Origin of the sequence: Streptomyces longhuiensis (assembly GCF_020616555.1) — a bacterium.
Lineage (GTDB): Bacteria > Actinomycetota > Actinomycetes > Streptomycetales > Streptomycetaceae > Streptomyces > Streptomyces longhuiensis.
The window spans coordinates 7,944,947-8,002,617 of the sequence record NZ_CP085173.1 but is presented as its reverse complement, the minus strand read 5'-3'; the positions used below and the strand labels follow the sequence as shown (position 1 = coordinate 8,002,617).

Annotated in this window: 46 protein-coding genes and 3 pseudogenes (1 of these 49 cut by a window edge); 30 read left to right on the top strand and 19 right to left on the bottom strand. The window is 67.3% G+C overall.

Annotation, left to right across the window (positions count from 1 at the left end):
• On the top strand, window positions 1–363 hold the 3' portion of the coding sequence (locus LGI35_RS36425) for a MarR family winged helix-turn-helix transcriptional regulator (RefSeq protein WP_227298521.1). The gene continues 81 nt to the left of window position 1, outside the view; only the last 363 of its 444 coding nucleotides appear in the window; its start codon lies beyond the left edge, outside the window; the stop codon is at window positions 361–363.
• Window positions 364–611: 248 nt separating this feature from the next.
• On the opposite strand, the gene LGI35_RS36420 is transcribed toward LGI35_RS36425, so the two are convergent.
• The 5 genes from LGI35_RS36420 to LGI35_RS36400 form a co-directional block, all read right to left on the bottom strand.
• Window positions 612–1,841 (bottom strand): cytochrome P450, encoded by a 1,230-nt coding sequence (locus LGI35_RS36420; RefSeq protein ID WP_227298520.1) that lies wholly within the window; start codon window positions 1,839–1,841, stop codon window positions 612–614.
• 318 nt (window positions 1,842–2,159) lie between these two features.
• Window positions 2,160–2,852 carry an ABC transporter ATP-binding protein gene (locus tag LGI35_RS36415; protein ID WP_227298519.1) on the bottom strand — a complete coding sequence of 231 codons (693 nt, stop codon included), beginning with the start codon at window positions 2,850–2,852 and terminating at the stop codon, window positions 2,160–2,162.
• Window positions 2,852–4,648, bottom strand: coding sequence for a branched-chain amino acid ABC transporter ATP-binding protein/permease (locus LGI35_RS36410; protein ID WP_227298518.1), 1,797 nt, complete (start codon window positions 4,646–4,648; stop codon window positions 2,852–2,854). Before LGI35_RS36410 ends, LGI35_RS36415 begins: the two co-directional genes overlap by 1 nt.
• The gene (locus LGI35_RS36405; RefSeq protein WP_227298517.1) at window positions 4,633–5,472 is read right to left on the bottom strand and encodes a branched-chain amino acid ABC transporter permease; all 840 of its coding nucleotides are present in this window, start codon (window positions 5,470–5,472) and stop codon (window positions 4,633–4,635) included. Before LGI35_RS36405 ends, LGI35_RS36410 begins: the two co-directional genes overlap by 16 nt.
• 34 nt (window positions 5,473–5,506) lie before the next feature.
• The gene (locus LGI35_RS36400; RefSeq protein WP_227298516.1) at window positions 5,507–6,694 is read right to left on the bottom strand and encodes an ABC transporter substrate-binding protein; all 1,188 of its coding nucleotides are present in this window, start codon (window positions 6,692–6,694) and stop codon (window positions 5,507–5,509) included.
• Window positions 6,695–7,106: 412 nt separating this feature from the next.
• Here LGI35_RS36400 and LGI35_RS36395 point away from each other — a divergent pair, with 412 nt between their 5' ends.
• The 5 genes from LGI35_RS36395 to LGI35_RS36375 all read left to right on the top strand — a co-directional run bounded on the left by LGI35_RS36395 (window position 7,107) and on the right by LGI35_RS36375 (window position 13,290).
• Window positions 7,107–8,255, top strand: a complete 1,149-nt coding sequence (locus LGI35_RS36395; protein WP_227298515.1) for a 2-hydroxyacyl-CoA dehydratase family protein — start codon at window positions 7,107–7,109, stop codon at window positions 8,253–8,255.
• Window positions 8,252–9,553: a 2-hydroxyacyl-CoA dehydratase family protein gene (locus tag LGI35_RS36390; protein WP_227298514.1), complete on the top strand. Its 1,302-nt coding sequence runs from the start codon at window positions 8,252–8,254 to the stop codon at window positions 9,551–9,553. The genes LGI35_RS36395 and LGI35_RS36390 overlap by 4 nt, the downstream gene beginning before the upstream one ends.
• A 250-nt stretch (window positions 9,554–9,803) precedes the next feature.
• Window positions 9,804–11,057: a CaiB/BaiF CoA transferase family protein gene (locus LGI35_RS36385; RefSeq protein WP_227298513.1), complete on the top strand. Its 1,254-nt coding sequence runs from the start codon at window positions 9,804–9,806 to the stop codon at window positions 11,055–11,057.
• The gene (locus tag LGI35_RS36380; RefSeq protein WP_227298512.1) at window positions 11,057–12,091 is read left to right on the top strand and encodes a PaaX family transcriptional regulator; all 1,035 of its coding nucleotides are present in this window, start codon (window positions 11,057–11,059) and stop codon (window positions 12,089–12,091) included. The genes LGI35_RS36385 and LGI35_RS36380 overlap by 1 nt, the downstream gene beginning before the upstream one ends.
• Complete coding sequence (locus tag LGI35_RS36375; protein ID WP_227298511.1) at window positions 12,088–13,290, top strand: cytochrome P450; 1,203 nt, start codon at window positions 12,088–12,090, stop codon at window positions 13,288–13,290. The genes LGI35_RS36380 and LGI35_RS36375 overlap by 4 nt, the downstream gene beginning before the upstream one ends.
• Before the next feature lie 39 nt (window positions 13,291–13,329).
• Here the strand turns inward: LGI35_RS36375 and LGI35_RS36370 are convergent, their stop codons facing one another.
• The 5 genes from LGI35_RS36370 to LGI35_RS36350 all read right to left on the bottom strand — a co-directional run bounded on the left by LGI35_RS36370 (window position 13,330) and on the right by LGI35_RS36350 (window position 18,509).
• A complete protein-coding gene (locus LGI35_RS36370; RefSeq protein WP_227298510.1) occupies window positions 13,330–14,265 on the bottom strand; it encodes a PaaX family transcriptional regulator in 936 nt (311 codons plus the stop codon).
• A gap of 148 nt (window positions 14,266–14,413) precedes the next feature.
• A complete protein-coding gene (locus LGI35_RS36365) occupies window positions 14,414–14,878 on the bottom strand; it encodes a MaoC family dehydratase (RefSeq protein ID WP_227298509.1) in 465 nt (154 codons plus the stop codon).
• A 14-nt stretch (window positions 14,879–14,892) separates the two neighbouring features.
• Window positions 14,893–16,377, bottom strand: coding sequence for an acyl-CoA synthetase (locus tag LGI35_RS36360; protein ID WP_227298508.1), 1,485 nt, complete (start codon window positions 16,375–16,377; stop codon window positions 14,893–14,895).
• 325 nt (window positions 16,378–16,702) lie between these two features.
• On the bottom strand, window positions 16,703–17,575 hold the full coding sequence (locus tag LGI35_RS36355) for an amidohydrolase family protein (protein ID WP_279349020.1): 873 nt from the start codon (window positions 17,573–17,575) through the stop codon (window positions 16,703–16,705).
• 19 nt (window positions 17,576–17,594) lie between these two features.
• Window positions 17,595–18,509, bottom strand: coding sequence for an SDR family NAD(P)-dependent oxidoreductase (locus tag LGI35_RS36350; protein WP_227300681.1), 915 nt, complete (start codon window positions 18,507–18,509; stop codon window positions 17,595–17,597).
• Window positions 18,510–18,650: 141 nt separating this feature from the next.
• On the opposite strand from LGI35_RS36350, the gene LGI35_RS36345 reads away from it, so the two are divergent.
• The 14 genes and pseudogenes from LGI35_RS36345 to LGI35_RS36275 all read left to right on the top strand — a co-directional run bounded on the left by LGI35_RS36345 (window position 18,651) and on the right by LGI35_RS36275 (window position 36,958).
• The gene (locus LGI35_RS36345) at window positions 18,651–19,106 is read left to right on the top strand and encodes a MarR family winged helix-turn-helix transcriptional regulator (protein WP_227298506.1); all 456 of its coding nucleotides are present in this window, start codon (window positions 18,651–18,653) and stop codon (window positions 19,104–19,106) included.
• Between the two features lie 264 nt (window positions 19,107–19,370).
• Complete coding sequence (locus tag LGI35_RS36340) at window positions 19,371–19,553, top strand: hypothetical protein (protein ID WP_227298505.1); 183 nt, start codon at window positions 19,371–19,373, stop codon at window positions 19,551–19,553.
• An 841-nt stretch (window positions 19,554–20,394) separates the two neighbouring features.
• Entirely contained in the window at window positions 20,395–20,766 is a 372-nt protein-coding gene (locus LGI35_RS36335) for a hypothetical protein (RefSeq protein ID WP_227298504.1), read from the top strand.
• Window positions 20,763–22,046, top strand: coding sequence for an RNase A-like domain-containing protein (locus LGI35_RS36330; RefSeq protein WP_227298503.1), 1,284 nt, complete (start codon window positions 20,763–20,765; stop codon window positions 22,044–22,046). Before LGI35_RS36335 ends, LGI35_RS36330 begins: the two co-directional genes overlap by 4 nt.
• On the top strand, window positions 22,043–22,729 hold the full coding sequence (locus LGI35_RS36325; protein ID WP_227298502.1) for a contact-dependent growth inhibition system immunity protein: 687 nt from the start codon (window positions 22,043–22,045) through the stop codon (window positions 22,727–22,729). The genes LGI35_RS36330 and LGI35_RS36325 overlap by 4 nt, the downstream gene beginning before the upstream one ends.
• A gap of 675 nt (window positions 22,730–23,404) precedes the next feature.
• Window positions 23,405–23,581, top strand: a complete 177-nt coding sequence (locus tag LGI35_RS36320; protein WP_227298501.1) for a hypothetical protein — start codon at window positions 23,405–23,407, stop codon at window positions 23,579–23,581.
• A gap of 280 nt (window positions 23,582–23,861) precedes the next feature.
• Window positions 23,862–24,197 carry a hypothetical protein gene (locus tag LGI35_RS36315; RefSeq protein ID WP_227298500.1) on the top strand — a complete coding sequence of 112 codons (336 nt, stop codon included), beginning with the start codon at window positions 23,862–23,864 and terminating at the stop codon, window positions 24,195–24,197.
• 877 nt (window positions 24,198–25,074) lie between these two features.
• Window positions 25,075–30,510 carry an ATP-binding protein gene (locus tag LGI35_RS36305; protein WP_227298499.1) on the top strand — a complete coding sequence of 1,812 codons (5,436 nt, stop codon included), beginning with the start codon at window positions 25,075–25,077 and terminating at the stop codon, window positions 30,508–30,510.
• A 402-nt stretch (window positions 30,511–30,912) separates the two neighbouring features.
• Window positions 30,913–31,215, top strand: a pseudogene (locus LGI35_RS36300) (hypothetical protein); the annotation flags it as partial.
• 272 nt (window positions 31,216–31,487) lie between these two features.
• Window positions 31,488–33,035 carry a restriction endonuclease subunit S domain-containing protein gene (locus LGI35_RS36295; protein ID WP_227298498.1) on the top strand — a complete coding sequence of 516 codons (1,548 nt, stop codon included), beginning with the start codon at window positions 31,488–31,490 and terminating at the stop codon, window positions 33,033–33,035.
• Window positions 33,036–33,914: 879 nt separating this feature from the next.
• Window positions 33,915–34,088 carry a hypothetical protein gene (locus LGI35_RS36290; protein WP_227298497.1) on the top strand — a complete coding sequence of 58 codons (174 nt, stop codon included), beginning with the start codon at window positions 33,915–33,917 and terminating at the stop codon, window positions 34,086–34,088.
• Window positions 34,089–34,613: 525 nt separating this feature from the next.
• Window positions 34,614–34,970 (top strand): annotated as a pseudogene (locus LGI35_RS36285) (IS1380 family transposase); the annotation flags it as partial.
• 90 nt (window positions 34,971–35,060) lie between these two features.
• Window positions 35,061–35,834 (top strand): GIY-YIG nuclease family protein, encoded by a 774-nt coding sequence (locus LGI35_RS36280; RefSeq protein ID WP_227298496.1) that lies wholly within the window; start codon window positions 35,061–35,063, stop codon window positions 35,832–35,834.
• Window positions 35,831–36,958 carry a PD-(D/E)XK nuclease family protein gene (locus tag LGI35_RS36275; protein WP_227298495.1) on the top strand — a complete coding sequence of 376 codons (1,128 nt, stop codon included), beginning with the start codon at window positions 35,831–35,833 and terminating at the stop codon, window positions 36,956–36,958. Before LGI35_RS36280 ends, LGI35_RS36275 begins: the two co-directional genes overlap by 4 nt.
• Before the next feature lie 239 nt (window positions 36,959–37,197).
• Here the strand turns inward: LGI35_RS36275 and LGI35_RS36270 are convergent, their stop codons facing one another.
• Both LGI35_RS36270 and LGI35_RS36265 read right to left on the bottom strand, forming a co-directional pair.
• Complete coding sequence (locus tag LGI35_RS36270) at window positions 37,198–37,770, bottom strand: DUF4240 domain-containing protein (protein WP_227298494.1); 573 nt, start codon at window positions 37,768–37,770, stop codon at window positions 37,198–37,200.
• A 207-nt stretch (window positions 37,771–37,977) separates the two neighbouring features.
• Window positions 37,978–38,619 carry a hypothetical protein gene (locus tag LGI35_RS36265; RefSeq protein WP_227298493.1) on the bottom strand — a complete coding sequence of 214 codons (642 nt, stop codon included), beginning with the start codon at window positions 38,617–38,619 and terminating at the stop codon, window positions 37,978–37,980.
• A gap of 445 nt (window positions 38,620–39,064) precedes the next feature.
• On the opposite strand from LGI35_RS36265, the gene LGI35_RS36260 reads away from it, so the two are divergent.
• Window positions 39,065–39,873, top strand: a protein-coding gene (locus LGI35_RS36260) for an IS5 family transposase (RefSeq protein WP_227298492.1) whose coding sequence is annotated in 2 segments (ribosomal slippage) — window positions 39,065–39,404 and window positions 39,404–39,873 — 810 coding nt in all. Because the reading frame shifts where the segments join, the coding sequence is not laid out codon by codon here.
• 9 nt (window positions 39,874–39,882) lie between these two features.
• On the opposite strand, the gene LGI35_RS36255 is transcribed toward LGI35_RS36260, so the two are convergent.
• The 4 genes from LGI35_RS36255 to LGI35_RS36240 all read right to left on the bottom strand — a co-directional run bounded on the left by LGI35_RS36255 (window position 39,883) and on the right by LGI35_RS36240 (window position 44,695).
• Window positions 39,883–40,158, bottom strand: a complete 276-nt coding sequence (locus LGI35_RS36255) for a hypothetical protein (protein WP_227298491.1) — start codon at window positions 40,156–40,158, stop codon at window positions 39,883–39,885.
• Window positions 40,159–40,590: 432 nt separating this feature from the next.
• On the bottom strand, window positions 40,591–41,016 hold the full coding sequence (locus tag LGI35_RS36250; RefSeq protein ID WP_227298490.1) for a hypothetical protein: 426 nt from the start codon (window positions 41,014–41,016) through the stop codon (window positions 40,591–40,593).
• A 507-nt stretch (window positions 41,017–41,523) separates the two neighbouring features.
• On the bottom strand, window positions 41,524–43,488 hold the full coding sequence (locus tag LGI35_RS36245) for a tetratricopeptide repeat protein (RefSeq protein ID WP_227300680.1): 1,965 nt from the start codon (window positions 43,486–43,488) through the stop codon (window positions 41,524–41,526).
• A gap of 718 nt (window positions 43,489–44,206) precedes the next feature.
• Window positions 44,207–44,695: a lamin tail domain-containing protein gene (locus tag LGI35_RS36240; RefSeq protein ID WP_227300679.1), complete on the bottom strand. Its 489-nt coding sequence runs from the start codon at window positions 44,693–44,695 to the stop codon at window positions 44,207–44,209.
• 1,178 nt (window positions 44,696–45,873) lie between these two features.
• Between LGI35_RS36240 and LGI35_RS36235 the strand changes: the two genes are divergently transcribed.
• The gene (locus LGI35_RS36235) at window positions 45,874–46,905 is read left to right on the top strand and encodes a NucA/NucB deoxyribonuclease domain-containing protein (RefSeq protein ID WP_227298489.1); all 1,032 of its coding nucleotides are present in this window, start codon (window positions 45,874–45,876) and stop codon (window positions 46,903–46,905) included.
• Window positions 46,906–46,971: 66 nt separating this feature from the next.
• Here LGI35_RS36235 and LGI35_RS36230 read toward each other — a convergent pair whose 3' ends face one another.
• Window positions 46,972–47,415, bottom strand: a complete 444-nt coding sequence (locus LGI35_RS36230) for a hypothetical protein (RefSeq protein ID WP_227298488.1) — start codon at window positions 47,413–47,415, stop codon at window positions 46,972–46,974.
• 566 nt (window positions 47,416–47,981) lie between these two features.
• Here LGI35_RS36230 and LGI35_RS36225 point away from each other — a divergent pair.
• From LGI35_RS36225 to LGI35_RS36185, 8 genes are all read left to right on the top strand, one after another.
• Window positions 47,982–48,905, top strand: coding sequence for a helix-turn-helix domain-containing protein (locus LGI35_RS36225; protein ID WP_227298487.1), 924 nt, complete (start codon window positions 47,982–47,984; stop codon window positions 48,903–48,905).
• Window positions 48,865–49,137, top strand: a complete 273-nt coding sequence (locus tag LGI35_RS36220; RefSeq protein ID WP_227298486.1) for a hypothetical protein — start codon at window positions 48,865–48,867, stop codon at window positions 49,135–49,137. The genes LGI35_RS36225 and LGI35_RS36220 overlap by 41 nt, the downstream gene beginning before the upstream one ends.
• Before the next feature lie 283 nt (window positions 49,138–49,420).
• Window positions 49,421–50,188, top strand: a complete 768-nt coding sequence (locus LGI35_RS36215) for a BRCT domain-containing protein (RefSeq protein ID WP_227298485.1) — start codon at window positions 49,421–49,423, stop codon at window positions 50,186–50,188.
• Window positions 50,189–50,274: 86 nt separating this feature from the next.
• Complete coding sequence (locus LGI35_RS36210; RefSeq protein ID WP_227298484.1) at window positions 50,275–50,610, top strand: integrase; 336 nt, start codon at window positions 50,275–50,277, stop codon at window positions 50,608–50,610.
• 337 nt (window positions 50,611–50,947) lie between these two features.
• Entirely contained in the window at window positions 50,948–51,340 is a 393-nt protein-coding gene (locus tag LGI35_RS36205) for a transposase (RefSeq protein ID WP_227298483.1), read from the top strand.
• 211 nt (window positions 51,341–51,551) lie between these two features.
• Entirely contained in the window at window positions 51,552–51,908 is a 357-nt protein-coding gene (locus tag LGI35_RS36200) for a hypothetical protein (protein ID WP_227298482.1), read from the top strand.
• Between the two features lie 141 nt (window positions 51,909–52,049).
• Entirely contained in the window at window positions 52,050–53,366 is a 1,317-nt protein-coding gene (locus LGI35_RS36195; RefSeq protein ID WP_227298481.1) for a hypothetical protein, read from the top strand.
• Between the two features lie 637 nt (window positions 53,367–54,003).
• On the top strand, window positions 54,004–54,174 hold the full coding sequence (locus LGI35_RS36185) for a hypothetical protein (RefSeq protein WP_227300777.1): 171 nt from the start codon (window positions 54,004–54,006) through the stop codon (window positions 54,172–54,174).
• A 41-nt stretch (window positions 54,175–54,215) separates the two neighbouring features.
• Here LGI35_RS36185 and LGI35_RS36180 read toward each other — a convergent pair whose 3' ends face one another.
• Both LGI35_RS36180 and LGI35_RS36175 read right to left on the bottom strand, forming a co-directional pair.
• Window positions 54,216–56,966, bottom strand: a complete 2,751-nt coding sequence (locus LGI35_RS36180) for an AAA family ATPase (protein ID WP_227298480.1) — start codon at window positions 56,964–56,966, stop codon at window positions 54,216–54,218.
• Window positions 56,967–57,246: 280 nt separating this feature from the next.
• Window positions 57,247–57,528 (bottom strand): annotated as a pseudogene (locus tag LGI35_RS36175) (transposase); the annotation flags it as partial.
• Window positions 57,529–57,671 lie beyond the last annotated feature (143 nt).

Genomic DNA, 57,671 nt, shown 5'->3' with positions numbered 1-57,671 from the left:
GAAGCGGGCGGCGCCACGCCGGTGTCCCCGACACAGGCGCAGCTCTTCGCCGTACTGGACGACGAGGGCACCACGGTCTCGGAGCTGGCGCGGCGCATGGGCGTGACCCGGCAGACCGCACACCAGGCCGTGCACGGCCTGATCGCCGCCGGACTGCTCGAACAGGTTCCCGACCCCGCCTCCGCCCGGCAGCGCCTGATCCGGCGTACCCCGGATGGGGAACGCGCGCACCGCCAGGCCGGCGTCATCCTTGAACGGCTGGAAGAGCAGCTCGCCGAACGGATCGGCCGGGGGGCGGTCGATGCCCTGCGGACGGCGCTGGAGGCGCAGTGGGGCCAGCCACCCTCCCCCGGATCAGATTGAGGCCGCTGCCGCGCGGCCGTCCGCGGTCAACGGCGCATTGAGGTCGCCCTCGGACAATGGGCCGGTTGCACCGACTGGCGGCGTTGCTGATCACTGAACCGTTCCGGGTTCGAAAGGGCGAGCCCCACAAGGACAAGTGGAAGAGCTGGGCAGACCAGCCCACCCCATGCCGGAATCCGCGACGCGCTCCCGACACGTCCCTCACAACCTCGAAATTCCCACCCCCAGATCAGCCGGTGGATCCGGGCTCAGGCGCGGACGAAATCCAGCGGAACGGAACGGGTACCCCACTCGGCCCATATGGCCATTTCGGGAGATCCGGCGAGTTGGAAGCCGGCGCAGCGAGTGAGGGCCTCTTCCAGTGTCGTGATCATCATCATCCGGGCGAGGGGCGCTCCGGGGCAGCTGTGCGTGCCTCGGCCGAAAGAGATGTGCCTGGCGATGTTGGGCCGGTGCAGGACGAAGGCGTCCCCGTCGGGGAACACTCGGTGGTCCCGGTTCGCCGAGGTGTAGACGAGCGCCACGGGGTCGTCCTTGCGAATGAGCTGCCCGCCCAGCCTCACGTCCTCACGCGCTGTGCGGGCCATGCCCCGGTAGGGCGAATAGAGCCGAAGGAACTCCTCCACCGCGGCGGGAATGTCCTCCGGCCGGTCGCGCAGGTGATCCTGCAGCTCCTGGTCTTGGCTCAGGTGCACGAACATGTTGCCGATGAAGACACTGGGCGCCACCATCCCGGTGACGATGAGCTGCCGGACGCAGCCGAGCACCATGTCGGCGGGCAGTGGCGCGCCCTGGTATTCGGCGGCGAGCAGCGCAGCGGTGAGATCCTCTTCGGGATCGTGCGGATGGGCCCGTCGCTCGTCGATGACTGACTGGGCGATCTCGTACAGCCGTCGGCTGAGCTTCTTCACCGTCTCGTGGTCGAGGACCTGGATGGCGTCGACGTAGGTGCCGCTGACTTGCTTGATCAGGGTCGAGGTCTCGACGGACAGGTTGAAGAAGTGGGCGAAGACGTGGGCGGGGAACTGGTGCGCGTAGTCCTTGCACACGTCCGTCCAGCCCCGGTCGATGAGCGGGGCGAGGAGTTCGACTGCTGCGGAGCGGACCTTGGGGGCAAGGTCACGCATCTTCGGCGGGGTGAAGAACTTGTTGATGACGCGCCGGTACGCCATGTGGTCCGGCGGGTCGAGATGCAGCGGTGGCCGCACCCCGGTGAACGCGAACTTCGGTATTGCGTTCTGTTGTGACGTCGTGAAGTGCTCGATGTCCGTGATCACCGAGAGCACGTCGTCGTAGCCCAGCAGCGCCCAGAACCCGCCGTACTCCTGGCTGCGGGCGATCGGGCAGCGGGCCCGCAGTCCGGCGAACTCCTCGTGGGCGCTGGTGAAGGTCTCGCCTGGCCGCACGGGATCGAAGTCGTGGGCGTCGCGGCGGCTCTCGTCGGCGCTTGAACGGTTGTTGCGGGGGCTGTGGTTCACGGTCCTCCTTGAGGACAGGTTGGTGCGGAATCAGACGGGTCGGGGCAGGGCTCCGACCCGACACGCGGCACGGCAGTCCCGGCTGAGGGGCCGAGCCGTCGGGTGTCCCGGAGTGCGCGGCGCTGTCGGACGCACGGCGGTGGATCAGGCCGCACTCCATCGAACGTCATCCGTGGAGCCGGTTCGGGGACTCGCGGGCCAGCAGCGGCTCAGGTCGCCGGTGGTACGGGAAGGGGACAGGTCATTCGGACGCCGCGCGACGACGGAGCAGTGCCGGCACCTCCCCGGCACTGCAGATGGCCGTGCCATGCCTGCACGTCACGGTGCCAGCAGGCGAAGCAAGTGCTCCCGAGCCTCCTCTGCGGCGGGTTCCTCGGCCACCAGGCGGCCGAGCTTCATGACCGCGACCCGGTCGCACACTCCCAGGGTCGCGTCGATGTTCTGCTCGACGAGCAGGATGCCGGTGCCGCGTTCCTGGCGTTCCCAGCGCAGGGCGCTGACCACGGTGTCCACCATCGACGGCTGCAGGCCCGCGGTGATCTCGTCCAGGACGATGAGCGTGGGGTCGGCAAGCAGGGCGCGGGCAAGAACGAGCATCTTCTGCTCGCCCCCGGACAGGGTGCCGGCGCGCTGACGCAGACGGGTGCCCAGGACAGGGAAGAGTTCGAGGACGGTCGATCGCCGCTTGAGGTCGATGCGCCCGGCCTTGGCGGCGACGATGTTCTCCTCGACGCTCAGCGCCGCGAACACCGGCTCGTCCTGCGGGCCATAGGCCACGCCTCGGCCCACGGTCCGTTCCGGCAGCCGGCCGGTGATGTCCTCCCCGCCGAGATGCACGGTGCCCGCGGTCGGCCGGATGAAGCCGAGGAGCGTCTCGAGCAGCGTTGTCTTGCCCATGCCGTTGCGGCCGACGACTCCGACGGCCTCGCCGTCACCCACGGTGAGGTCCACCCCCCTCAGGACGGTGGCGGATCCGTAGCCGGATTCGATGCCCTGTGCCGTCAGCTTCATCACGCCACCGTCCCGAGGTAGGCCTCACGGACCACATCGGAGTTGCTGACCTCGGCGGGAGTGCCGTCCTCGATGATCCGGCCCTCGTGCAGGACGACAACACGGTCGGCGATCCGGTTGACGAAGTCCAGGTCGTGCTCGATGAGGATGATCGTCATACCTCCCCTTGCGAGGCGTTGCAACACCGTTCCCACGACGGCCCGTTCGTTGTGGGTGAGCCCGGCGGTGGGTTCGTCGAGCAGCAGCACCTGGGGGCGGGAGGCAACCGAGGCTGCGATCTCCAGTCCCTGTTTGAGCCCGTGTGCCAGCGACGTGCTCTTCTCGTGGTCCCGCCCCTGCAGGCCCATGGCCTCAAGAACGTCGAGCACCGCTGGAGAGGTGGGGATGCGTCGGCTCCGTCGCCAGAAGGAAGGCAGTCTGCCTGCCTTGCGGGCGAGCAGGACCGTCTCGGCCGCCGAAAGGCTTTCGAACAGCTGCGGCGACTGGAACTTGCGGCTCACTCCCCGGCGCGCGAGGCGGTGGGCCGGGGGACGGCGGTCCACAGTGTGTGCGCCGAGGTCGTAGTGCACGGTGCCCCTGGCGGACAGGTTGCCATCGGCGAGCACGGACACCAGCGTCGACTTGCCGGCTCCGTTCGGGCCGACGACACAGAGCAGTTCGCCCCGCTGCACTTTCAGGTCCACACCACGCAGCACCTGAAGGCTCCCGTATCCGAACTCCAGACCGGAAACCGAGATGACGGGTGACTTGTCCGGGAGCGGTGGGGGTGCGGTGGTCTCGGGGACGATCTCGCGCTCGTCGGCCCGGGCATCTCGTCTCAGCAGCCGACCGAACGCGCGGGTGAGCGGCGGCAGGATGCCGCTGGGCGTGAACACCACGACGAGCACGAACAGCAGGCCCTGGATCAGCGACCACTGCGTGGGGAAGCTCCCCGACAGGCGCGCTCCGAGCAGTTGCAGGCCGATGGCACCGATCACCGGGCCGATGATGGTGGCGCGTCCGCCGACCGCCACCCACACCATCATCTGCGTGGCGAACAGGAAGGTGAAGAGGTCGGCGGCCACCAGTCCGGTGGCGAGCGCCATCAGCCCACCCGCGAAGGCGGCCAGGCCCGCGCCGCCCATGAACGTCACGGTCTTGACGTTCTCCACGCTGTAGCCGAGGTAGCGGGTGCGAACCTCGTTGTCTCTGACTGCCCGGAGCAGCAGGCCGACATCGCTGCGGACCAGGATGAGCGCACCCGCGGTGACCAGCACGAGCGCCGCCAGGGTGAGGTAGTACCAGGCGCGGGTGGTGATCGTGAGGGGGTTGAAGCCGAACAGTCCGTTCTCGCCACCGGTGACGGTGGGGAATTGTGAGTAGAGCGTGGTGGCAGCGGTGGTCAGGGCCAGGGTGACGACCGCGATGTAGAACGGGGATCCCTTGGCCGAGAAGGCGAAGCGCCCCACCACGCCGGCGACCGCGGCGGCGATGGCGATGCCGAGGAGCAGGGAAACGGCGTAGCGCCAGGGCTCGTCCTGTACCGAGATGACTAGACCGGTGCTGTCGGTCGTCGTGGTCATGGCACCCACCGTGAGGGCGCCGATGCCGAACCACAGGCCGTGTCCTAGGTCGGGCGCGCCGACGTAACCCCAGACGAGGTCGAGGCTGACGGCGGATATGCCGTAGATGAAGGCGACGGTGAGCAGGCTGACGTCGTATTCACCGACGACCTGGCCGAGCACCACGAACACGAGCACGGCGACAAGTGCGCCGGTGGCCGAGAGTCGGCCGTTGAAGGTCAGGCGTGACGCCATGTCAACCCCTCGGGTCGGATACGCAGGAGAACGACGGCGACCGCGATGACCGCCGTGGAGCTGTAGACGGGGCTGGCCCAATGCGCAAAGAGAATCTGCACCACCCCGAGGACGAGGCAGCTGGTCACGACACCGGACAGCCTTCCGCCGGCAAGCAGCACCGCAAGGAACCCGGTGGCCACCAGGGAGAGCGCGTAGTTGGGGGTGACTGCCTGGGTGGGGCCCAGGGCGGCGCCGGCGAAGCCGGAGAGCGCGCAGCCGACGACGAACGTGACGGCTCGGATGAGCGCGACCCGGATACCGAGCGCACGGGCGAGGTGCTGGTTGGACTGCACCATGCGAATAGTCAGGCCGACCCTGGTGAAACGCATCAGCAGTGCCAGCGCCACGACCAGCGCGGCTGCCAGCAGGATCAGCAGGAGCCGGTAGGTCGGGTACGGCGTTCCGGCGACGGACGTCGCCGTGGCCATCGGCTGGCCGACCGCCTGGTTGTCATGTCCGAATCCCAGCGTCAGGGCCTGAATGACGATCAGAGAGATGCCCCAGGTGGCGAGAATCGTCTCCAGGGGGCGGTCGTAGAGGCGTCGGATGACCAGGCCTTCAACGACGAGCCCGGTGACCGCCGCGGCGGCGGCACCGGTCAGGATGCCGGTCCAGAACGGCCAACCCGCCCGGTGAGTGATCACTGAGGCATAGACGCCGACCGCCATGAAGCCGGTGTGCGCGAGATTGATGACATCCAGTACGCCCAGCACGATGGCCAGGCCCAGGACGACGATGGTGAGGATCCCGACTGCTGTCAGGACGTCGAGCAAGAGCGTCACTTGACTCTCCTTGAGGTCGTTGCCGAGTCGTCCGTCAGCCCTGGCAGGCAAGCTTCGGGGGGATCGGGTCGGACTTCTTGCGGATGGTGAAGGTGCCGTCGGACCGTGCCTGCGCCAGGTACACCGGCTGGTAGCTGAAGGAGTTCATGGACTTGAGGGCGCCGACCGGGCCGTCAATGTCTGTGTGCCGGAGCGCCTTGATGACGTCCCGCCCATCGGCCCCGGACTGCTTGACCGCGGCGGCGAGTGCCTGCACCTGCATGTACGACACGTATGCGTTGACGTCCGGGGCGCCCTTGAGACCGCTTCGCTCGGCCAGATCCTTGAAGGCGTCGTTGCCGTTTCCCTTGATGGCGGCGAAGTAGATGCTGGACGACCAGATTCCCTCGGCGGCGGCGCCCAAGGCCTTGGCGGTGCCCTCGCCGAGCAGCACGTCCACCCGCGTGATGCCCTTGGTACGCGGGTCGGCCGCCCACTGCTTCTGAAGGGCGACGTCGTCGTCACCGATCACGTTGAGGAAGGCGACGTCGGGGCGGGCCTTGACGATGTTGGCGATGTCCTGGGAGAAGTCGGCGGTGCCGCTGGGCTCGTAAGCGGTACCGACGACGGTGCCGCCCAGCTTGGTCAGATGCTCCTTGGCCGTCTCGATGGAGGCCTTCGGCGTGGAGTAGTTGGCGCCGAGGAAGTACCACCTCTTCTTGCCCTCGGCGACGAGTTCGTCGATGGCGGGCAGTGTCTGCTGGTTGGGCACCAGCCCGAGGCTCGTGAGGTTCCAGGCGCAGATGTTGCCTGCACCGGACGACAGGCTCACCAGCGGGATGTCGAGCCGCTTCGCGAGGGCGTTGCAGGCCAGCAGTTGCGGGCCCGGTATGAAGGCGACGATCGCCTGTGCCTTCTGCTGCTGGATGAGCCGGCTGCAGGCGGTGTTGGCGCTGCGTGCGTCCGCACCTGCGTCGGCCACCATGGAGGTGAACCGGACGCCGGCCTTGTTGTGCTTGTTGACATCTTCGAAGCCGGCCTTGCTGCCGGCTTGGGCGTGGTCCGCGTAGACGGAACCCGCTCCGGACAGTTGCAGGATGAAGCCGACCTTGTACGAGTCGGCGGAGCCGCTCGGCGAACCGGCCGACGGGTGCGTTCCGCAGGCGGACAGGACGAGCGCCATGGCGCTCGACATGGCAAGCACGGCGATCGGTCGCCGTCCGTGTCGGATGAGTCGGGCCATCGGCTGTCTCCTCGGGGGATTGCTGGATGCCGTTGCCATGTCGGCCTCGGCGGACAGGTCGTGCGGTGTGCACGAGAGGCGACCGCGGCGAACAACGGAAGCCCGGGCAGGTAGGGGTGGCCTGGGCCTGACCACAGGAGATGGCGCACTCCGTCGTAGCGCTGGAACGTGACGTGAAACATAGAAAGTACGTTGCCGAGTGTCAATGAATGTGTCTCATATTGCTGCACAACTCTTCGGTCACTGACACGGCACAGGAGTGTGCATTGAACCTCAAAACGCCCATACATACGCGGCGTTGAGCGGGATCTAACCTCGACACAAGATACTTGCCTTCCAGATCGTCGCTGCATATGTTGCTCATTGCGACCGGCTGAATTCGCCGGAAGTAGTACACGAGAGGTGGCGGACGTTGAGATCACTGCAGCATCTCCTCACGGTCTACGAGTCCCGGAACGACGCGTTGCCCGCCGAGGTGCAAAGCCGCCCCGTGGTCGCCTGCGTCGGTGCGGACGTGCCCGCCGAGGTGCTCACCGCCGCGGGATTCGTCCCGTTCCGGCTGGCCGGCCGCCCGGATCGGCACGAGGCAGCCGAGCCGTACTGCGGTCCCGGAATCGACCGGCTTGCGGTGTCGCAACTCGCCCGTCTCCTCGAGGGCGACGCCGCAAGGACCGCTGGTCTGGTGATGTCCGCCGACACCGAAGGGTCCGTGCGGCTCTTTCTGTACCTGCGGGAGATCCAGCGTCTTCAGCCCCGCGTCACGGTGCCCCGGTTCACGTTCTTCGACCTCGTCCACCTCCCGCAGCGAACCTCGGCCGCCTACAACCGGACGCGCCTTGACCAGCTGGTCGAGGAGATCAGCAGCTGGGCCGGCCGGCCCGTCACCGACGACCGGCTGCGGACCGCCGCCGAACTCCACGACCGTGTGCGGGAGCTGATACGGACGGTCGGCACCCGGCTGCGCAGCGGCCCCGGTGGCCCGCGCCTGACCGGAGCCCAGGCCCTGGCGGTGATCGGAGCGGCTTTCCTCACGACGCCCGAGCACTGGTGCGAGGCCGTGGAGCGGCTGCTCGACGACGCCGGCCGGCTGCCGGCGCTGCCGGGCACTCGCGTATTCCTGACCGGCTGCGATCACGACCATCCGGATGCCTACGAGGCCATCGAGTCGCTGGGCTGCGTGATCGTCGGCGAGGACCACAGCTGGGGAGCCCTCGCCGGCGAGGCAAGCGTCGGACCCGCGTACGACATCCGCAGTGCTCTCGTCCGGGCCGGGGCCCTGCAAGCGCCCGCCGCCGCGGGTCACAGCGCCGCTGTACGCGCCGCGCAGACGGCGCGCATGGCCGCCGCGTGCGGCGCGGACCTGGTGGTGGCTTGGGCCCGCTGCCATGACGACGCGCCGCCGTGGGACGTCCCGGCCCAGCGCGCGGCCCTGCAAGCCGTCGGGATCCCGATGCTCGCCGTCCCTGCTCAGAGGTACGGCGAAGAAAGGAACGAGAACGTGCGCTCACTGCTGGAACCGGCGCTGCGCCGACCGGCCCGCGCCGCTGGGGTGACCCGGTGACGGCCGATGCCATCGGCCGGCGCAACCGGATGGTGCTGCCCTCCGCAAGCGCGGCCACGGCCTATCAACGGCAGTGGTTCGCCGACCTGAAACAGCGTGCCGCGGACGGCGACCCGGTCGCACTCGTCAACGCCGACGCCCCGCAGGAGATCCTGCGCGCGCTCGACATTCCGTACGTGGTCAACCAGTGGTGGGCGTCGGTCTGCGCGGCCAAGCAGAAATCCGGCCGCTACCTGCGTCTGCTTGCGGACCGCGGATACCCCGCCGACCAGGAGGCGTACAACACCCTGGCGCTGGCGAGCACCTTCGACGAGGACCCCCCGTGGGGTGGTCTGCCCCCCATCTCTCTGGTGCTCGCCGAGACGACGGGGGACGCCCTGCGCAAGGTCTTCGAGGTCTGGGAACGCGAACACGGCGCCGTCTTCCTGCCCTTCGAGCGCACCGTCGCGAACCACCAGGACCCCCGTTGGTGGGAGCGGATCGAGGACGACTGGGAAGCGTTGATCGGCACCGCGCGCATCGACCTGATGACCGCAGAACTGACCGGTGCGGTCAAGCATCTGGAGATGGTCACCGGTCGTGTCTTCGACGAGGAGCGTTTCCGTGAGGTGATGGCCCTGGTCAACGAGCAGCAACTGTGGAACCGGGCAGCTCGCGACCTCATCGCCCGCACCAGCCCGGCCCCCATCACGATCAGTGACAGCATCCCCAGCGTCATGATCCCCCAGTGGCACCGCGGGACGGTGTGGGCACGTGACGCGGCCCGTACCTTCTACCACGAGGTACGCGACCGGGTGGATACGGGAGCGGCCCCCTGCCCCGACGAGCGCATCCGGCTCATGTGGGTGGGGACCGGCCTCTGGTTCGACATGGGCTTCTACACCTGGTTCCAGGAGGTGTACGGCGCGGTCTTCGTGTGGTCGATGTACCTCGCGATCGCGGCCGACGGCTACATCCGCCACGGCGACGATCCGCTGCGCACCCTGGCTGGCAGGTTCGCAGCGTTCCCCGACATGATCAACGCACCGCCGTGGGCGGCGGAGTGGTACGCCAAGGAGGCGGTGCACAACCGCATCGACGGCGCGGTCCATATGGCGGGCACCGATCGCCGGGGGACCTACTTCGTCAACCGCGCCCTGGAGGCGGCCGGCGTGCCGGTGCTTCAGATCGGCGGCGACAGTGGCGACTCCCGGGGCTGGGATGCCCAAGCCGTGCAGGCAGAGGTCTCGGAGTTCATCCAAACCCGGGTGGAACCGGTCGCCGCTCGCCGTCGCGCCCAGGAGAAGGGCACCGACTGAACGTGCCCCTCCGCACCTCGCCGCAACGGCCTCCCAACGGTGCTCCCGCCCCTGCAGCGACACGCTCCTGCTCTGCGGGCGAACTGACGCCGCGGGCTCGGCCCGGAGGGCGGCGAGCACGCGCATCGCCACGGCCGGGTGTCGGTGCCGCGTGCCGGTCGCGGCGTTCCCTGGCACGGCCCTGCCCGTGATTGCGCAGTCGAACCATCAGTCCGACCATCTGCTGTCCCCGCATACCGTCGAGGTACTCATGTCCGCACAGACCCCCGAACTTCCCCGACCGCTCGAAGGCATCACCGTCATCGACCTGACCATCGCGCTGGCCGGTCCCTATGCAACCCTCCTGCTGTCCGGGCTTGGGGCACGGGTCATCAAGGTCGAGAACCCACGAGGCGGTGACCGGGTCCGCAACAACGCGCCCTACTTCGGCCGCGACGGGCTCACGATGCAGCGCCGCCACGACGACGACATTTCCCTGGGGACCCTCGAACGCACCCGGGGCAAGGAGAGCGTGACGCTCGATCTGAAGCACCCGGCCGGCCGCGAGGTCTTCGCGGACCTGGTACGGCAGGCGGACGTCGTCGTCGAGAACTACAGCCGTGGCACTGCCGATCGGCTCGGCGTCGGCTACGCGGCCGCCACCGAGATCAACCCCCGCATCGTGTACTGCTCGATCAGCGGCTTCGGGCAGGCCGGCGAGCCGGGGACCGGCAAGGCGATGGACGCGATCGTGCAGGCGCTGTCCGGAACGATGATGACGTCCGGCAGCCCGGGTGACCCGCCGGTCCGCGTGGGGTTTCCCATCGGCGACCTGTCCGCACCGCTCTACGCGGTCATCGGTGTCCTGGGCGCTCTGCGGCAGGCGGAGGCAACCGGGATCGGCCAGCATGTCGACGTCTCCATGCTCGGCTCGCTCACCGCGCTGGTCGCCGGCGAGCAGTCGCACCTGCTGACCCGGCTCGGCCTGTCCGGCCGCAACGGCAGGTTCATGCCGCGGCTGGCGCCGTTCGGGGTGTTCGAGACCGCCGACGGCTGGGTGGCCGTCTGCGCACCGGAGGACAAGTTCGCGCGGGGAGTGCTGACGGCGCTGGGGCGCCCCGAGCTCCTGGCCGACGGGCGGTTCACCACCCGTGACGCGAGGGTGGCTCATGCCGACGAGTTCCATGCCCTGATCGAGGAGTGGTCACGCAAGCACCCACAGGACCGAGTGATCGCCGCTCTGGAGGCCCACGGTGTCCCATGCGCCCCGGTCAGGGAACCCGCCGAGGCCGTCAGCGACGCGTCGCTGCTCAGCCGCGGCGACACCGTTGCGCTCCACCATCCCGCCTACGGCACTGCGGACGGATTGATCGGCAGCGGCATGCCCGTTCACATGTCCCGCTCCCGTACCGATTTCGCCGACGGTGTCCCCCACCTCGGTGAAGACAGCCGGCTCGTCTACCGCGAGCTGCTGGGCTACTCCGCGGAGCAGATCGACGGGCTCGTCGCTGATGGAGCCATCTGATGACGTCTGCTGCCCTTGGACCCACCGGCTCGGCACAGTCGGGCGACGTGGTTCCGACCGCCGGGGCCCCTGGCCCGCATCTGCCCCGTCCCCAGGCGGGCTCGTCGTCTCAGCACCTGTTGACGACCCTGCTGGGCGACTACTGGGCGGGGCGCACTGAGCACCTGCCGTCGGCGGCGCTCGTGGCTCTGCTCGGCGAGTTCGACATCGGTCCCGCCGCCGCCCGCGCGGCGCTGAACCGGCTGGCCCGTCGCGGCGTGCTCGCCTCGACCAGAGTGGGGCGCTACACCTATTACGGCTTCGCGCCGGGCGCCGCGGAAGTACTCATGGCCGGCGCATACGAATTCGTGTCCTTCGGACAAGGCGACCGATCGTGGGACGGGCAGTGGACCCTCGCCCTCTTCTCGCTCAACGAGAGGGAACGGGATCTGCGCCACGCGGTGCGCTCGAAACTGCGCTGGCTGGGTTTCGCCCCGCTCTACGACGGCACGTGGGTGTCGTCCCGCCCGGTAGCCGCCCAGGCCCGGCACGAGCTGGACCGCCTCGGGATCCGGGACGTCACCGTCTTCCGCGCGGCGGAGCAGCCGGGGTCGCCCCGTCGACCGGTCGACGCCTGGGATCTCGACGAGGTCGAGGCGACCTACGCACGTTTCGTGACGGCCTACGGCCCGCTGCGCGACCAGGTCCGTGAGGGAGAAGTGAGTGCTGCCCAGGCGCTGCTCGCCCGCACGAGGATCATGGACAGCTGGCGCACGTTCCCCGGTATCGACCCGGATCTCCCCGCCAACCTGCTGCCACGCGAATGGCCCCGGAAAGACGCCCGCACCATCTATGTCGAGGTCTACGACGCCCTCGGCCCCCTGGCTGCGCTCCGGGTCCGGCAGATCGTGGGCCGGTACACGCCGGAACTCGCCGAGTACATCGAGTACCGCTCCACAGATCAGCTGCTCGGGTTGGGCAGCCAGGCGATGCAGCGTCGCCGCTCCCCCCGACTCCTTCCCGGCCGGCCAACCAGCGATCGGACCCACCCATGACTGCCGTGGACCCCTGCCCCGACAGGCCGGACGACTTCGACCCGACGGCCGACAACGCACCGGACCGCGTGCACGCCATGTACCGCCGGCTGAGGGCCGAATGCCCCGTCGCGCACAGCAGTTCCTACGGTGGTTTCTGGGCCTTGACGCGGTACCGGGAGGTTCGTGCGGCGGCGCTCGACGACCGTACCTTCATCTCGTCGGTCAAAGCCGTCGTCCCCAGTGATCCTCGCGGGCTGCGCAGACCTCCGCTGAACTTCGATGCACCCGCGCACACTCCGTACCGCCGGGCGCTGGAGAGGACGCTGCAGCGTGACCGGCTGCAGCGGTTGATGCCGCGGCTGCGCCGGCACGCCGGCAAGGAACTCCAGCCGCTGCTCGACCGTGGCCACGGTGACATTGCGCAGGAGTTCGGCACCCGTTTTCCTGCGTGGACCACGACCGAGTGGCTCAACCTCACGCCGGACGTGGCTCCGCTGCTCGCCGAGACGTCGGCCCGGTGGGTGCAGGCCTGGCGCAGCCAGAACAAGGACATCGTCAACTCGACGAGTCAGAAGCTGTACGACATGGCGCGCGAGCTGGTTGCCGATCGGCGGCGCAATCCCCTTCCTGTCGACGAGGATCCCGCGAGTTCTCTTCTGTCGGAACGCATCGACGGCGTGCCGCTGGACCCGGAGCACGTGGTCGGGGCGCTCCGTCAGTCGCTCGTGGTCGGGATGGTGGCACCACCGATCATCCTCGGGTCGATCGCCGTCCATCTTGCGGACGACCCGGAATTGCAGCAACGGCTGCGTTCACGTCCCGAGCTGATTCCGGACGCCCTGGAGGAGTTTCTGCGGCTCTATGCGCCTTATCGGGGGTTCGCACGCACCCCGTCCGCGCCCGTGGAGATTCTGGGTCGCACCATCCGCCCGGAGGAGCCCGTCACGCTCGCGTACGCGTCAGCGAACCGGGACGCCGCGGTCTTCGACGATCCCGACACGTTCCGGATCGATCGGGCGAACATCGCTGGGCATCTCGCTTTCGGCCGGGGACGGCACCGCTGCCCCGGGGCACCCATGGCGCGGACGATGCTGAGGATCGCGCTTGAGGAACTCCTGTCCCGTACAACGTCGTTCACCGCCGTCGGTGAGCGCGAGGGCGCCAGGATGCCTGAACTGGGCATTGTCTCGGCCGAGTTGCAGCTCACTCCTGCCTAACAGTGGGTGCTGACCGCCTCACCGCGCGCCGCTCCGTTCCTATCCGGCCGCCCAGTCGGCGGTAGTTCGGTGGCCGGCTTGTTCGGCCACCGCACCGTCGTGGACGGCGACGAGCTGCCGGAACCGCAGCTCTGCGAGAGGCGCGAGCCCGTCGTACAGGGACACGAACAGCGACCGCGCCGTTGTCCGGGGCCAGTCGGGGGAAAGCAGTTCGTCCGGTAGGTCCGGGTCGATTCCCGGAAAGGTACGCCAGGCGTCCAAGACCTGGAGCCGGCCGGCCAGGGCGGCGCTGGGGCTCACGTCTCCCGCCGTCAGCCGTACCGCCAGTTGCTGGTGGTCGGCGACGAAGGTCCGGTAAGCCGCGGCTACGTCGCTCAGGTTCCACGCCGCCAGCGGCAGGGTCTCCCCTGCCTCCTCGGCCCTGAAGATCGTCAAGTTGTCCACTCCCGCGGCCCGGAAGATCGGCTCGAGAGCCGCCGGATCGGCGTGCGCCGAAACCCACAGCCCGTCGAACAGCGGCGCGAACCCGAGCCACCTCAGATAGCTGCGTACCCGGTGGCGGACGTGGCGCTGCTGTTCCGGAATGCTGAAGGCAGCCAGCGTCCACAGGCCGTCCCAGTCCGGCTGCAACGAGCCGAAACGCACGATGCTCGCGGTCTTGTGCCGGGTGTCCTCGCAGCCGATCGCGCTCAGCCGCAAGTAGGACTGGCGCCCGGACCGCTCGGTCTCCAGCACTCCCCGCTTGACGAGCCGGTTCGCGGTCGCGCGTGCGCTCGTCTCGCTGATACCGAACTCCGCCAGCAGGGTGATGACCGTACTCATCGACAGAGCCGCCGGGGCGTCCAGCCAGTGCTCGCCCAGCAACGTGGTCAGCAGCCGTTGCGGAGACGCCCCGGTCTGCTGGCGTGGGAGGACGGACCCCTCCTGTGCGCGGCGCAGCACAAGCGCCTCGATCGACGGGTTCTTCTCCGGCATCGCTCCAGCTTAGTACCCCGCCCCTCGCGGCCTGGCGACGGTGGAGACAGGGCTGGTGGCAGATCGGCGGACGGGGTGGGAGGAGCCCCGGGCCGGTCGTCGCCTCCCGCCCGCGGCCCCGGGGCACGCTCCTCCCACCGGCAGGGTGCTACGCGTAGTGACGGTAGATGGCCTGTGCGACGCAGGCCGGCTTGTCCGCACCGTCGATCTCGATGGTGAAGGTCAGGCGCATTTCCACGCCGTTGCCCTTGACGTCCTCGACCGAGTCGACCACGCCGTGCAGACGCACCTTGGCGCCCACCTTCACGGGGTGCGGAAAACGCACCTTGTCGAGGCCGTAGTTGATGCTCATCGAGGTGCCCTGGATGGTCAGCAACTGGTTGAAAAGGGGAATGATCAGGGACAGGGTCAGGTAGCCGTGAGCGATGGTGCCACCGAAGGGGCCGTCGGCGGCACGAGCGGGATCGGTGTGAATCCACTGGTGGTCACCGGTGGCGTCGGCGAAGGTGTTCACCCTTTCCTGGGTGATCTCAAGCCACTCGGTACGGTCGAGGCCGGTGCCCGCCAGGGCCTTGATCTCGTCGAGTCCGGTGGCGGTGCGCAGGGCGGTCATGATGGGGAGCTCCTTCAGTTGGATGTGCCGAATTGTTCGTGGATACGGCGCTTGAGTAGTTTTCCGGCGCCGCTGCGGGGCAGTGCATCGGCGAAGACGACGGACTTGGGGATCTTGTATCGGGCCAAGCGCCCGTCGAGAGAGGCGATGATGTCGTCGGCCGTCGCCTCGGAGGCCGGGGCGAGGACGACGACCGCGCGGGGCACTTCGCCCCATGTCTTGTCCGGGACACCGATGACGGCGCAGTCAACGACGGCCGGGTGGTCGTAGAGAACCTTTTCGACCTCGGCGGGATAGATGTTCTCCCCGCCCGAAATGATCAGATCCTTCACGCGGTCGACGATGGTGACGTACCCGTCCTCGTCGGTGGCCACGACATCACCGGAGCGGAACCAGCCGTCGTGAAAGGCAGCAGCGGTCTCGGCGGGCAGATTCCAGTACCCACTCATCACGTTGGGTCCCTCGACCAGCAGTTCACCGCGTGCGGCATCGTTGCCGTCGGCATCGACGACACGGATGTCACTGAAGAAGTGCGGCAGACCTGCCGTACCGGTCTTGTCCAGGGCGTGCTCGGCGTCGAGCAAGCAGACGCCGGGCGAGGACTCCGTCATGCCGTAGCCCTGGATGAAACCGAGACCGCGTTGCTGGTAGACGCGGACCAAGCCTTCGGGAACCGGCGCGCCGCCGCACAGCAGCATGCGCAACGACGACAGGTCGGCCTCGGCGAACCGGGGTTCGGCGGCGATCTGCTGGAACATGGCCGGCACCCCGAACAACACGGAGACCCGGTGCCTTTCGACGAGGTCGAGGGTACGGCTCGCTGAGAATTGTTCCTCGATGACCAGGGTGCCGCCCTTCAGGACGGTGGGCAGACTGGTCATGTTCAGTGCCGCGGTGTGGAACAGCGGAGCGGACAGCAGGGTCACGTCCCCGGTGACGAAGTCGCCGTCGACCAGGGTGTTGAAGCTGTTCCAGATGAGGTTTCCGTGGGTCAGCACGGCCCCTTTGGCGCGGCCGGTGGTGCCCGACGTGTAGAGGATCATCGCGTTGTCCTCAAGGCCGACCACGAGATCGAGCGGCGCGTCCGAGGAGCGGGCGAGGGCCTCCTCCAGGTCTTCGTCCACGCTGACGGTCTGCCGAACACCGCTGGAAGCCGCGAACGCCTCGTAGGAAGGCGAATACACCAGGACACTGGCCCCGGAGTCTGTCAGACAGTGCCGCAACTCCGGCTGCGCCAGCCGGGTGTTGAGGGGCAAGAAGACGGCACCGAGTTGGCCGCTGGCGAAGAGCGTCTCGAGGAAGGCGGGGTGGTTGGGTCCCAGGAACGCGACGCGATCGCCGGGGCGCACACCAAGACTGCGCAAGTGGTGAGCCAGGCGCGTGGTGCGGTCGTGGAGTTGTGCGTAGGTGCGCCGGGTGGCGCCGTGGACGAGAGCCAGGCGGTCCGGAGACTTACGGGCGCGTCGCGCGGTCCAGGATCCGATGCCGTGGTTGCGCATGCGAGTGCCGTGCCTTTCGGATGTGATCGGACGAGCCGGCCAAGAAGGGAGTGGAGAAGACGGACGGCTCGGGAGTGTCGGATAAACCTTTGGCCCGGGAGCCGGTGGCCACGGTTCCCGGCGGGGCTCCGCAGGGCAGCCCGTCGCCTGCTACGCCGGGCATGACACGGCCGGTCACGCCACGCCTCGACGTTGCCGAGGAATTCCTGCCGTCGCCTCAACACGTGCGGCGAGACCTACGGAGCCCCCGCTCGCGAACCGGTCGGACAGCGGCCCGTACCGCGACAGGGTTCCGGCACGGTGCGCCGGAGACAACAGACGGCGGTCAGTCCTGAACCAGACCGAGCAGTCGCGCCGCATTGTCCTTGAGGATGCGCGGCCGTACCTCAGGCTTGATATCGAGCTTGTCGAAGTCGCTCAACCACCGGTCCGGAGTGATCACCGGATAGTCCGATCCGAAGAGCACCTTGTCCTTCAGCAGGGTGTTGGCGTACCGGACGAGCTGTGGCGGGAAGTACTTCGGGGACCAGCCGGACAGGTCGATGAAGACGTTCGGCTTGTGCGTCGCAACGGCCAGAGCCTCGTCCTGCCACGGAAAGGACGGATGGGCCAGGATGATGCGCAGGCCCGGGAAGTCGGCCGCCACGTCGTCGATGAGCATGGGATTGGAGTACTTCAGGCGAATACCGCCTCCTCCCGGCACACCAGCGCCGATACCGGTCTGACCGGTATGGAAGAGGGCGGGCACGCCCAGTTCCTCGATGGCCTCGTACAGGGGGTAGGCCAGCCGGTCGTCCGGCGAGAAGCCCTGCAGACTCGGGTGGAACTTGAACCCCCGTACGCCGTGCTCGTGAACGAGACGCCGGGCCTGGCGCACCCCCGCACTGCCCCGCCACGGGTCGATCGAGGCGAACGGGATGAGAACGTCCGCATGGTCCGCGCAGCTCTCGGCTACTTCTTCGTTCGGGATCGGCGGGTGCCCCAGCGCGTGCTCGGCGTCGACCGTGAAGACGACGGCAGCCATCCGGCGCTGCCGGTAGTACTCCGCCATCTCGTCGATGGTGGGCTGGCGGTGTCCGTGTGCCGCGAAGTACTTCTCGGAGGCGGCCATGAGTTCAGGACTGAGCGAGGGATGCCCCGTCCGCGACACCTCCGCATGCGTGTGCACGTCGATCGCGGTGAGCTGCTCCGGGTCGATTGCGGTGGACGAAGGCATGTCAGGCGCCCGTCGGCGGCTGGGGGGCGGGGATGCCGCAGCTCTCCGGTTCCGCCCCGATGCCGCCGGCCCAGTCATGGGCGATCTCCTCGGCGGACCAGCCGCCGTCACGCAGCATCACCGCCTTCTCGTTGGGATGGGACCACAGTGCGAGGCGGTCTCCGCCGACGCCGATGGCCTGGCCGGTCACACCGCTGGAGGCGTCGGAGGCGAGGAAGGTGACGAGCCCGGTGACATCGTCGACCGTGCCGAGTCCTTCGTCCTTGCGCATCCAGTCCGGCAGGGGCGCACCGGTACGTTCAGCCTCTTCGATGGCGGGCGCGAAGACCGGAATGGTCTTGGTCATCTCGGTGGCAGCGACCGGGACGACGGCGTTTACGGTGATCTGGGCCCGGGCCAGTTCCATGGCCCACGTGCGCGCCATGGCCACGATGCCCGCCTTGGCCGCCGCATAGTTGGTCTGTCCGAAGTTCCCGCGCTGCCCCGCAGGCGAGCCGATCAGAATGATGCGTCCGCCCTCACCCTGCTCACGCATCCGCACAGCTGCTGCTCGGGCACAGGTGAAGGTGCCGCGCATATGAACACGCACGACGTCGTCGAAGTCGTCGTCGGTCATCTTCCACAACACCCGGTCGCGCAAGATGCCGGCATTGGTGACGAGGACGTCCAGCCGCCCGAAATGCTCCACCGCCGCGGAGACCAGCTGTTCGGCCGCGCCGGTGTCACCGACGGCAGCCGTCACACCGACAGCCTTGCCGCCGGCCGCTTCCACGGCCTTGACCGCAGCCTCGACCGCCTCCTCTTCCACGTCGTTGACGACAACGGAGGCTCCTGACGCGGCGAGCGCCCGAGCATATGCGAGACCCAGCCCGCGTCCACTGCCGGTGACGACGGCGACCTTCCCGATCAAGTCCATGACTACCAACCCTTCATTGACAGAATTCCTGGCAAGCGCCAGTTTTTCGATCAACAGGAATCCTGTCAATGGGCTAGGGTGACTCTTCTACACGGGGCATGCCACGCGCATCCCTCAAAGCAGCAACACCGGGAGGACGCCGTGCCGAAAGCAGTCACACCGACGGCCCGCCAAGGGGAGAAGGACCTTCCTTCTCTCCTCTACCTGGTCAAACGCACCGAACTTGTCGTCCGGGCCCGGCTGGACGAAGCGCTCAAGCCGTCGGGCGTGACCGCGCTGCAGTACACGGCACTGACCGTGCTCCATCGGCACGACGGACTGACGGCCGCCCAGCTCGCGCGCAGCTCATTCGTCACCGCCCAGTCCATGGCGGACATGGTCCGCACCCTGGAAGCCTGCGGGTACGTCGTCCGCCGCGCCAATCCCACCAACCGGCGGGAACTCCTCATCGGCTTGACCGAGCTCGGCCGCCAGCTCCTTGCGGACCACGAGGAACCTGTACGCGAACTGGAGCGGCGAATGACGGACGGCCTCACCCCGACGGAAACCGCCCAACTACGCAACGCACTCACCCACGCCTGGCGTCAACTGTCCTGACCCCGCTCCTGCATGTGCGCGAGGTCCTGCAGCACCGCAGGACCTCGAAGCCGCAGGCCCCTTCGCAGAGAACGGCCACTGCCTCACCCGTCTTCCACGCGGCCCGCACCGGACGATGGAGCGGAGCGAGGTCGGCGCGAACAGCGCTTCTTCGCTTTCCTGCCGAGCCGTTCACCCCTGACGGCAAAGCCGTCGGCCCCAGCCAAGCGACCTCGGGGCTGACCATTCCCTGCGTGTCGATGACGCGACCCGCATGGGTGGCTGTTGAAAGTCATCGAGCTGCTGTCGGCCCGCTCTCCGCGCCTGGACCGCGCTCTGAAGGAAATCGCCGGGAACGGTGGCGCCGTCATGCTGCTCGACAGCACCCTCGTGCGCACGCGCAGACACATCGGGAACGAAAGCCGGCCGAACTACCCGGGCAAGCACCACCGCTGTCCCTCGCCCTGACCGACAAGCGCTGCAACCTGGGGCGTTCGGCGGCGAAGCCGGGACGCTCCAGCTAGATCACCGCCGCCCGCCACAAATAGGATCAGCGCCCAACCACGGAAGGTCGGCCTCAGGGCCAGACCTCGGCTTCACCGGCCTGGACGACGACACCGACGCCCCAGTCATCATCACCGGCCGCAGCCACCCGAGGCCCGTAGCGCTCCCGAGGAGCAATCCGTTAAGAGGACTGGGAGGGAGCGGGCCCGGGAACAGAAAAAGGGCCGTTATGAAAACGGCCCTTCACCTGCGACGTTCGATACGTTCGAACTGTCGGGACGACAGGATTTGAACCTGCGACCCCTTGACCCCCAGCGGTGCGGTCGATCCCTGCACGAGCCCGCAAATCCCGAAGCGTCACATTGAACAACTGCCAGCACCAGCGCTACGCAGTTATTGGAACTGCCGTACTGAAAAAGGCAGTTCGGGCTCTTCCGGGAAAAGTTCATGTCCTCTACCTGCTGTACGCGCGCATCGCAGGCCCCGCGGGTCTTCGCCTCCAAACCAGCGCTGTTCAATCGCCTGGAGCCCTCGACGCCCGCTGTGAGTCACTACGGCATGTACGCCACCCGAAGAGAATGTTGGCGTTGGAGACACCGCGCGAAGCATCGAGGCGGAGGGTCGCGGGAGCAGGGGTCGTCGCCGGCGAAGCCCAGCCACTCCCACCACATCCCCCCGTCCGCGTGCCCTGCGGAATCTTGAACGGAACTTTGCTGTCGCTTGACGGCGATCTCGAGTGCGAACCCTGCAAGCCATTTAAGGTCTTTGCGCTGGTGAGCCAACGGAGGGGACTGGGCGCGACACCATGAGTGATCAGGGTAGCGGCGGCGACGCCGAGATACTCGACATCAAGATTGCCGACCTGAAGGCGACGGCTCCGCATTTCCACACGCACAGCGCCGACCTCACAAAGGCACTGACCAAGCTCAAGACGGGCCTGGCGGCAGCTGGTTCACCGTGGGGGGACGACAAGCAGGGCAAGCAGTTCCACGGGCACTACGGCCCGAACGTGAAGAAGATGGAGCACGCCGCCGAGATCCTGGCCCTCGGCCTGGCCAGCATCCACGACGCCATGAAGGACATGGCGGACGGCCACATCGACAACGAAGAGCTTGTCCGCTCGATGTTCAGCAAGATCAAGGCCACACCGCACAACAGCCACGGAACCGACCAGTGAGCATCGCCGACAAGGCGAAGAAGATCGTCCAGGACATGACCGGCATGTGGTGGCCAGATGCCGATGAGGACGGTCTGCGCCACGCAGCCAAGGCCTGGCGGGACTTCGCCGATGACCTCGAAGACATCACGGCCGCCGCGAACAAGTCGGCGCGCGGCATCATCACGCACAACAAGGGCGAGGCGATATCCGCCTTCGACGACCCATACTGGCGCCGCTACTACCACGACGGGCATGGCTGGCTCCAGGACATGATCGACGGCGCCCGCGACATGGCGAAATCGCTCGACCAGTACGCCGATGCCGTCCACCACGCCGTCAAGCGTCTGGAACACGAGCTGGAGATCGTCGGCGCGACCATCGCCGCCGGAACCCTGCTGGCTGTCTTCACCGCCGGCATCTCCGAAGCCGCCGCGGCCGCGGCCACCGCGACGATCGTCGACCTGGCCGCCACCCTCGGCGTGGCCGTCTCAACTGAGATCGCCACCATCGCGGGCACCACTCTGGCCACCGCGGCCATGGCGGGCATCGAATCGATCACCGTCGACCTGGCCGTCACCCAGCCCGCCGCAATGGCTACTGGAGAGAGTAAGGGCCTCAACCTCGACGAGGCCCATCAGGCACTGCTCTACGGCGCCATCACCGGCGGAGCTCTCGGCGGCGCGGGCGCCACGTACCGCGCCGCGCAGAATGCTGGCGGAATGACCGAACTTCTCGGCGGCATTCGCATGCCCACCTTCGAACCCGCCCTCGCGTTTCCTGGGGGCGGGTCGACGAGCCTGGAGGACCTCGGCCTTCTCATCAAGGGGGACGGGGAGCCCAACGCCTGGCCTCGCAGCAAGCGCAAGGGCGCGTATAGGCCGAAGTACGGAGCGGATCTGGCAGGCGACGAAGGCAAGGGGACCGCCACGAGCCACGCCCACACTCTGGAGCGGCATGTCGAGGTCAGCACACAGGATCTCCGGGCCCGCCTTCGCGGGGATGCGAACCTGGACGATGCTTCACGCTATGTCGACCAGGCCTCTGCCCAGAAGCACACCCACGCCGTTGTTCTCAAGCACCAGAAGGAAATCGAGGAGTGGCTGAACAACGGGAAGCCCGCAGGCAAGAAGGACTTCACCGTCGACCTTGGCGAGCCCACGGGGTTGAGCTTGTCGCGTAGCAACTTCAGAAACGGCCTGCCCCCAGAATGGGTCACCGGCGCAACCGTGGTTCTGAAGAAGGATCCGACCGCTGCGCTGGGCTACCGAGTCCTGACCTCCTACCCCACCACCCCATGAACACCACACCGGACAGGCATCCCATGACGCCGACGCCAACCGACCGTTTCCGCGAACTGCGCGACCTGCTCCGCGCTTACGAATCGACTGGGCACACCTTCGACGACACTCTGGAGACACCCGGCACCGCGCTGAGTTCCTATTTGCGTACTGCAGCGTTCGCACCCGAGCGCGCGGAAGCCGCCGCGCGAGAGATCGACGACCTCCTCGCCACCGGTCTGTTCAGCGACGAGATCGCCGACGACGTTGACCTCCTGCCTCACATCGAGCCCCCCAAGGGCGTCGGCGTTGAGGAGTGTCTGCGTGCCGTACGGCACCATCTGAGCATCTTCCTGGCGAAGCGCCCCGCGCCCAAGGCCGGCTTCCGCCCGCAGACTTCGTGGGAATGGCGGCACCGCTTTCCAGCTCTCTCTCACCTGCTGACGTCCTACTTCCATCAGGACTTCTCGCTTGAGTACCAGTCCCGGGGAGAGGCGATCGACGACTACCTCTCGATCGAGTCGCGGGAAGACCATGAGGCCGTTGATCAGGAAGTTGACGGATTTCTCGCTGTCAACACGAGCGACGACGACCTGCAGGAAGCCACTCACATTCTCGGCCTGCGGATTACTCCACCCGGTGATGTGACGTTGCGTCAATGGCTCCTCGACATTGAAGGCATCCTCCGTCACCACGGTCAATAACCTGACAGGCCGTGAGTGGGATGCAGGCTGTGAGTGCCCGAAGCTCAGCCACCGCTGCTGACCTAGGCCTTGTGGTCGAGGCCAGGCAGGCCGAGATCCTGAAGTATGGCTCTGCGACTGCTGTACCTGATCTTCCTGGAGGTCCTGGGGCGGATTGCGTTGCTGGCGCGATCGGAGGCGACGAAGAACGCGGAGATTCTCGCACTTCGGCACCAACTCGCCGTCCTCCGCTGTCAGATCGCCCGAAGGGCGGCCCTGATCCGAAGCGGAAGCGCCCGTGTCACTCCAGCTGTAGCGGCAGTCCAAATGAACGGCGCATCTCAACTACGCCAAGCCGTCATTGACCGTGGTTGACCGCACGATGTGGCACGGCAGTGGCACGCGGCCTGGGGCCGTGCGGCGAAGGACGTCGAACTCCTGGTACTGCGGCATAGCTTGCGGTGTTGCGACGACAGGTCGGCCGACCTGAGTTGGAGCCGGGTGTTGCTCGCGGCGTTGTCGCGGCTGCTGCCCAAGGAGCCCAGCACGACACGGATCCGCGGCAGCGCTTCACTCACCCAGCGATCGTAGGACGCGGCCGCCACCCGCCAGGTCACCTGCCAGGGGGCCGCGACGCAAGGCCCGCTCGTCCTCCACGATCCGCGGCCTCAACTCCTGCGCCTGGAAGGCCACGCTGTGACGAACCTCCCCTCGACCATGCTCAGTGACCGCGCCGCCCGCCGGATCGGGTGCGCCGCCGTCGGCGTCCTGGTGGTCGGCCTGGTCCTCCTGTTCGTGCTCCTGGCCCTCCACGCCGACGGCGACGACACGGCTCCGGCCAGAGCTGCCCCGGGTACGCCGCGGGCACCGTGAACCCCGCGACGTGCCTTGCGTACGGGCACGGGCAGGGGGCGGCCGCCGGGACCGGTAACGCCGGGAGCAGTGCCCGTAATCCCGTCCCGCAGCAGCCCAAGGCACCCGCGGCGAAGGCACCGGCGCCCGCGCTGAAGGTCCCCGCGCCGCCGGTCCGGATGGACAAGTGAGCGGCCGGCACGCGACGCAAGGCGCGCGGGACCGCCACTGTCCGGCGACTCATCCCCGTATGGAAGGAACTCGATCCTCATGACCGACACGAGCCCCTCGAAGGCGCACGGTGGCCCTGGTCGTCGGCGCCGTCCTGGTCGACGTTGACGTCGTCATCGCCGCGTTCGCTGTGTTCGGCGGCAGTGGCAGCTCCGGGCCGACGAGTCCCCCGGCGACGTCCCGCCCGCCGACGAGCCAGCCGCCGATATCCCGTCCGCCGACGACCGAGCCGCCGACGTCGCCTCCGTCCTGCTTCCGAGCGGGCATGCGCTCCGAGGGCGACACGAACTATCCCGGCATGCCGACCGAGGTGCCGACCGAGTCCAGCGCGCCGCCCGTGGAGCAGCCGACGGATTCGCCTTGCGGCGGCACCGGGGGCAGCAACGTCGCAGGAACCGACGGCTGACCGGCCCGGCCCCCGATAGGGTGAACAGGCCTGCCTCACCCGAACCTTGGGCGGGGCAGGTGGGGGCGCCGGACCTTACGCGCCCCCACTGGGCATCGCTACTTGCCCCAGCGGATGCAGCCCCGAAGCAGCGTCGCAATCGTGGCCGCAGCCACGGTCCAGCCAGCTGCGGGGGTGTGGGGTACGACGCCACTCAGTTCAGGCCCCGGCGACCGAGTCGTCCTCGCCGCGCTCTTGGCTCCGCTGCCCCGTGCGGTGCTGCGCCGGCTGCGGCTGCCCGTCCGTCCGGACACCTTCTTGCGACGGCATCGCGACCTGCTCCGCGGCGCCACGCGAGAGCCTCCTGCAACAAGCAGCCTGGGCGCCCCCGCACCGTCCGCTCCATCCTAGCCCTCGTCCTGCGCCTGGCCCGCGAGAACAGCAACTGGGGCTACCGGCGCATCCACGGCGAACTCGCCACCCTCGGCATCAAGATCGCCGCCTCCACCGTCTGGGAGATCCTCCGCCACGAGGCCATCGACCCGGCACCGCAGCGGACCACCCTCACCTGGGCACCTTCCTCCGCTCTCCAAGACGGCGATCTGATGGCGGAGGGCAAGAATCTCAAAGGGCACTTCGTCGTCGCGGATGAGACATCACGCGCCTATACCACCGGGCACCCACAATCCCCGGCGCCCCGACCCGATTCCGGCCGATTCCCCCCGAGCGCCTCGACTCCCACCGCTCCCGCTTGCACACGGTGACGTGTCCGGAGCCGTGCCCACGACGCCGTCGGGAATGGCCGGATCTCATCAGCGACCGATACGCCCTTGGCCGCTCCTCGGCACCATCTCCCCACCAAGCCGCCGGGTGAGCGGCAGCCCAGGGGGACACGTCCGTGCATGACGACACCATCATTGCGCTCACGAAGCGCCGTATCGAGCTGGCCCGGCAGGCGGGGGCCGACTGGCAGTTCGCGGAGAGCCTCAAAGAGTTGAGCGAGGGCATGGCCCAGGAGTACGCGGGCCGCGCCCTCGTGGAGCTGATCCAAAACGGGCACGACGCGCTGGGCCCCGGCGGGCGAGGCCGGATCCAGGTCGTGCTCGACCTGCGTGGGTCGTCCCATGGCCAGGCATCGGGGCAGGAGGGGCACGCGACGCTGTACGTGGCAAACGAAGGCGCCGGATTCACCGAGGACAACTTCCGCCGGATCATCGAGGTCGGGCTCTCCGGGAAGGGCCCGGGAGAGGGCATCGGCAACAAAGGACTGGGCTTCCGCAGCGTTCTCCAGCTCACCGACTGGCCGGAGATCCACTCGGTCTCGGTGCCCGGCTCGGGAGTCTTCGACGGGTTCAGTTTTCGCTTCGCGACACCGGACGACGTACACGACCTTGTCGATGACACAGAGACCGCCGCGTGGGTAAGTGCCAAGGTGTCTCCGCTCGCGCTGCCGGTCCCGGCCGCCGCCACGGACCCGGTCCTGGGCGAGTTCGCAGCCCAGGGGTTCTCGACGGTGGTCCGGCTCCCCCTGTACAAGGAGGGAGCCGTGGCCGCGGCGCGCGCCCAGGTCGAGCAGTTGGTGCACACGCAGGCGCCGCTGCTGCTCTTCCTCGACCGGATCACGGCCCTGACGGTGGAGGTCAGGGCGGATCGGGAGGAGGCCGACGGGGCAGAAACCATCGAGCGCCATGTGCTGAGCCGCACCGAGCGCCAGCCCGACTGGGGTCCCGCTGTCGCCGGAGACTGGGTCACCGAGGTCAACCTGGCCGACGGGGGTCGCTATCTGCTGGCGCGCCGCACCGTCGCTGCGGACGCCCTTCATACCGCGATCGAACGCAGCGTCTCGGCCGACGAGATCCACACGAAGTGGCAAGGCTGGCAGGGGGACACCTGGGTCGGTGTCGCACTCCGCCTCGACGAGGATCTCACCGATGGTCAGATGTACACGTTCCTACCCATGGGCACCGAGTCCGGGTCGCAGTTCCCGGGACACGCGCACGCACCCTTCTTCACGAAGATGGCCCGGACGCACCTCAACGAGGCGGTGGCCCTGAACGCCTTCCTCCTCGACGAACTGGCGGTGCTATGTATCGACACCGCCCGGCATCTGCGCACGTTCGCGCCCCGTGCGCTGGCCGTCCGTCTGGTGCCCGACGTGGTTTGCTGGGCCGATCCCGGCAGGCTCGACGCTGCAGCCTCGGGCGCGTTGGCCGACGAACCCGTCGTACCACTGGCCGGCGCCGACAACCGGAGCGGGACGCCTGCCGCCGCCTGGGGCTCACTGCGTGAGTCCTTCGCCTGGCCCGACGAGGGCGTCCCGTGGAAGGCGATGACCGCCACGGCTCTGGCCGGGACCGGCGCTCCAATCGCGGACCCCGCGGTCGGGGTGGTGCGCCAGCGGCGGATCGACGATCTGCACAAGCGTCTACTGGGGAGGGCGATGCGCGCACCTGCGGATGCCAAGGCAGTCTGGGCCGAGCGACTGGCGGCCGCGCTGCGCCCCGACACGACGGCTCCCGTAGGCGGTGAATGGGCCGATTTCTACGACGACCTCGCGCAAGCCTTCCCTTACGGGCAGGCCCTCGCGCTGCGCGGCCACAGAATCGTCCTGAACCACAACGGGGAACTGTGCAGAGCGCTGGACGGTGAATCAGACACCCGCGCGACGGCATCTGGCGTCAAGGCACCCGAGACGGTCTTCTTCGCTCCGCAGGAATCCGGAACCGGTGCCACAGCCGGTGTTCCCAGCGATCTGCGCGCTCTGCGTCGCCGTATCGTCTTCACCCACCCCGACATTCCCTGGCGGCACGCCGGACGGGACTGCCTGCAGCTCAACCGGCTGGTCCGGGCCTACGAGCCAGCCCGCGTCCTGGACGCCCTGCGGGAACTGCTCACGCAGAAACCCACCAACGCCCTGTGCCGGGACGCGCTCGCGTACGTGTTCCGCCAGTACCCGTCCCTCGATCAGGCCCAACGCGACCGACTGCCGTCCATAGGTTTCCAAGTACCCCTGCGGGACGGTGGCTGGGCCCGGGCGAGCGACGCCCTGATGTCACCGGCCTGGGGCACCGAGGGTGCCGGCCTCCTTGCACAGTTCCTCGAGGCGGGCGCCACGACCGTGCCTGAACTGAATGCCCTCACAAAGCGGTTCGTCGCCGCGCCCGAGGACTGGGCGTCGCAGGTGGCCGACCAGTCCACGTACAGCGAGTTCCTGCTGGCCATCGGTGTACGGGACGGGATCCCGCTGAACACGGTCGGGCTGCTGGCCTGCAACGGCCACGAGCTGCAACCGCATCGCCTGGCCCGCCGCTTCCCCCTCGCCGAAGGGGTCAGGGACGCCTGGGTCCGCGATGTGCGCGCACGAGGATGGCGGGCGGGTGGATACCCGAACACCCCGTACTCCTTCGACCGCGAGCTGTCCCACCTGCCGGGGATCGCCGCGGTGGTCGAATTGGGCGCCACGGCACGGCGTATGTTCACGGAGCTGGTCCTCCATGGGCTGCGAACCTGGCCGGAAGACGCGCTGCAGGTGCGTGCACGTCGTCACCTCGAACGTCATCGCAGGGACCCGGACCCGCACACCTGGCCCACTCCCGTCGCCTCCTTCCTGCGCCACATGCCCTGGCTTCCGGTTGAGCACGGCGCGGCGGACGGCCCCGATTTCGTCGCCCCGGACCGCGCCTGGTTCAACGCCGCCGGGGACCTGCCCGGTTTCGTGCCCCAACTCTCCCTCGCCGTAAGGCGGCGGCTCGACGAGAAGCCCACCCTGGGCCGCCTGCGGAGCCTGGGCCTGCGTCTGTGGGAGGAGCCGGCGGACGCCGCCGCAGCCGTGCGCGACCTGGGCACACTGCTGGCCGACGGCCACGTACAGGACCGGCATGTCGGCCGCTTCAAGCGGCACTACCAACAGGCATGGCACCACGTGGCCGCCTCCGAGAAGTGGCCCTGGGAGAAGGACGAGTCGGTGCGCCTCGCCGTTGTACACGCCGGCACGCTGCGTGCATGGAGCGCGGACGCCAACGAGGACGCCGAGAGCGAAGAGGCAGGCGCCCGCACCGGCACCGACGACGACGTCTGTGTGATCGACGAGGACACCCCGCTGAAGGCGACCCTGGCTGAGCTGGCTGGCTATCCGGTCCTCGTCACGGCCCCCGAGCACGGCCGGGACGTGGCACGCCTGCTCACGGTGCGCGGCGGGCTCACCGTACGGCGGCTCTCAGCCACCGACATCCAGATCCGCGACCAGGAAGGCGAGTTGATCGAGGCGTCGCACTCCGGTCGCCCGCTCCTGACGGACGACCGGCCGTGGCTTTTCACCCTGGTCGCACTCATCCTGGAGCTCAAGTCGGGGGCGTTCGCGCGCCAGGGGGAAGCGCGGCTCCACGGGCTGCTCGACGTGCTCGGTGCCGTCCGTGTCGCGCGCACCGAGCACGTCGACATCCTGGTCTCCGACGCTCCGGCGCCTCCCCCACCATCGACACGCTCGCTCGCTCTGCCGCACCCTCAGTGCCCCACAGTGGTGGTGTGGGCGGGCGACGACGGCCGCACCGAACTACAGGCCTGCGCCCCCGCCCTCGCCCAGCTGCTGGGTCGACCGGGGCTGCGTGACCCGCTCGAGCTGGCGCTCATGAAGATGCAGCAGCACTTGGGCGGCACCCCGCCGGACGACCTGGTGGAGGTAGACGACGAAACGCTCGCGTACGCCCTGGACATCACGGCGGACAAGGTCGCGGAGGGACGACGCGGTCTTGCCGGTGAACTCACGCCCCTCGTCGGTCTGTTGCGGCCGGTCCTGGTCTGCATGGCGGGCCCAGACCAGGCCGCGGCCGTGGACGAAGCACTGCGCCGGGCGCGCTCCGAGGAGGCGCTGCTGAACGTCGTCGACCGCTATCGGTCGCCTTCGACCGTCCCCGCGGCCGAAGTTCTCGCCCTGGCGCACGCGCATCGCTCATTGAGCGAACTGCGGGACGCTCTCGCTCTGGACTTTCGGGCGTTCAACGAGGCGCTGACAGCGATCGGGCCGCCGTACCGGCTTCTCACCCACCCCGACCTTCACGAGCATGCCTTCGCCGACTTCGTCCGCACCCACAGGCCGACCATGATCGAGCGTCTGCGCGAGCACTATGCTCCGGTGGCCGCCGCTGGTGCGGATGTGTCCGGATACGTACGAGCCCGCCGGCTCGACGAACTGGCCCCGGAACAGGGCTGGTTGACGCTGCACCGAAGTCCGCCGGAGGAGGCCATGCGCACGCATGTCGCCGCATGGCTGGGCACGCACGGGGCGCACGGCGATCTGTCGGACGCACTGCCCCAACAGGGCCCGGCCCTCAAGCCGTTGGACGAACTTCGCGCGGCCAACTCCGCCGCCCTCACGGCCCTGGTCCCGGCGCTCGTGCCGCTGGTGCAGGCATGGTGCCACGCGCGCTCGGTCCCGCTCCCCCCGGTGTGGCTGCGGGGGCCGTTGATGCACGCCAAGGACGGCCTCGATCAATCCGGGCTGGCCGACCTGCTGCTCCTCACCGAGGCCCAGCTGCTCGGCTCCGTCTCCAGGAGTCTGGACTGGCCGACGGGCATGCCGGTCACCACCGATCCGGCCCGCCTAGGTGTGACCCCGAAGCTCCTGGCCACGGTCGCGTCACCACACAGGCCTTCCGGCCAAGCGGCGGTCCCAGCTGCCACGATCACCATCGGCAGATCCGAAGTCCACGTGGGCCCTGACCGGTTGGCCGAAGTCGCGGAGCTCGCCCATCGCTCCATCGACGAGGTGTTCCTGGACAGGCCGGCGCAGACCCGGTTGGCCCTCGTGGCACCGGCTGCCGGTGTCCCCGCACCTCGGTCGCCCGATCAGGGCTTCGTCGTCTCCCGCACACCCCGCGCGACGGACGAGGAACGGGAGGCGATCGGCGTGGTCGGGGAGGTCTTGGCGCGGGCCTGGCTGCAGCGCAAGTACGGCACCGTCCACTGGCGCTCGGGGTATGCCGCGCTGCTCGGCACCCCGGCGGACGCAGCGGCCGCTTCCGACTCCCACGGGTACGACTTCGAGGTCCCGTGGCGCAACACCACACTGTTCTACGAGGTGAAGGCGTTGTCCGGGTCTTGGTCAGGCTCGCCGGACGGCGCAGAACGCACCTACGAGTTCGACCTCGGTCCCTCGGAACACCGCACGGCAAGCGCGCACGCCACCACGACGCGGTATCGCATCCTGCTGGTGGCCTCGGCCCTCGACCCCACTGCCCGGTGCCTGTACGAGCTTCCCAACCCGCTATCCCCGAAGGGCAGGGACCACTTCCGCATCGTGGGCCACGGGCTGCGCCTACGGTGTACGCCATGCTGACGGCGCCGTGGACCAACACGTCGTGTCCGGCATTGGGTTCGGCCTCGTATTTCCCTGCTTTCAAGGGCCGGCGCGGTCGGCAAGTGCCGCTACCCTGTTCGAACGACGACGAGAACGAGAGGTTCAGTTGCATACGGGGCGCATATGGCGGTGATCGACACACGGCTGATCCAGACGGCCGTGATCGGCGGCCGGGTGGAAGCACCTCGACAGACACCGGACTTGCATCGAGTGTCTCCCTGCGTTCCGGCCACGCCGGCTCTTCGACATCGATCAGCTGGCTCAGCTCACGTATGCCCGCATCGTCGCACCACACCGTGCGTGCCAACCAGCGGGGCGGTTCGACGAATCACCGCGCCAATCGAGATGACCCATAGCTGGCCCCCAAGGCAGGGGGCGGGGGTCCAGCGTGGCTACGACGCCGGCCCGATAGTCCGCCTGCAGGAACTCCTTGAGACGAGCAGCCAGTTCGCCAGCGTTCTGAAGGCCGTGCAGGGCCGCCAGATCGCCGCCCGCCTCTCAGCGCTGGGCTGGCAGATCGAGTTCCTCGTCCGAGAAGTCGAAGAGGCGGCCGAGGACCTCGGCGCGACCGTCGCCGTCTTGCCCCTGCACCGCACCCCCGTGCTGCGTGCCCGCCCGCGCCCGGCCGTGACCACCACACCGCCCACGCCGCCACCCCGCTCCAGCACGACCGCCCGCTGCCGCCAGACCCCGAGAAAGCACCCGTTGTCCCCGACTGCACCCCCGGCCCCGCGCATCACCTACGGCGCGGTGCTGGGCAGCCCGTACGTCGCCCGCCTCCTCGGCGGCACCCTCACCGCCGCCTCCCCAACGGGGTTGCCCCGTCCCTCTCTTGCGAACCCTCAACGTGTCGGAGCGGCGTGCCGATCATCCGCCAACCAAGCCCCAGGCCAACACGCCTGACGGTGCATTCTTCCAACATCGTAAGATCTCGGCATCACGATCCTGGGGGGGCCTTGTCCAACACTGAGCAGCACGAAGAGTTGTCGCCGGACCGCCTGCCGTTCGATTCGGTGTTCAGTACGGTCTTCAACGGATGGGCATTTGACCGTCGGGCCGCAGACGGCACCTGCGGCCCGGCCGACTCGGACGCTGTCCGCCTCATCTGGCTGAAAAACATTGGGCGAGATGGTGTTATCGCGGAACCGGATCCGGAAGTCGACGACTGGCGTAAGGATGCGCCGGAGCGCTTTCATCTCCGCGCCGGCGACATCTTGCTGTCCTCGGTGATCTCCGGTCGGCCGAAGGCTGCTCTAGTACAGGAATCCGATCTACCGGCCGTTGCTGTGCGTAGTCTCTTCGTGCTCCGCCCGGCCAAGTCCTTGTCGCCGGAGCACGCCCGTCTGATCCTCGCGTTCCTGCGCTCCGATACCGTCGGAGATCTCGCAGCCGGATCATCAGGGCAACAGCACCTTAGGCTCTCCCAGCTCAAGGCGCTGGACCTACCAAATGAAGACCAAGCGCTGTCCGCAGCTCTGGCCGATCTCGCAGCCGCTGGACAGCGGCTGCGTGCAATGGCGGCCGAAGCCGGCGCGCTCGCGGAGTCGGTCTTCGATAGGAGCGGGAGCCCGGAGGAGGCCAGGCGGCTCATCATCACTACCGGCCAGCTCACCCGACTCCGATCTGTGGCTGCTGCCCAACTCGACGATCCGGACTTCATCGTCCGCACGCGATACCCCTATCCGATCGCTCTGCGTTGGCGGAATGTCGAGGCGCAGAGGAGCGCGGAAGGCCAGGACGATGCCCAGGCGAAGGAGTACGCGGCCGTCCTCAAGGCCGCGGAGACCCTGCTTGGATACAGCGCGCTTCTCACGACCGCTCTGGCGCACGAGGCTGGCATCACCTGCAAAGCCATCAGAGCGTTCAAAACGAAGATCGCAACCGGGCCTGGCGGCCCGGGCTTCGGAGACTGGCAGCGCATACTCCAGCAGATTGCAACAGCGGAGGGAATGTCCCGCCTTCCCCTTGAGCACCCCCTTCATGAGCTCGCAGTCTTCCTTGCGGATGACGAGGCCGAGGCAGCGTGTCGAAGCCTCGGCACCAAGCGCAACAGCAGGGCCCACGGGCGTGAAGACCTCCCCGCTGTCTCGGCCGCTAAGTTGAAGGAGGCTCAAGACGGCCTGCGCTTCCTCCTCGACCGAGCACGGTTCCTCGCTGACCTGCAGCTGCTCGATGTGACCAAGGTGGTCTGGGATCCCCACGAGCAGTCGGACACCGTCACCTTTCGGCGGCTGATGGGCGACCACCCGATCGTTCCCACGGAGAACCTGCGTTACGCAGGACCGGAACGCATCGGCCACATCCTGTACCTGGCTGACCGCGACCAAGGACTCCACCCGCTGAGCCCGTTCCTAACCTGCGAGAAGTGCAAGGGCTGCGCCGCTCTTTCGCTGTTTCATGCCGACAAGGAAGAGGGGGTCCTGCTCCAGACGAGCCTCGACCACGGCCACTTCTACCCGTATGAGGGGGACGAGCGTGCGCTCCGAGCAGTCGGGCTCCAGTAGCTCCCCACGCTGAAGGCGCAGCAACAAAACCGCACCACACCGCAGATCCGAGCCCGACGGTTGAGCGGAAGGACTTGACAGGGAAAGGCATCCGTCGCAATCCCACTGCGGGCCACCGTGAGCGGAGGCAGCATCGCCTTCGGCGGGCTGCACAGCGCCCAGTCTAGGCGGTCGTCCGCGTTGGCTCAGCCGGTCAGGGGATGCCTTATGGACCACTACGGCCAGACGGCGGTGCATCTTCCGTCCGCCCTGCTCAAATCGGCCCTCCTGGTGGCCCTGCCGTTGGCCGGACCGTACGGCGAACCGGGCCTCGCCACGGCCATCGGCGTCGCCAGTGGGCTGACCACCCCGTCCCTGGAGGCCGGGCTGCGGGTCCTGTGGCCGAGCGTGCTGCCCGACGCGCGTCTTCGGCACGCGGCCCTCGCCCTCTACACCAGCACCGGCACCGGCACACAGGGCCCTGTACATCGTCGGCCCGCTACTCGTCGCTGCCCTCGCCTCCGCGTACAACCCCACCGTCGCACTCGCCGTCACCGCGCCCTCGGCCTGGCCAGCACCGTCGTGCTGTGCTCGCTCCCCCGTCGCGGCGCTGGCAACCGACACTGTCAACAGGAGCCCACTATGGTGCCGTTGATTGGATGACCAGCCCCGGCCTGCTGCTCCTGTTCGTCTCGGTCACCGGCATCGGGTTCGCGATCGGGGCCATGAACGTGTGGTCGATCGCCATGGCCGAGCGCCATGAACACGACAGCTCTCGGGGATCATCCCCGCCGCGTTCTCCACCAGCAGCTTCCTGGGCGGCCTCGTCTACGGGTGCCGCACCTGGAGTGGGGCACCCGCCGACCGGCTGATCATCGCCAGTTCCACGTTCCTCGCCGGGTGGCTCCCGCTCACCACCCTGCCCGTGCCCTTCGCGGCCACCGTCCCGCGGTCGCCGTGCCCGGCGCGTTCCTGACCGTCGTGGTCGCTTTCGCCTACGTGACCAGCGAGGCGCACGCGTGGCTGATCCTCTCGATCGGTGTCGGACCGTCCGCGGGTACCGCTCTGGCCTGATGCCTCGCCGAGCAGCCGCTGGCCAGCGCGGCGCTGCCCGCCGCTGGCGCGGCCTTCACCTTTGCCGTCCTTCTCGCCGCGCGCCGACTACTCCGCCCTGCAGGGATGCCAGACGCACGGCCGACACAAGACGCCCTGATCAGGGCGCAACCCCCACTATTTCCAATCCCTTTGAGGAGATCGAATTATGGCCGTGCGTACGCACTGGACCGTGAAGCACGCCTGCTCCCACAGCGTGGATCATGACCTTTCCAATCGCCCTGCCGACAAGCGGGTGCGCTGTGGTTCGCAGGGCAGCAGAAGCAGTGCACAGGCCATGGCCCGGAAGTAATCCTCGTCGATGCCTGGGTGCGGCATGAGGCGGACGGTCCAGCCCGGCCAGAGCACTTGGGGAACATGCCGGAGGCGGTCTATTGACAGGGGGGAGCCGACCGCGGGGTGTCCGGCGTGAGGGGTGGCCGACCGCAGGCGGAGCCGGTCCAAAGAGCGCATGTCTGAGTCGGCGACTGGCTCTCCCGCCGGGGCCGGTGGCTGTCGTATTCCGTCGGAATGACCATCACCGACGCGAGCGACCAGGCCGTGCTGAAGATCCCGAAGAAGGCATGGACGCCGGCCTACGACGCCGGCGGCACCGAGCGGCCCGGCGCCTGGGTCGCGGAGATCACCGATATGCCCGACCTGAGCACCTGGCCCAGGGGGATGCGGCGGCCTCACCCCGACGCCCAACTGCGCTTCACCGACCTCGACGGACTGCGGCTGACTTGCTTTGCGACCAACACCAAAGGCGGCCAGCTCGCTGACCTTGAACTGCGTCACCGACGGCGGACCCGCTGCGAGGACCCCATCCGGGGCGCCCGTGACACCGGCCTGCGCAACCTGCCCCACTCCCGGAAAAGCCGCACCCCACACGCACGGAGTCCCCGTCAGCGAACTGACGAGGACTCGTGAACGATCGAGGCTAACCTCCATTCCATGCAGTTCACCCTCGATGGCGAATCCTTCGAGCTGACACCCACGCTTGTTCGTGGGCGTCTTGCTGGTCACGTGCCCAAGGAGATCCACGAGTACTGGGTCGAAGTAGATGGTGTGCGTTGGCCGGTCAAGCAGGTCATCTCCCTTGCGACAGGTGCCAAGCGCAGCCGGTTTCAGTCGCATGACTCTCGACGGTGGCTGCAGAACCTCGGGTTCTTGATCGGTGCCGGATCCTCGGCCACCGAGAGCGGCTCGGTCCCGCGGCTGACCGGCGCGTCTCGTCGTGGGTCTTTCGACGCGTCCCAGCTCAAGGAACTGGAGGCGCTCGACGTCCGTGTTGCGTTCTCGTGGCTGAGCGCCGGCCCGATCACGCTTGACGAAGCCAGCCTGCCGAGGTTTCCCGGACTCCCGCGAGTGCCAGGGCTCTACCGCTACGATTTCGGTGTGGACGACGACGGCATCCGCGTGCTCTACATCGGGGAGTCCGTGGAGCTGGCCAGGCGAGCCAGCAACTACCGCAACGCCAAGACGGATCGCTCTCGTCCGCGCACCAGCCGCCGCATCCACAAGGAGATCGTCGGCCACTTGGAGTCCGGTGGTTCGATCGAATTCGCCATCGCAACGTCAGTCCGCTGGGGTGACGATGTCGAGCTGGACCTGCGGCTCAAGTCCGCCCGTCGCCTTGCCGAGAACGCTGGGGTGCTCCTTGCGCAGTCGCAGTCCGGGATCCGCGTGCTCAACATCGACGCGGAGCTGGGAGAGGACAGCGAGTGAGCAACCTCCCGGACCTTCGCTTCCTGCTCTCGATCAACAGCGAGAACGCGTGGAGCGATCTGCTCGCCACCCTCATGAATGCCGACCAGGCGATCACCCGCTCCGTGCTCGGGATCGAGGCTGTTGGCCCGCTCCAGATTCGTCGGGAGGTCTCGAAGTCGCGGGGCCGGAAGGCATCGGATCGACCCGACCTGGTGGTGGAGGCGAACGGTCAGGTTGTCGCTGTCGTCGAAGTGAAGCTGCTTGCTGGCCTCGGAATTGAACAGCTGGAGCGGTACTACAAATACGTCGCCGAGGAGGACCGAGACGACTGCCGGTTCGTGGCGGTCTCGCTTCAGCGCATCCGCCTTGATACCACCCATGCCCAGGACTGGCAGAATCTCACCTGGGAGGAGCTCATCGCTCCCTTCGCCTCGTCCCCGGTGCCGTGGGCCGCGACGACCGCCACAGCCTGGACGAGCCACATCGAGTCCCAGGTGCCGGAGGTGGATGGCGACACCGTCTGGAATCAGATCGACGGTATCGACCTGTACCTCGCCCTCCGGCTTCGTGCCGCCTACATGTACGACAACGTCGCCTTGCCCGGCGGCTCATTGAAGTCGATCCAGGAGATTGGCTCCGGTGGCCTGTACGTCGCGATCGTGGACGCCCCGATTCCGGGTAGCGGTTACGCCGTCCGCTGGGAAGCCACCGAGAGCTTGCCGACTCAGGGCGTTGGCAAGCTCGCCGGGGGCAGCGGGCTTCGTGGGGTCGAATTCCGCTTTTCCCTCGTGCAGCAGCAAGTCACCTCTTCCAAGGCCTACGACTGGGATCACCTGGCGCTGCTCTGGCAGGAGTACCTCACCCAAGAGGACTGGATTCCGTGGAGACCCCATCCGCCGCGCAAGACGTTGCAATGGGAGAAGGATGGCGTGGCTCGACTCAAGGAACTCGGCGCTCCGGCGTTCCTCGGCAGTGGCTATGGCGAGGGGCAGGCCAAGCTCAGCGGTGAGGTCGAGTTTGGCGCGCGCTTCGTGCTGTCGCCCTCAATCGCACTCAAGGAAGCCACCGAGGTGCTCAGCAGGGTGGCCGTGATCGGATCCCGGATGGCACAGCACGCGACTCAGCCGCAGGGGAGACTGTGATCGCGTTGATCGACGGAGAATGTGATACCGGCGATGCAGGGGTGGACGGATAGACTCACGACTTGGCCGCCGCCGTGGGCGGGCTGACGTGTGCCTGGAGCTCCGGTGTTGTCGAGGACCATGCCACCACGGTGAAGACCTCCAGAGGGCCATGTACGGACGGGCCTCGTCCGCCCCTCTCGGCACCCGCATCCTCGCCCAGCCATGAGCTTCGCGGAGTTCGGCCAGCGCTGCAATTTTCAGGGGTTCGAGTCAAGGAACAGGGCGGCCAGGCGGGGAAGCCGACGACTCATCTCACTGTCGTCATCGAAGTCGAAATCCTCGCCCATATCAACCGCCTTGTCACCCTCTGGATCAGCCCTGCGGAAGCTGCGCCAGGCTTCGTAGAAGGCGTCTGCATCACCCGTGATCCGTTCAAATGCCCCGCTGGCTGCATAGTTCACGTCCTCGTAGAACAACACCTCGGAACGGCCCTGGACGTCAGTAGCCTGAACCACATCAGGGTGCCCAGCGAGGCTGTCGGGGTCAGTGGCGACGCGCTGGTACCACTGACGACCCATGGCGATCACACCAGCGCGGAAGTCCATGAAACTGTCGTCGGAGCACCCGCCCCCGATGAGGTAAGCAGCCGCCCACACATCCCAGCGATACAGGGCGTCGTGCAGCTCATCGAAGCGTTCTGCATACTCCAAGATCTCGTGACGCGGTCTATCCGCGAGCTGGTTGACGAGAACCTCGTCAAACGGCTCGCCCGTCGAGGTCGCCCCGGCCTGGGCTGCTTCGACGACGTGCCAGAAGGCGTCGATGTCCATGACCGCGCACTCTGCCACGCCCCAACGGCAATGGATCGTGGCCGCCCCAGCCAGCACGGGCCGTTTCACAGAACTCCGGTCAGAACCGTCTTCAAAGATCCCCATCAGCAACGGCTCAGCGCTCAACAGCGCACGCATACGTGTGAAATGCCCGCGCCTGCACTGGGCACCGCAAGATGCCTACCTCACCGACCCCAAGCAGGCTCCTCACTGGGCAGCCCTCACGTTCAGGGCGTAGCAGCTCCCCTCGCTATTACCCTCCCGCTCCGGATTCATGGAATAGCTGATCGTTTTCGACGCGTGTGCAGCGAGGGTGAACGTGCCCGAGCCGCCATTCCCCAGGACCAGCTTCACACCATCAACCTGTGCCGAGAAAGTCTCTTCCTCGTTCCCGTTGTTCACGAACCGGATCACCGCGACCCGAGCCGGCAACAAGGCATTGCCGTTCTCAGGCTTGTAGAGCTGGGTCTGGGAGCAGTCGACAACCGTGGCCGCCACCTGGCTGCCTTGCTCTTCGCCAGCGAAGACGTACACGCCGACCGCGATGGCCAGTCCCAGGCTCGCTCCGATTGCGGCCATCAGCCAGTCATGCCGCCGCCAGTTTGACGGGTTCGCGCGCATCTGCCAGGCCGGGCGTGGAGAGGACGGCGGATAAGCGGGCATGGGGGGTGCGTCCGCCGGCAGGCCATGCTGCGCTGCGGCCCAACCCTCAATGTAGGTGTCGATGCACTCCGTGCAGGTTGCCTGCTCCGGTTCGGTGGCTCGGGGCGCCAAACGATCGATTGATGCGTCGCACATCGCGACTACGTCGCCCTTCAGAGCGATGTGAATGACGTCCCCCACCCCCATGGGCCTCATGGCTCCTTCACTCAGTGGTCGAACCGCGGAGCCCTACAAGACTGCATGACCCCATCGACGCACCTTCACGGCATCTAAACGAAAAATACACCAGATTAACGACAGGGGAACCAGCGATCCACGAACCATCGACGAACTGAAGGGATGCCTGCCTCGGTTGGGAACGCGATGGGCCCTCACAGCTGCATCTGCGCGCCGCCGAAGCGGCGCCCGGTCGCATAACCGGCGCGGTCCAGGCGGGTAGCCCTGCCGCTTCCAGCCTCAGGGGCGGTAGGACGGAACGGTGCATCTCCTGATCATGGAGGTGCACCCGACGACGAGTAACAGCTCACCTGCGGAGGAGAGCTCGAAGATCGCAGCCCAGTAACTGATGGTTTCAGAATGAAGTTCATTGTGGGGCTTGGCGGTTGGGTGGTGTGTCGGCAGGATTTGGTAGGTGTCTGCTGACCTTGTGCCTGATGATCTGTGGGATCGCGTCGTGCCGCTGTTGCCGGCTCGTCCGGCTCGGCGGCACCGGTATCCCGGGCGGTTGCCGGTGGATGACCGGTCTGCGTTGCGGGGCATCGTTTACGTGCTGTGCAAAGGCGTGAGCTGGCGGGACGTTCCCGCGGAGCAGGTCGGCTGCAGCGGGGTGACGGCCTGGCGACGTCTGCGGGACTGGACCGAGGCGGGTGTCTGGCCCCGGCTGCACGAGGTGCTGCTGGCCGAGTTACGGGCTGCCGGGTTGCTGGAGATGGACGACGCGGCGATCGACGGATCGCACGTGCGTGCCCTCAAAGGGGGGCTCACACCGGACCTTCGCCGGTCGACCGGGCCCGGCCCGGAAGCAAGCACCACCTGATCGTCGACCGGCAGGGCACCCCGCTCGCCGTCTCTTTGACCAGTGGAAACCGTCACGATGTCACCCAGCTCATGCCGCTGCTGGACGCAGTACCCCGCATCCGTGGCCTACGTGGCCGACCCCGCCACCGGCCACGGCGGCTCTTCGCCGACCGCGGCTACGACTACGACAAGTACCGGCGTCTCGTCCGGGCCCGCGGGATCACACCCAAGATCGCCCGCCGCGGAGTCCCGCACGGTTCCGGCCTGGGCAAGACCCGCTGGGTCGTCGAGCGCCCCTTCGCATGGCTCCATCAGTTCAAGCGGCTTCGGATTCGCTACGAGATACGTACCGACCTCCACCTGGGCCTGCTTCAACTCGCCTGCAGCATCATCTGCTTGAGACGACTCCGAACCTCATTCTGAAACCATCAGTTAGTGGGCCGCTTCGAGCACTACTCGAAAGCCTTCCCCGCCATACAGGGATTCGTAGTCGATGACGATACCGAGACGGCGAGAGAAGATTCCTGCGATATCGGTGTGGAGACGGGGATCGTAGCTGGGGAGCGACAGCAGGTACTCGTCATATCCGGTTTGCAGTACATCGGCTTGGCCAAACGTGACCGCGTTGAGGTGCTCTGACAGGCCATTGCGCACTCTGTCCGCACAAGCCTTGTTCCAGCGGCCCACGACCTCTCCGTCGAGAGTCACACGCGTGGACACTACGACGGCCGGCCCGAGACCTACGTTCAAGAGCCTGATCCCGGACCGGGCTCCTTCGTAGCTCTCGCGTTGGAGCTGTAGAACAGGACGAACGGAGTGTCGGTTGTGCTCCCTCGCGACGTGCGCTTGCCACACCGACACTCCCAAGGAGGCCAGGGCGATGACTACGGCACATATAGCGACGACAGAGTCTGCGCTCAAGTAGTCTCCCCCGAACCAGCATTCGACGCGTGTCCTATCACATGCCAACACAAGACTAGACGCCGATGGTCGGCCGTGCCTCGCTGACGGTTGAAACGACGCTTCGGCGCAGTGAGCCCCGCTACGTGCGCTGGGGGTGTGCGCATCTGCTGGCAACTGGGCCTGTTCACGGCGGTTGAAGTCAGCATTGGATGTCAGCGGGGCTCTCGCCACACCGTGTCACGTCACCGCCGGGCGAGCCCCGTGACGTGCGTACAGCCGCTTCATTTGCTTGATCCAGAAGCTGAACTTTTCGTCCCTCGTTGCACTCATGGGCAGAAGCTGGAGCTCCTTGGCCAGCTGGTAGAAGCCCGGGCCAGCGTCGTTGGCGTCCAAATAGTTCACCAGGGCCGAGAGCATGAGGGGAGGGTCGGAGGGTGCGTTCGCTTGATCTCGCTCCACGATCAGCCCCAGTAAGTGACCCATGGCCGCTCGCTCGTCAGCACGCTCAAAATTGAAGGCTCTGCAGCCTGTTCGTCTGGCCAACGTTACGTTGAGCTCGGTGTACGAGGTGACCTTGCCAAGCTTCGCTCGCTCAATAAGGAAGTCTCGCCCCGCGCCTACCAGCAAGTCCCACTCACTATCTGCGCGGCCGTATCCAGGCATCCCGCCCCCTCTGAGCCGAACCGACCCGTACGTACGCGGGAACTTACAGTGCGGCAGAGGGCCCCACAATCGCTCAATGGGGGGAGATGACTGCGTTGTAAGGGCGGACGTGATCCGAAGCGGAAGTGCCCAGGTCACTCCTGCAGTAGCGGCAGCCCAGGTGAACAGTGCATCTCGACTGCACCGAGCCGTCATTGACCGTGGTTGCCCGCACGATGTGGCACTCGCGCACGGCGCCCCTCCATCCCAGAGTCTGAGCGCCGCCGCCGGAGGCATGAGTTTGGGCCGCGGATGACGCTCTTGCTTCTGCCCACATGCACGCAGCGCGCCGCTCGGCGCGGCCAGCCGGGGCGAAGACAGGAGGCAGGCCGCGCCGTACGCGGGCCTTGATTGAGTAGGGAAACTCTGTCCGCGCCACCGGGTTTTGATCGGTGTCTCGACTCGGCTAATGCTTAACGCAGTGGCTTCACTTGATGCATGACCCGACATGGCGGTGTTTGGCGTCGACTAGAGATCGTTTGAACGTTCCAGGTCAGCCAGCAGGCTGGCAAGGCTGCTGCGGCTGATCAAGGTGTGCGGGTGTTCGGGGCCCAGCACCCGGGTGCGGGCATCCAACACTGCACGGTGCTCCGCCTCCGCCTCCTCCAGACGCCCCAGATGCCCGAGCACGATGGAGAGGTTGTGGTGGCTGGTCAGGGTGTGCGGGTGTTCAGGGCCTAGCACCCGGATGCGGGCATCCAACACTGCACGGTGCTCCGCCTCCGCCTCCTCCAGACGCCCCAGATCCCCGAGCACGCTGGCAAGGCTGCTGCGGCTGATCAAGGTGTGCGGGTGTTCAGGGCCCAATATCCGAGTGCGGGCATCCAACACTGCACGGTGCTCCGCCTCCGCCTCCTCCAGACGCCCCAGATCCCGGAGCGCGACGGAGACGTTGCTGCGGCTGATCAGGGTCTTCGGATGTTCAGGGCCTAGCACCCGGATGCGGGCATCCAACACTGCACGGTGCTCCGCCTCCGCCTCCTCCAGACGCCCCAGATCCCGGAGCGCGACGGCGAGGTTGTGGCGGCTGGTCAGGGTGTCTGTGTGCTCCGGGCCCAGGGTCGTATCTCTGGCCCCATAAGCTGCGCGCCAACCGATCTCCGCGAGTTGATATCGGCCTTGGGCGTACGCGGTCGCGGCGATGTTGGTGGCATCTTGCGGGGCACAGTCGGCCAGCACGGTTTGGATGACGCCCGCGGGGACATGCTCGCCGGGGGCGCTGTGCCGTTGGACGGTGTCGGTCAGGTAATCGAAGACCTGGACGTGGTCGTCGTCTTCCGGCTGGAGCAGCGCGGTGGTGGCCCGCCGCGGCTTGGTGACCCATTCCCACGCAGTCGGCAACGGTTCTGGCTGCAGTCGGCGGCCGCCGCGCTGGGTGAGGTAGTGCTCGTGGGTGGCCTCCAGCAGGTGACGCGACAGAGGCGCAGTGTGGCCGGCCCGGCGGATGTCGGTGGCGGCGGCGATCAGGGCGGCGGCGCGTGGATACGTTGGTGCGGCAGGATCGGTGTTCGGGCTCCAGGCATCGTGCCAGTCACGCAGCAGCTCGGGCCCGGCGGCCAGGTATTCAGCGAGGCCGTAGACGTCGGCATGGGCGAGTGCGTCCGCAATCCTCGGATCCCATTCGCTGGTTCGGGCCCGCTGCTGCTCGGCCGCGCTGAACACCCGCTGCATGCGTAGCAGGTGGGCTTGTTCCAGGGCCTCGCGGGCCTCGTGGTGGGCCGTACGACCGGCTTCATCCTGGGTGGTCGGGCCGCCGGTGAGGCGGGCCTGCTCGGTTGCGCGCAGAGTCGCCAAGATGATGCGGTGGTGGCCGTTTCCACTCAGCACCCGCGCGATGCCGGTTCGGGTCAACCCGTCGGCGCCCAGATAGTGTTCCAGGTCGCTCAGCCACAGCACGCACCGCCGAGTGCTAGCCGCTTGGGCCAGCGCCGCCGGTAGGGCATCACGATTCTGGGGCGCGATCAGCAGATGATTAGGCAAGGTGGTGCGCATTGCCTCGTAGGCCGCGCGGGACTTGCCTGCGGTGGAATCCCCCACCAGTAGCACGAAGCCGCCGCGCGCCAATCGCTCGCGCAGATCCGCATCGATGTCGCGCGGTACGTAAACCGGCACCCGCTCTGCCGCCGCGGCAGCGGACTGCTGTGCCGGCTTGACGGCGCTGATCGGGGCAGGATGCACGCCCAGCCGGAGCGGGTCGGTCGTCTGCGCCACGGTTGGCAGTCGGCCGCTCGGCAGCACCAGGCAACCGCTCTCGATCTTGAGGGCATGCTCGTCCCGTTGCTGCGCGGCGCGCTTGTAGCGCTCCTGCCACACCCCGGCCACCACCGCCAGCACGGCCGCGCCGCCGACCGCGGCGCCTACCGCCCACCGGTTGGTTACCTCAAACGTCGCCAACACGGCCGGGGCGGTCGCCAACAGCGCCAACCCAGCCACGATCAGCAACAGCCGACTCTCACGCCACCCACCCGGACTCATCAGAACCCACCCCCCGACCCGGAATAGCGGGTTGATACGAGCTCGCGCAAGAGGGCCACCGGGCTCCTACCCAACCACCACGCGCATTGGCGTCGGCGGCGGAGGCGTGGCCTGCCGCAGGAGCGACCGCCCGGTGGGCAGGCACGCGCGCGGCACAGGCGTGGGCGGCGCCGGGGATATGGCGGGATGAGACGAGCCAGATACCCCAGGCGGCAGCGTCGAGCCTGAAGCGTGCCATTATTCGGCGCATCGTCTTGACCTGCTGGCTCTCGCGCTCCTCAGGTGAGCCGTGATCCCTTCTCATGACGTTGAGACTGCTGTACTGGATCTTCCGGCGACTACTCGGCGGGCTTGCCCTCCTGCTGCGCCGCTCGGCCTCGAAGGAGGCGGAGATACTCTCATTCGCCACGAACTCGCGGTACTGCGACGACAGATAAAGCGACCAGGACTGTCGTGGGCGGACCGAGCGGTGATCGCCGCTCTACCCCAGCGACTCCCCCGTGAGTTGCGTCGGCACCTGCGGCAACGCTCCTGGGCTCGCCGGAACCGGAGCGGGCGCACAACCCGCCGAAGATGCAGCCGTGGCTCGGCTGGGAACTTCCAGCCGAGCCACAGCTCTTCTCACCCCGGTACCGCAACCGGGGGCAGGCACCCCGGGTGTGTGGCTCAGGATTCTCTAGCCTCGAGCCTGGTAGTGGTGACGGCCCCAGGAAGCGTCGTCGACGTAGCGATCGTGGTCGTTGCGCAGGGTGGCGGTGTCGGAACGGTTGTCCCACACGTAGGCCCGGCGGTCCTGGTAGACGTCGTGGCGGGCGTCGTAGCCGATACCGGTGTGGACGCGGACCGTGGCACGGCCGGCGAGGCGGTAGTGGTCGAAGGTGTAGGTGTGGCCGTCCTCGTCCGCCAGCGTCCATCCATCAAGGTTCACGCTGCGGCGCGTGTTGTTGGTGATCTCCACCCACTCCTGGTTCAGGGAGCGGTTGGAACGGTTGTCCCATCCCGGGGAGTCGTACTGCACGCGGCTGATCTCGACGCTCCGCCACTGCGCGCCGTGATCGGCGGCGGACGCGGGCACCGCGATCACCGCGGTGACGGCAGCGGCGGTCAGCGCGGCAGCGGTCAGACGGCGAGCGGACGTGGATACGGTCACAGGTACTCCCTGCATCATGCGGGCACCAGCCCGACTGACCCCGATGAGCAGCCGGGTAGTGCGGTGTACGGGTGGCGGCCGGGCGGCCGCACACGCACACCCTGCTCACCCCACCGGAACGCCGCGGACTCAACGCGGCACGTGTTGCCGATTGCCCACACCACCGTGACACTCGGCTGCAACATCCAATTATATCCGCTATGTGCGGAATTGACGGTCCGGCAGCATCGCGAACCCTTGCCGTGACCGGCCGGCGCGCTGCATCCGCCGAGCCCGGCGGCTCGGCGAGCGGTCAGGCGTCACCTGAAAGTGAGTAACAGCGCCGCCGCCCGAACTCCACGGCAGCTGGACCGGTCCGCACAGGCCCACGGCGGGCAGCAGACGTGAAGAGACCCCGTGCCATAGATCTTGGTACGGGGTCTTCACAGAGCGCTGGGCAGGCCTTGCACCTGCATCTCCCCGCAGGAAGCGGGACGTCTTTCCTTGGACCACCAACGCACAGCGTGCCAGCGTGAATTCCGCCGGCCAGCTCAAGATCAACAGTACCAGGCACGGCACGTCGGCCTCGTTAGTCAAGGCACGGATGGCATGCCCGGAGCAGAAACGGCGGAGCCGTGTTGGCGTAGCAGCTCCAACATGGCCACCAACAGAGCGGCGGCGTCCCTGAATGGCAAGTCACTGCCGCAACGTCCACTTTGCGGCCAACACGGCCGATAAACGACGTTGACCATCTTCGATCAGAAATGATCAACTTCCTCCTACGCTCTGACCAAGCGATCAAATAAACAGGGGGCCACGTGTACGTCAGACCCAGGACGCTCCGTAAGGCGAAGAAAGCCAGCGTCGCGCTAGCGCTCTCAGCGCTGCTGCTTCAGCTCAACATGTCGGCGGCTGAGGCGGACAACACTCCTTCCGACCTTCGTGTCATCTCCACCATGGGGCCGCTCGGAGCCAAGCCGCCCAGCCTGGAAGATCTCAGGCGCGACTACGCACATCAGCGACGCTCCGACACGCTTGCCTCCCCCAGTCCGGATGGAATGCGCGGGAAAACCGCGTTCGAGACGGTAGGACCGGCGTCCTCGTGGGCTAGGCGCGCTGGTGAGCCATCCGCCGTATCAGTGGCGGCGCGATCGCGCAGTGTGGCCCGTACCTCTGCTGCAGCACCTCCTCTGTACCCGGAGCCGTCGCACACCATGACGGCCAAGGAGTGCCGCGATGGTCTGGGGACGGACAAGAAGTTCTTCATCAAGTCCCGGTTCGCGGTGTGCTCGGGTGCGAGCTTCACGCAGGAGTGGGTCCAGAACAACAGGCCTGTCGGTGCGAGCACGTTCGGCTTTCTCGCCATCGGGACGATCGCCAAGGGCAGCCGGACGATGAACGTCCACTTCCGGTACGTCGGGATGGAGGCGACCGGCGAGACCGGCGTCGCGACCTTCATGGTCACCCCTGATGTGACCATCCCTCAGAAGTGGCCGGCCACGGCCGCGACCCAGACTGGCGGCAGCCTCCCGGCGGCACAGAGCTTCGCAGCGCTCAAAGCGCAGGCGGAACCCGGTTTTCAGCACAACGTCACGGTCAGCCGCGGCCAGGGCGACAAACCCGATGACACGGTCTTCGCCGTGTATCAGCCCTCGCTGAAGATGCGCGTCGGCGGCGGATGGAAGATGAGCGGCGCGCTGTCCGGGAAGCCGTTCTTCCTTGCGCCTCGCTGGGATGCGGCCCAGTACGTGTCCCGGAACGGGGGCGCTGCAGCGTTTAGTTACGTGGTGGCGATGCCGTTCAGCACGAAGGCCGGAGCGCCGGAGCGGCTCGCGGCCCAGCACATCAAGGACGCGTACGCGAGCCCGGTAAGCACGAAACCGGTCAACAGCAGCAAGAACATTCCCGGCCTCAGTGCCGACCGCCCTCTGACTCGTCTGTATGCCAAGCCGCGGCGCGATGCGAATCGCAGCGAGGCCGTCAAGGTGTGCAAGAAGTACTGGGGCGCCAACTACGCCCAGGGCGGCAAGGAGTGCGACGAGTTTCCCTTCTCCACCACGTATGAAGGGGCGGCTCAGGCGCTGACGACGTACGACCCGCAGCACAAGGCGCCCAAGAACAACTTCTCAGCGCGGCCTATCCCCAAGGCGGACAACGGCGCCGGTGGTCGCCTCATGGCGGACTTCTACCGCGTCAACCGGATCCTGGACGGCGCCAACGACGGTTTCACCATAAAGGTCTCCTGACCGCTGGTTCACACTCTCTGGCCGGCCCGGCTCCTGCAGGCTGGGTCTGGCCGGAGAGCCCGGCGCTCACATCGGCCAGAACTGCGCCAGGTACCGTTCCACACCCTTGGGGGTCTCCCCCTGCTGCGCCAGCTCATGGACCCGCTGCTGACCGGTGACATAGATCCGCACATGCCAGTTCCGGCCGGGCGAGCCTAGTTCGATCTCCCCTTGGCTCGGTCCGCCGTAGGTCCACAGGACCACCTCGCCCGACGGCGCACGAAGTTCTGCCTCACCCTGGTCCTCCCAGGGTCCCGGATCGGGCTGCGGCATCTGGTCCCAGACCTCGACCGCGAAGTCGGCCGTATGCGTGTGGCCACCGCTTCGGATGTAGACGCGCCCGTCGCAGGAGGAGACGAAAGGCACCTCGCCGTCAGGCTCGGAGCCGTTACTCGTCTCTGAGGCGTCCTCGAGCCACAGAACGTAGAAGTCCACATCGGCATCCAAGTGCTGCCTGCTGACAAGGCCCATCGAACAACCTCTCTCTTCTGGCTCCCCCGGACCGTACAACGCGCACCCTGACCACGTGGATGCCACCGCCTGAACTTCGGTCAGAGGCGTGTTCCCGCAACCGCGAACAGCGCCGGCTGCGCGGCTGCCCGGAACTGCGCAGTCTGTCGGTCGACCGGCGCAGGGCCCAACTTCCACACGTCGCGCCGACAGCTCGTGGCAGTAGCGCTCCCACGGGCAGCGGGCAGCGGGCAGCGGGCAGCGGGCAACGGGCAACGGGCAACCACGGCACGGGCCGTCTCAGGAGATGGCAACACGTCGATCCAGAGCCAATATTCACGTGGCCGACGGTGATCCCGCCGGAACCGGAATTACGATGGCCTTCTTCCCCCACCGACGCAGTCTCTTCGTCGGATCCTCTAGCAGAAGCCTGCCCGACACGGGGTGGACTTCATGGACACAGAGCATTCGGCCAGAACCTTCTCCTACGGTGACGTCGACAGGCACGGCGCGTCCGCGCGGAGACCTGCGGTGACACCTCGCATGCAGCGCCTGCCTCGTCATCCAGCAGAACGGAGACCCAACCAATGCCCGCCCCCGCGCCGAAGCACAGCGAGCAGGCCGCGGACACCGACCAGACCCCCATGCAGCGTCTCCGTGCGCTGGACCACCTCACACCTCGCGAAGCTGCCAAGCGCTGGGGCGTACCAAAGGACGCGATCACCTCAGCCGCACGGCAGATCGGCTACATCCGTGAGGGGCTCTGGGGACAGCTCGCCCCGGACCGTGAACGGTGCCCCGTACCTGTCGCATCGTTCCACGGCTTCCCCTGCAAGAATCCAGTCGAAGAGGGCCGCGCCTCCTGCGCCATGCACCGCCAGGCAGCAAAACACCCAGGCCCCACGCTGTCCGAAGAAGCTCTCGCCGTCGTGCAGTCCCGTCCCGGCTGGGAGGAACTACGCGAGCGGATCTGGAAGCTGGACAAGCGGGCCCTCCAGAGCGAACGACTCCGACTGGCCAAGGCCCTGCACTCCAACGTGTCCCTTCCCGAGGAGGACTACCGGCTGGCCGCACTGCTGCTGCCGTCCGACGATCCGGCCACGCAGGGCCGGCGAGCCATGGGCCTGCCCGGTCCCAACGACGGACTCGGCGACACAGCTCGCCTCCGTGGGCTCGGCGTGCTCCTGGCCGCAATGGACGCGGCCGTCCTCGACCTACCGGTTTCCTCATCGACCCCACAAGCCCCGTTCGCTCGCCCGCGAGGAAAGCGAACCACCGCACCGGCAGATGGCGCCACTCCGAGGGCGAAGAAGGAAGGGCCCCTCCTCTACAACGTCCAAGAGGCCGCGAAACGCCTCGGCATTTCTGCCGCCTGGCTCCGCGACGAGTCCGCCCGCGGCAACGTCCCCTACCGGGCGATCGGTTCGCGACGGATGTTCAGTGAGGAAGACTTGGAGCAGATCGTCAAGGATGCCTACCGAGCGCCCGACCAGCGACGACGACGCTGGTGAGCGTCACTCCCTCGCCCTCAAACGGCTACAACAGGCCGCGACAGCACAGGTGCAGGCTGCTCTTCAGCTGACCTCCATCGGCGCCGGCGGCTTCAGCCTCTCCGACAACCGGGCCAATGCACACGGCCACTTCGGAGCCGACATCGAGTCCATCGTCGTCCACACCCTGCGCACCCTGGTGTCCCGCAGCAAGGTCAAACCGGATGCCGCGGAGCGGTACGGCCTGGGCTGACGCCGCAGGGCGGTCGCGCCCGCCCGTCTCACCGCAACGGGGTCGGCCCAGGGATGAGCGAGGGTGCTTGGCCCGCTCCAGGATCGTGACGGGCGGACGCGGGCGCGCCGATGTACTGGCCAAGGGCCGAAGCCGGACAGGACACGAATAATTCGCTATGCACTTTCCCGAAATTGACGACAGCACTACGCTGCGCGGCGGAGGTTGTTCAGACCCTAGGAGGATGACGCGGGTGCCAGCACCATGTACCGGATGGATACGTGAACTCCGTGGGCACACAACCATGTTCACCGGAAAGACCCTGGTGGATGGCGAATGGGTGTTCCGCAAGGACTGCCGATCCAGATCTCAAGCATTAGGAGCCATCTGCCAGGACAGCTTCTCCCGGAAGGTAACACTCGTCGTCCACGGCGAGTTGGCAGGAAACGTCAAGGACGCAGACCGCGGGTTGAGCCAAAAGCTATTGAAAGTAATCGAGTCACGCAGACTCGGACAGCACATACACGTGGTCGATGCCGCCGGCTTCTCCGATCTTCTGTTCGGAGCACCTGCTCGATGCCGACAACTGAAGATGCAAGGCAGCCAGGTTGCAGTGTTGCCCGAGGTCGGCGACGGAGTCCTCGGCGGACCGTTCAACCGACTCAACCTGCGCAACCGCAGGGTCAGCCAGCTTGAAACTCGCGCGTTCGGACGCGGAACGACTCGACATCAGGAGCTTCTGACACGTCTGATCGATCAGACGACTAAGCGCATTTCGCTCGAAGTTCGATCCCCCGCCCGGCGTGGTCCAGAGTTCGACCTCGGCTGGGTCGACGGACACACCGCCTACGGGGCCTGGGTAGCGAGCCCCGAACCCCAACCCGGTGAAGGCTCGGACCAACTCAGAGAGGCGGCTCGGCACATCGCCCGGTCGGTTCGATCCATCCCCTCACACACTCGATTTCAGCCCCTCATGGTGCTGGAAAATGATACGAACATGGGTCCTAGCCTCCGTCAGGTGGCCGAATCGACCGGCATCCGCATGAGCAGAATTCAGGATCTCCCCGGCTGAGATCGCCTTGTCAGGTTCCAGAACTCGGCCTGGCTCTATGACCAATAGCGACGGGTGGAGCACTACCTCCAGGGAATGATCTCGGGGTGTCGCTACGTCTGCTCTATTTGATCTTCAGCCGGCTGCTCGGCTGGTTCGCATCGCTCGCCCGTTCCTCCGCGTCCAAGGACGTCGAGCTGCTGGTCCTACGTCATGAGGTCACCGTGCTGCGCCGCGCGAACCCCAAGCCGCGCTTCGACTCGGCCGACCACGCGTACCTCGCCGCTCTGATCCGACAGCTGCCCCGGCAACTGCGACGGCACCGTCTGGTCACCCCCGACACGATGCTGCGTTGGCACCGCCGGCTGGTGACGAAAAAAGTGGAAGTACCCGAACCACACGGGCCGCCCACCGATCGACCAGGCGATCGCCACGCTCATTGAGCAGCTCGCCCTGGAAAACGCATCGTGGGGATACCAGCGCATCCAGGCGAGCTGCTCAAGCTCGGCCACCACGTGGGCGCTTCCACTATCCGCAGAGTCCTGAGGCGCCGGAAGATACCCCGACACCCCAGCGGCAGACCGACACCACGTGGCGACAGTTCCTGCGCACTCAGTCCTCGACCATGCTCGCCGTCGACTTCTTTCACGTCGACTGCGCGGTCACCCTGCGGCGGCTGTATGTGTTCTTCGCGATGGAAATCGGCAGCCGCTACGTGCATATCCTCGGCGTGACCAGCCATCCTGACGGGCCGTGGACCACGCAACAGGCCGGAATCTCATGGCCGACCTCGGCGACCGGGCGTCCAAGTTCACGTTTCTCGTGCGGGATCGGGCAGGTCAGTTCAGTGCGTCGTTCGACGCTGTCCTGGCGGACGCGGGCATCGCCGTGGTGAAGATCCCTCCACATAGTCCACGGGCGGATGCGTACGCGGAGAGGTTCGTGCTCACCGTCCGCTCGGAGGTTACCGACCGGATGCTCATCTTCGGCCAGCAGCGTCTACGGGCTGTCTTGGACGAGTACGCCAAGCACTACAACGGACGCCGGCTCCACCGTGGACAACAACTGCATCCGCCACGGCCCGACCACCCCATCGCCAGCCCTTCCCACGAACGGATCAAGCGCCGACAACACCTCGGCGGCCTCATCAACGAATACGAGCGGGCGGCATAGAGACGCAGCTCAGCGCAGTTGACCCTGTTCTGGAACCCCGCAGGTCACCGAGCCCGGGGCCGTCCAGCATGTGCTCGCCCTGCATCCGGACCGGTACGTGAAGCGCTCCCACCGTGCCCGCCTGCTGATCGGCGACGGCGTCCTCGCCACCACCGGCGAGGCCTGAAAGCGCCAACGGCGCCTACTGCAGTTCCAGTTCACCAGGACCGGGATGCGCCGCTACGAGCAGCGGATCACCGAGGCGGCCCGCACCACCGCCGAGCGCTGGGCCGGCTACGCACGTACGGGGCGGACCTTCGACGTCGGCGAGGAGATACGCCCGCTTCGCCCTGGACACCATCTGGCGCTCGCTCACCGGACACCCCTCGACGCCGCCACCACGCACGAACTGACCGCCGTCGAGGCCGTGGTGGCCGCGCTGCCGACCTTGCCGGCCGACGCATCCGACGCCGGGACGCCGGGACGCCGTCGCCGCCGACTCACAGGCCTCGAACAACGTCTGAGGCGTAAGCCCCAGCTGGACATGCTGACCGGGGCACCCCTTGGCCTCGATTCGTCTGCGGCCTGACGACCTGTGGTTGATGTGGCGGGATTTGTCCGAATGATCGTCGGTTCGCCGGCAGACAGCGCCCGTAAACGAATGCACGGGGTTCATGCCGTTCTTGTCCGATGTAAGCCATAGGCTGTTGTGGGGAAAGAGGGGGAGACGATGACTGACGACCGCAGGGCACTCGTTCCGGTGTGGACGCTGGCGACCGGTGACGTCCGGGTGCCCGCATTGGCCGGAGACGAGCCGATGACAGCTGAGCGCCTGGCTGAACTGCGCGGTGTGCTGGCCGCCCTGGCCGACGCGCCGATTGCCACGCTGGAGGTGCATCCGCTGCCCGCCAAGCTCGACCGCAGCCGAGGCATCCCGCTCGATGCCGCGAGTCCCCTGGCGCAGCACCTGTCACAGTTCATCACGCAATCGACGCGAAGTTCCCTTACGGCGGCCAGGGCGACCGCTGCCGGCGAAAACCTGTATCGCATGGTGGTTCCGGCGAAGGTTGCTGCCCAGTTCGGTCAGGGCATGGTTCGTCCGATGGCGGCGAGGGCGGTGGCCGGTGGCATCCGAGGCCCACTCGTGAACTCAACGGGCGGCATCGTCGCCGGCGCGACGTTCGTGCCAGTCGGCAAAGTGGCCGCAGCAGGCGCAGTCGGCGGAGCCGGTGCGACAGCCGGAGTCGCGGCCGCCGGCAGCGCGGCGCTCACCGTGGCCGCGCCGCTCGTACTCATGGCCCTAGCGGTGGGGGTAAGCGCGCATGCCGACTACAAGCGCCAGCAGGCTATCGAACACATCACAGAACTGCTGGAGCAACTGCACGAGCAGAAGCTCGAAGACGAGCACAGCGAACTCGACGGCTGCCGCGATGCCATCGACAAAGCCACCGCCATTCTGCTCGACCAGGGCAAACTCGGTATCTCGCTAGGACTGGACTCGGCGGTACATGCCATCAACACGGCTCTGGGCGCCGCTGACCGCCGCCTTGCCCGGTGGCAGACCGCACTCGACAAGCTTCCCGACGACAAGCCCGTCGAGATCAGCACGCTGACCAAGTCGTTCCCCGGCGTCGACGAACATGGCGGCACGTTCCGCGCCCACCTCGAACTCGCCGCCTTGGCCATTGCGCTGAAGCGGCGGGTCGTCGTCCTGCAGGCGGTCGAGCATGCCCAGGACAATCCTGACAACATGTTCGATAACTTCACCCGCGAGCTCAAGCGCGACCAGCAGCGCCTCGACGAGCTGGAATCGAGCATCGCCGGTGTGCTGGTGCACCTTTCGGCGCTGGAGCTGGCAGGCCCGCAAGGTTTGCGGCCCGTCTTCACGACCGGTGAAGTCGATCGCCTGATGCGCGCGGCAGACCGCATTCGCAAGCTGGGCGACGGCATCCTGGTCAACAGCCGCTCGCCAGAAGTGGCGATCGAGATTGCCCGCAACAAGGACGGCTCGGTGATCGTGTTCCCCGCGCTGCCCATGCAAGTGTAGGCGCACTAGCCTCAGCAAGGACGGCCCCGCATTCCGATCCTGTCCCGCTCGGAAATACGCTGCCGGCTCTGACCTGCAGCTTCTCCACGCGGGCCAACAGCCTCAATGGCGCCTGGGATGATCCGTCGATGTCGCTGTCGATCGTCACCACGCTGGTCCGGAATCTGATCAAGGTGCCCTCTGCCGTACTCCGCAGCCGCGTGGCCAAGGACGCAGAGGTCCTCGCGTTACGGCATGAGAACGCGGCGCTGCGCCGTCAGATCGCCCGCTTCCGCTACGAACCCGCAGACCGAATCTGGCTCGCCCCGCTCTCGCGGTTCGTCCCGCGCGAGCGCTGGCGCCAGACCTTCAGGGTCACCTCCAGCACACACTGCTCACGCGGCACCGCCTGTGCCGTTCGGAAACTCATCGCTACTGCTCGGAGGCGGTCTGGCACGGCATCACTGTCTGCTGGAACCCTGTCCGGGTGTTCGTTTCACTGGTGCACCAGGTGGCGCGGAAGCTGCTCGCAGTCCGGTGGTGCTGCTACACCGGGACATGGCCAAGGACGGGAAATTGCTGGTGCTGCGGCACGAGAACGCGGTGCTTCGCAGGCAGCTCACGAAGCCGGTTCGCTACGAGCTGGCGGATCGTGTGTGTGCCGATAATTACGTCCGAGCAGGTCACCGCAGCCATGGAGCCGATCGCGCGCCGCGGCAGGAGGTCACTCGTGCTGCTCCGTCTCACCTACCTGACCGCTGCTCACCTCTTCCCCGCCCTGCACCTGCTGCGCACAGGTGCGTCGAGGATGTGGCCGGCCGAGAAATAGAACTCTTTTAATGATCGTGAACATCTGACGACTCTCGTCTACTACTCCCCCGTCTGGGAATCACGCTGGTCAGGAACTGTATCCAGGTCGGCGCGCAAGACTGCGGCGGAGTCGGGGAACAGGTCGTGGTTGAGGGGCACACCGGTCAGGAAGCGGTGCCGGTCTACTGCGCTGCGCAAGCTCGCGGCCTTGCGGAGCACCACGGCACGGGCGCGCTGCACAAGTGCATCGGCTTCTTGCGTTCGTCCCACGGCCCGCAGAGCAGCGGCGGCGTCGCGATAGACCTCTTCGGTGCGCAGGGCGGGCATGTCGCCCCGCCGGCCGAGGAGTTCGAGGGCAGCTCTTGCGTCAGCCACCGCAGCGTCGTGGTCGACCTCTCCGTCGCGCAGACGCAGTCGAGCGCGGAGACAGAACGCGGCGATTCTGCTGCGGTCCATGCGGCTGCGCGCGGTCTCCGCCAGCGTCTCCTCGGTCAGGCTCAGCGCGCGGTCCAGGCCGCGGCCGGTGGCGAGCAGGGTTTCGGTGTAGAGGTTGCGGACGATGGGGACGAGGTTGGCGAGCCAAGTCTGGGTGGTCTCTTCCCATGCCGCTTCGGCGCGGCGGACGGCTTCGTCCGCGCGGGCGGGGTCGCGGGCGGTCAGGAGGGCGAGCAGGGCGTTGTTGTAGGCGTGCCAGCCGCTGGCTCCACCGCGTTCCTCCTCGACCTGGAGCGCGCGGGCAAGCGTGGCTCGAGCAGCGGCGTCGGCCCCGATGGCCAGGTGGAGCTGGGCGAGGTAGTTGAGCGCGATGGGCAGTTCCACCTGGGGAATCTCCCCCTCGAGGCGTTGCACGCAGCGCTCCAGGCGGAAGCGTGCCTCGTCGAAGCATCCGCTGTCGTGGAGGTTGATGCCTATCTGCATCTCGTTGAGGTTGCGGGCGTGCTGGAGGACAGGGCTGAGGGCGGCGCCGAGTTGGGGTGCGGAGGCGTAGAGCCGTTCCGCCTGGAGCAGGACGTCGAGGCCAGCCTCCAGGTTCTTCTTGGGGAGCTGGCGGCCGTATTCAACCATGGCGACGAAGAGCGCGGGTACGCCTTCGTCTCCGCACTCTCTGGCTCGATCGACGGCTTCTTCGAGTTTGTCCAGTGAGGGGTACAGGCCTTTGACGGCCATCAAGGTCTTGCCGCGTTGCAGTGTCATGCGGGCGATCAGGAGACGGTCCCCGACACGGTGTGCCGCGGCTTCCGCCTCGGCGGCGAGGGCATCGATACTCATCGGATCCTGCTCGCTCTGGTTGCCGCGCCAGCGCACCTCAGTGAGCGAGAGCAGGAGTTCAGTGGCTTCGGCTAGCAGGCGGTCCCGCGCGGTGTCACCCTCGGGCAGCAGGCCGAGGGAGGTGATAGCTGTGCGGCAGAATTGTTCCGCCTGCACGAAGGCGAGTTCTTCGCCGGCAAGGGCGCGGGCCAGGTGGAGGTCCGCCTGGGCGCTGTCTAGGGCTCGGGCGGGGCCAGCTTCTCGTAGGTGTTCGGCGATCAGGGTGTCGAGTGCGCGAGGCAGATCGGGGCTGGGGGGTCGTGGGACGGCGCGCAGGGCATCGGCGATCAGGCCGTGGCGAAGCAGGCGTGCACCTTCGCGTTGTTCTTCTCTGATGCCGAGTTGGAGCTGGCGGTGGTCGAACTCGTACCAGTCGATGTGGAGTTGGACGGCCCAGTGGGGCATGTCGCTGCGTCGGCGTTCCCGGATGAGTCCATGGGTCTGCGCGATGCGGTGCAGGATGTCCTGGATCTGGAGCTGGGGCAGGCCGGTGACCGTGGCGAGGGTGTGGGAGAAAAAGAACCGGCCCGCCGTCGCCCCCAGGACGAGGAGGTCCTTAGCCTGGGGGTCCAGTTGCCCGAACCGTTCTTTGAAGGCGTCGGGAAGTTTGTCGGGGAACGGGATACTGGTTCCGTAACCAGGTCGCCAGAGTGTGAGTACCTGGTCGATAAACAAGGGTTGCCCACCGGTGGCGTCGGCGACCTGGCAGGCGAATTCCGTCGGCAGGTCATGTCCGGCGAGGCGGGCATGGACCAGTTGCCGGACGGCGCCCGGGGCCAGTTCACGCAGCTCCTCGACCTGCACGAGGCGGTCCGCATGCTGTTGCACCCGCTCGATCAGAGCCTGCACCTCGCGTTCGTTCCCAGACGGCGCAGTGCAGGGACCGAGACCGAGCACCAGGCCCATCGGAGCCTCGGACAGGCGTGGCAGGAGGAGGTGCAGGAGTTCAAGGGTGCCCAGATCAGCGAGTTGGACGTCGTCGATGACCACAAGGACGGGGCTGCCGTCGCGGGCCAGCTGCAGCAGGGCCCCGACAAGGTGCCGGGTGACCATTCCATCGGACAGCATGAGGCTGTCCCCCGGGATGGAACCGGTGGCCATGGTCTCCTTCGCCGCTTCCTGAAAGGCCGCGATCGCACCCCCCGCACCGGGCACCAGGACCGACGCGATGTCGGGGACTGCGGCCATGGCACTGCGACGCAGCACGCCGAGCCAGTTCCTTCTGCGCGCCGACTTCGACGTCGCGCTCAGATGCAGAAGCACGTCCAGCACTGGGCCGAACCGACTTCCCCGTCCCACCAGGGGCGTGCAGCGCACCGGCACCACACGCAGGCCCGGCTGCCAGGCTGCACGCTGGGCGATGCGCTCCAGCAGCGCCGTCTTGCCCATCCCCGAGTCGCCGAGGACCACTACACCACCGCCTTGCTGACCAGCGGCGATGGTGCGCTGTAACTGTTCAGCCTTCTCGAGCAGGGATTCCCGATTTACAAAGACCGTCGTCACACGTCCCCCTCTGCCCACGACACGAACCAGCAGGCACATCGGCCAACCGCTTCGACCCTACGGACACGGAGTCGACAACGTGAACCCTTCATCGATCTTTCCCCACGCTCAATTGAACAGGTCGCCCTGGAGAACGCGTCGTGGGATACCAGCGCATCCAGGGTGAGCTGCTCAAGCTCGGCCACCACGTGAGCGCTTCCACTATCCGTAGGGTCCTGAGCCGCCGGAAGATACCCCCGGCACTCCAGCGGCAGACCGACACCACGTGGCGGCAGTTCCTGGCCGTTGGGTTGACCAGCGGCAGCATGCGTTCGCAGATCCGGCGCTGCACCGGCACCGGGTTCCAGCTGGACTGGTTCACGAACTGCTGCAAGTTCTGTTCGTTGCCGTCCGGCAGCCGCGAGGCCATGGCCTGGATCGACTTGCGGCGGCCGTCCAGCGTCAGTCCCCGCAGGTAGCAGTCGCCTTTGGCTCGCTGATCCTTGCGCGGCACCGACGCGAACTCGTCAGCCACGTATAACGCCAACTTCGCCCGGACACGGTTCACTTCATGTGTGTCCATCCACCCAACATGCCCAGAACGAGGCCGAGCCGAAAGACCTAACTGAGTCCCATTAGGGACTCGGACCGCCTCAACCACGCCGGCTCATTCTGGGCTTTCTCCGCAACCACCGCCTCACCAGGCGCCAAGATCCACTACCGCCG

Bases quoted from the DNA above. Each gene is read 5' to 3' on its own strand.
- LGI35_RS36270 (WP_227298494.1), bottom strand. From the start codon at position 37,770: ATGGACATCGACGCCTTCTGGCACGTCGTCGAAGCAGCCCAGGCCGGG.
- LGI35_RS36325 (WP_227298502.1), top strand. From the start codon at position 22,043: ATGAACACCACACCGGACAGGCATCCCATGACGCCGACGCCAACCGAC.
- LGI35_RS36370 (WP_227298510.1), bottom strand. From the start codon at position 14,265: ATGCCGGAGAAGAACCCGTCGATCGAGGCGCTTGTGCTGCGCCGCGCA.
- LGI35_RS36235 (WP_227298489.1), top strand. From the start codon at position 45,874: ATGACGGCCAAGGAGTGCCGCGATGGTCTGGGGACGGACAAGAAGTTC.
- LGI35_RS36225 (WP_227298487.1), top strand. From the start codon at position 47,982: ATGCCCGCCCCCGCGCCGAAGCACAGCGAGCAGGCCGCGGACACCGAC.
- LGI35_RS36400 (WP_227298516.1), bottom strand. From the start codon at position 6,694: ATGGCCCGACTCATCCGACACGGACGGCGACCGATCGCCGTGCTTGCC.
- LGI35_RS36380 (WP_227298512.1), top strand. From the start codon at position 11,057: ATGACGTCTGCTGCCCTTGGACCCACCGGCTCGGCACAGTCGGGCGAC.
- LGI35_RS36360 (WP_227298508.1), bottom strand. From the start codon at position 16,377: ATGCGCAACCACGGCATCGGATCCTGGACCGCGCGACGCGCCCGTAAG.
- LGI35_RS36350 (WP_227300681.1), bottom strand. From the start codon at position 18,509: ATGGACTTGATCGGGAAGGTCGCCGTCGTCACCGGCAGTGGACGCGGG.
- LGI35_RS36365 (WP_227298509.1), bottom strand. From the start codon at position 14,878: ATGACCGCCCTGCGCACCGCCACCGGACTCGACGAGATCAAGGCCCTG.
- LGI35_RS36385 (WP_227298513.1), top strand. From the start codon at position 9,804: ATGTCCGCACAGACCCCCGAACTTCCCCGACCGCTCGAAGGCATCACC.
- LGI35_RS36230 (WP_227298488.1), bottom strand. From the start codon at position 47,415: ATGGGCCTTGTCAGCAGGCAGCACTTGGATGCCGATGTGGACTTCTAC.
- LGI35_RS36335 (WP_227298504.1), top strand. From the start codon at position 20,395: ATGAGTGATCAGGGTAGCGGCGGCGACGCCGAGATACTCGACATCAAG.
- LGI35_RS36250 (WP_227298490.1), bottom strand. From the start codon at position 41,016: ATGCCTGGATACGGCCGCGCAGATAGTGAGTGGGACTTGCTGGTAGGC.
- LGI35_RS36410 (WP_227298518.1), bottom strand. From the start codon at position 4,648: ATGGCGTCACGCCTGACCTTCAACGGCCGACTCTCGGCCACCGGCGCA.
- LGI35_RS36265 (WP_227298493.1), bottom strand. From the start codon at position 38,619: ATGGGGGTGGGGGACGTCATTCACATCGCTCTGAAGGGCGACGTAGTC.
- LGI35_RS36240 (WP_227300679.1), bottom strand. From the start codon at position 44,695: ATGCAGGGAGTACCTGTGACCGTATCCACGTCCGCTCGCCGTCTGACC.
- LGI35_RS36200 (WP_227298482.1), top strand. From the start codon at position 51,552: ATGCGCCGCTACGAGCAGCGGATCACCGAGGCGGCCCGCACCACCGCC.
- LGI35_RS36415 (WP_227298519.1), bottom strand. From the start codon at position 2,852: ATGAAGCTGACGGCACAGGGCATCGAATCCGGCTACGGATCCGCCACC.
- LGI35_RS36375 (WP_227298511.1), top strand. From the start codon at position 12,088: ATGACTGCCGTGGACCCCTGCCCCGACAGGCCGGACGACTTCGACCCG.
- LGI35_RS36220 (WP_227298486.1), top strand. From the start codon at position 48,865: ATGCCTACCGAGCGCCCGACCAGCGACGACGACGCTGGTGAGCGTCAC.
- LGI35_RS36215 (WP_227298485.1), top strand. From the start codon at position 49,421: ATGTTCACCGGAAAGACCCTGGTGGATGGCGAATGGGTGTTCCGCAAG.
- LGI35_RS36195 (WP_227298481.1), top strand. From the start codon at position 52,050: ATGACTGACGACCGCAGGGCACTCGTTCCGGTGTGGACGCTGGCGACC.
- LGI35_RS36205 (WP_227298483.1), top strand. From the start codon at position 50,948: ATGGCCGACCTCGGCGACCGGGCGTCCAAGTTCACGTTTCTCGTGCGG.
- LGI35_RS36280 (WP_227298496.1), top strand. From the start codon at position 35,061: ATGCAGTTCACCCTCGATGGCGAATCCTTCGAGCTGACACCCACGCTT.